Genomic DNA, 56690 nt, shown 5'->3' with positions numbered 1-56690 from the left:
GACTCGTAGGCGATGTAGGAGGTGTGCGTGTAGTCGGTCCAGCCGCCGAAGATGACGACGTGCGAGCCGTTCTCCGGGTTCGCCGGGTTGTGGAACAGCAGAATGTCGCCGGGCAGCAGACCGTCCTTGGAAACCCGCACCCCGTACTGGTCGAGACTGCCGGTCCATTCGTTTCCCGGCAGCTTCCAGGCCATCGAGACGAAGCCCGAGCAGTCCTGCCGGTATCCGTCGGACCAGTAGCGGCTCATGCTGTACGGCACCTTCGCCTCGACCCATTTCTTGGCCCGTTTGATGATCTCCGCCCGGGTGGTCTTGGGCACCTTTTCCCCGGCGGCGGGCTTCGCCGGCCAGACGCCCGCACCGTGCAGCGGCCCCTTGTCGCCCTGCGGGCTGTCGGGCTCTTCACCTGCGACAACGCCCGGCCGGTGGGCTGCGTGCGGGGTGGCGACAGCCGGTGCCGCCTGCCCCGCGACGAGCGCCGCGGCGGCCACGACCAGCGCGCGATGGGCTGCCGGGTGACCGCTTCCGCGGCCGGCCGCGGAATGCGGCAGGACCCGCCGCCAGTGAACACATCCCGGGCAGTCGCAGTCGCTCGCGGGATCGAACTCCTCGAATACCGGAGTCGTCATGCGATTCCCCTCACATTCCAGATGGAAATGTCCGCGTCTGTGTACGTTGATCAGTTTCTCAACTGTCTTCCCGACGCGCATGCTGACGGTCCGAATGATGTACGCGGGCCCCGCCGGGCCCCGGCCGCCCGGGGCGCCCGCGGTCCGGAGCACCCTCCGGCGTCGGGTAAAGTTGTGCAGGTCAGCAGGCGCCGCTAGCTCAGTTGGTTAGAGCAGCTGACTCTTAATCAGCGGGTCCGGGGTTCGAGTCCCTGGCGGCGCACGACAGTGAAGGCCCTTCGCGAGAGCGGGGGGCCTCGCCTTTTGGGTAGGCTTTCCTCGATGCCACAGGGGCGGCTGGGGGTCCGGGGGTTATCCCCCGGGGAATGCAGCATCAGCGGGTCCGGGGTTCGAGTCCCTGGCGGCGCACGACAGCAGGGCCCCCGCTCAGGCGGGGGCCTTTCGCATACTCGGCTCCCGCCCCGCCCCCGTCGTCGAACAGTCGTGCTCGTCCGCCCACGCGAGGTCCACAAGCCCCTCACAGCTGCCACAATGAACGCGTATGACCGGTAAACACCGCGTTTCGCATCTTGCGATCATGATGAACGCCGTAGAACCCTGTTTTTCAAGATGCTGCGGATTCGCGGCACTTGGGGGGCAAGAAGCCGGTTGCCGGCTGGCGCGGGGAGAGGGGCCCCGTTCATGAGGCGATGCCGAGGGGGGCATCATGCAACCGGAAGGTCGCTGTTCCATGTCTAGTGATGTGGAAGATGTGGTGACAGCGGTCCACTACTGATACGCCTGTGAAGGTCTAGGGGGACCGGAGCAGGTGTAAGGAACCGACAGACACGCGCTGATCCGCGTGTGGGGGGATGACTCATGACGTCGACGCCGACGGGCGCCCGGCAGAACTTCGACCCGTCACAGACGACCCAGCTCAGGGTGCCATCGCATCGGACCGGCGCATTCCGCCGAATCAAGAAGACGCTGCCGAAGTACGACTACGAGCACTACAGCCGGCTGGCGGGACCCCTCACACAACCCGATGCGAACAAGCCCTACAGAGTGCAGTACCGCTCCTTGATCTCACAGGAGCCGCACCGCCTCAGAGTGGCGCTGATGCTGATCGCCGCGCCGCTGCTCTCGCTGGTCCTGCTCGCCTGGCTGCTCCAGCCGGAGCACTGGACCGTGCGCGACTACCCGGCGTACGACTTCCTGCCGGCCCTCGACATCGTGATGCTCGTCTCGATCGGCCTGATCGAGTTCTTCCGCTGCATGAACGTGGTGTCGAACGCGCACGCCACCCTGGTCGCCCGCGACCCCATCCCGGTGGTGCCCGAGACCGGCACGAGAGTCGCCTTCCTGACCTCCTTCGTGCCCGGCAAGGAGCCGCTGGAGATGGTGACGAAGACCCTGGAGGCGGCCGTCAAGCTGCGCCACCGGGGCCTCATGCATGTCTGGCTGCTCGACGAGGGCGACGACCCGGCGGTCAAGGAGGTCTGCGCCCGGCTCGGCGTGCACCACTTCTCCCGCAAGGGCGTCGCCAAGTGGAACCAGGCCAAGGGCCCGCACCGCGCCAAGACCAAGCACGGCAACTACAACGCCTGGCTCGACGCGCACGGCAGCGACTACGACTTCTTCGCCTCCGTCGACACCGACCATGTGCCGCTGCCCAACTACCTGGAGCGGATGCTCGGCTTCTTCCGCGACCCGGACGTCGGCTTCGTCATCGGCCCGCAGGTCTACGGCAACTACGACACGTTCGTCACCAAGGCCGCCGAGTCCCAGCAGTTCCTCTTCCACGCCCTGATCCAGCGCGCCGGCAACCGCTACGGCTCGCCGATGTTCGTGGGCACCTCCAACGCCGTACGCATCAGGGCGCTGAAGCAGATCGGCGGTCTGTACGACTCGATCACCGAGGACATGGCGACCGGCTTCGAGATCCACCGGCACAAGAACCCGGCGACGGGGAAGAAGTGGCGCTCGGTCTACACGCCGGACGTGCTCGCCGTCGGTGAGGGCCCGAGCGCCTGGACGGACTTCTTCACCCAGCAGATGCGCTGGTCGCGCGGAACGTACGAGACGATCCTCAAGCAGTACTGGAAGGGCTTCTACTCGCTGCCGCCGAGCAAGCTCTTCAACTACACGATGATGATCATCTTCTACCCGATGTCGGCACTGAACTGGATCCTGGCAGCGATCAGTTGTGCGCTGTTCCTGGGCCTCGGCGCCTCGGGTGTGAACATCGACCCGACCGTGTGGCTGATGCTCTACGGCAACGCCTCCGCCCTCCAGATCGGCCTGTACGTCTGGAACCGCCGCCACAACGTCTCGCCGCACGAGCCCGAGGGCTCCGGCGGTGTGGCCGGCATGGTGATGTCCGCGCTGTCGGCGCCGCTCTACGCGAAGGCGCTGATCGACGCCATGCTCCGCAAGAAGAGCAAGTTCGTGGTCACACCCAAGGGCGATTCGGCGAGCCCGGACCGGTGGTTCGGAACCTTCCGGTACCACTGGTACTTCATCCTGATCTTCGCTGCCTCGATCACCGCCGGCTTCGTCTACGGCCACTCGCACCCCGCGATGATCATCTGGGCCTGCTTCGCCATGCTGATCACGGCCACGCCCATCTTCGCCTGGCGGTACATGATGCGGCAGGAGAGGAAGAGGCCCGCCGCGCCGGAGCCGCAGGACGCGGCGCCGGTCGTGCCGCACCAGGCACAGCCGCTGCCGGCGCCGCACGCCCCGCAGCAGAAGCCCAGTTGGGCCGCCGCCCAGCAGCCATCGGGCGGCGGCAACGACCAGACCATGCAAATTGCCCTTGGTGGACTTGGGGGACGTAAGGAATGAAAGACCAGGCCGGCCGCCGCCGTGTCCGTCGACTCGCGATAGGCACGGCGGTGGTTCTCGCGCTGGCCGGGATGAACGGGCCGTGGCTGTATCGCGTCGGGACCGAGAAATATCACGAGTACCAGATCAACAGACCCGAGTACAAAGCCGAGAACGGCAAGTGGGAGATCGTCGAGTTCCCGGAGAAGTACCGGCAGAACACCATCCACGCGGCGCTGCTGCGCACCGGCAAGGTGCTGCTCGTCGCGGGCTCGGGCAACGACCAGGACAACTTCGACGCGAAGAAGTTCGACACCCGGATCTGGGACCCCGTCAAGGGCACCATCAAGACGGTTCCGACGCCCAAAGACCTGTTCTGCACCGGCCACACCCAGCTCGCCAACGGCAATCTGCTGATCGCGGGCGGCACCAAGCGGTACGAGAAGCTGAAGGGTGACGTCACCAAGGCCGGCGGCCTGATGATCGTCCACAACGAGAACCCGGACAAGCCGATCACGCTGCCCGCGGGCACCAAGTTCACCGGCAAGGAGAACGGCAAGACGTTCGTCTCCAAGGACCCGGTGCTGGTGCCGCGCGCGAAGAAGGTCTTCGACAAGGCGACCGGCGAGTTCCTGCGCAACGACCCGGGTCTTGGCCGTATCTATGTCGAGGCGCAGCAGAAGGGCGCCAAGTACGAGACCGGCACCCAGGACAACTACCGGATCCAGGGCCTGACCGGCGGCGCCGCCCGCAACACCTACGGCATCGCGCAGAAGCTCGCGCTCGACAAGAAGGACTTCCAGGGCATCCGGGACGCCTTCGAGTTCGACCCGATCGCCGAGAAGTACATCAAGGTCGACCCGATGAACGAGGCCCGCTGGTATCCGACGCTCACCACCCTGAGCGACGGCAAGATCCTCAGCGTCTCCGGCCTCGACGACATCGGCCAGCTGGTCCCGGGCAAGAACGAGATCTTCGACCCCGAGACCAAGAAGTGGACGTACACGAAGAAGACCCGGCAGTTCCCGACGTATCCGGCGCTGTTCCTGATGCAGAACGGCAAGATCTTCTACTCGGGTGCGAACGCGGGCTACGGGCCGGACGACGTGGGGCGCGACCCCGGCATCTGGGACGTGGACACCAACAAGTTCACCAAGCTGCCCGGGCTGAGCGACGCGAACAAGCTGGAGACCGCGAACACCGTGCTGCTGCCGCCGGCGCAGGACGAGAAGTACATGGTGATCGGTGGGGGTGGAGTCGGCGAGTCCAAGCTGTCGAGTGAGAAGACCCGGCTGATCGATCTGTTGGACGCGAACCCGGCGTTCACGGACGGGCCTTCACTGGAGAAGGGCACACGGTATCCGCAGGCGTCCGTGCTGCCGGACGACACTGTGCTGATCTCCGGCGGCTCCGAGGACTACCGTGGCCGCGGCGACTCCAACATCCTCCAGGCGCATATGTACGACGCCGCGACCGGCGACATGCAGCGCGTCGCCGACCCGTTGGTGGGCCGCAACTACCACTCCGGCTCGATCCTGCTGCCCGACGGCCGGGTGATGTTCTTCGGCTCGGACTCGCTGTACAGCGACAAGGCCGACACCAAGCCCGGGAAGTTCGAGCAGCGCATCGAGATCTACACGCCGCCGTATCTGTACCGGGATGCGCAGCCGTCGTTGTCCGGTGGTCCGCAGACCATCGAGCGCGGCGGGACGGGGACGTTCACCTCGCAGCATGCGTCGACGATCAAGAAGGTGCGGTTGATCCGGCCGAGCGCGTCCACGCATGTCACTGATGTCGATCAGCGGTCGATCGCGCTGGACTACAAGGTGTCCGGGGACAAGATCACGGTGACCGTGCCGAAGAACAAGAACCTGGTTCAGTCGGGGTGGTACATGTTGTTCGTGACCGACGATCAAGGTACGCCCAGTAAGGCGCAGTGGGTTCAAGTGCCGTAGCGCTGCCGCGGGTTTCGTCTTTGGCTGCGGGTTCGTCGTGGCTTGTCGCGCAGTTCCCCGCGCCCCTTAAGGGGCGCGGGGAACTGGCGTTAGTTGGAAGCCTTGGCCAGGCTCAGTGCGTACTCCGGCCACCACTCGCCCGCCTTGGGGCCGCCCTTGCACTCGCCGTCCGACTCGCCGGGGCGCTTGGCCCAGACGTATGCGTCGACCAGGTCGTCGGACGTCTCGGTGGTCGGGGTTTCGCCGAGGGCGCGGCCGGGCGGGTTGCACCAGCGTTCGTCGGCGTCGCCCTCGGTGTAGGGGCCGTTTCCGTTGCGGCTGGTGTCGATGACGAAGGGCTTGTTGCCGACCTTCGCGGAGAGCTCCTTGCCGTAGGCGATGGAGTCCTCGGTGGTGTAGAAGTTCGAGACGTTGACCGAGAAACCGTCGGCCTTGTCGATGCCCGCCCACTGGAGGGGCTCGAAGATCTGGTCGGGGTGGCCCCAGCCGGCGTTGCCCGCGTCCAGGTAGACCTTGGTGTTCTTGAGGGACTTGAGCTTCTCGATGGCGCCCTTGAGAAGGTCGTAGCGCTCCTCGTGGAACTCGTCCTGGGTGCAGCCGTCGACCAGGTGCAGGACCGCGTCCGGTTCGAGGATCACGGTCGTGGAGCGGTCGCCGATGCCCTTGGCGACCTGGTCGATGAAGTCCCGGTAGGCGTTGCCGTCCGCGGCGCCGCCACTGGAGAACTGGCCGCAGTCGCGGTGCGGAATGTTGTACAGGACGAGAAGCGCGTCCCGGTCGGCCTTCTCGGCGGCCTCGGTGAAGCCGCGCGCCTCCTGCTCGGCGCTCTCCGGAGTGAGCCACTCACCCGTCGGCTGCTGAGCTATCTTGCGGATCTGCTCGGCGTCGTCCTCCTTGCCGCCCTTCTCATAGGTCGCGACCTGCTCCGCCGCGTTCCCCTCCGGATTGACCCAGAACGGGTCTTTCTCCTTGGGCTGTTGGGAGATCTTCGCACCGGCGTCGCCGGTCTCCTCCTCCCCGCCGTCCCCGGAGGAGCACCCCGCGATCAGCAGCGTCGCCCCCAGTACCACTGCGGACGCCCGTGTTCCGGCCGACAAAGACACCACCCCCCTGCTGCCGTACATCCAACTCCCCCTTGGGTGCACCGTCACGCACCGTTCCAGGGTTCAATCCTGACATACGTCACGCTGCGCCCACGAGATCGCCCCGAGCCTTGTCGGAGAGCTGTTACACCCCCGATGGTCTGGGTACGCGTGCGTCCAACCGGGGGGCCCGCGGGCAGGCGAAGGGAAGTGCGCGGGGATGCACCACACCGGCCGGGAGATCCAGCTCGCAGAGGCTCTGGTGGAGGCGGCGGACACGCTCACCGACACCTTCGAGGCCACGCGCTACTTACAGGTGATCTCCGATCATTGTGTGGAGCTGCTGGCCGCGCGGGCGGCCGGGATCATGCTGATCGACGGCGGGCGGGCGGTGTCGCTCGCCGGGAGCAGCCGGCAGCAGGAGATCGCCCTCGACCTGCTCCAGGCCCAGCACAGCGGCGGGCCCTGTCTGGACAGCTACAGCTCCGGGCAGCCGGTGCCGCCGGTCTCCATCCGGCTCGCCCACGCCGACGCCCGCTGGCCGGACTTCACCGAGCGGGCGCTGCGGCACGACGTCATGGCGACCTTCGCGGTGCCGCTGCGCCGCCGCGAGACCCTGCTCGGCGCGCTGAACGTGTTCGTGCCGACGCTGCCCGAGCACGACGGGCCCGCCGCGGAGACGGAGCTGCGGCTGGCCCAGGCTCTCGCCGACGCCGCCGCCGTGGGGCTCCAGAACCACCGTGTGTACACCCAGTACCGCACGCTGGCCGGGCAGTTGCAGGAAGCCCTGTCGAGCCGGGTGCGGATCGAGCAGGCGAAGGGGATGCTGGCGGAGCGCTGGGGCGCGAGGGCCGACGAGGCGTTCATGGCTCTGCGGCAGTACGCGCGCCGGCGCAGGCTTCCGCTGGACCGGGTGGCAAGCGCTGTCATCGAACGGGTCGCGGATGACGCCGAGTTGCGCAGGGAGTTCGAGGGGACGGCCGACGGACCCGCGTAGAACCCCGCACCACCTGCGTGGATGACACAGTGCCACGGGTCCGGGACTTGGCGTCAATCAGCCCCTATGCCAGGCAACGCTTTTCGTTCTAGAGTCGTCCTCGACGGCCCCAGTCCCCGGCCAGTCGTCCCCCACCGTGGTTTCCAAGCCTCCCGCGCCGTCGCCGGGTTACTCCCGCAGCCCGAGCGCGCGCGGTCGAGGACCAGCCCGGTCGACGGCTTCGGGGGGAGCGGGTCGTCGACCGGGCCGGGTCGCTCCGCTGGGTTGGGCCGTGAGGGGGGTGCCGCCAGGGGGCGGTGGTCGGCTGCGGCGCCGTGGGGGCTTGTCGCGCAGTTCCCCGCGCCCCTTCGGGGCGCTCGTCACCGGTCGGCGTCAGTCAAGTACGCCGACACGATCACGTTCGCTGTGTAGCTGCGGGTCGCGCGGTCGAAGCTGCCGCCGCAGGTGATCAGGCGCAGCTCTGCCCGGCCGGACTGGCGTGGGCCGTAGGCCTGGTGGGCGTCGAAGTGGTCGCGGGTGACGACCTGGACGTCGTCCACGGTGAACTCGGCGACCTTGCCGTCGTCCCGGATGACACGGACCCTCTCGCCGGGCTTCAGCGCGCTGATCTTGTAGAAGACGGCGGGCCGGGTCTGGGTGTCGACGTGCCCCACCATGAGCGCCGTGCCCGCGGCGCCCGGTTTCGCGCCGCCCGCGTACCAGCCGACCACCCCGGCCTGGTCGAAGGGCGGCGGATCGACGGCACCCTGTGCATCCAGCCCGCGGGCCACGACGGGCGCCTGCACGCCGAGGTAGGGGATGTCGATGCGCTGCGGCAGCGCGGCTCCCAACGGCTTGGCCGCGGGCGGCAGTTCGGCGTCGGGGGGCCTGCCGACCGCCGCCACGTCGCCCGTGGTCGGCGCCGCTGTCCCGGGCCGTACGTCGGTGACCTCCTGCCCCCACAGCCACAGCCCGAGCAGCAGCACCGCCCAGACCACTCCCGTCGTGAGGCGGCCGGTACCCGAGGAGCGCTCGGACATCGCCGGTCAGTCCGTTCCACGGCTCCGCCGGACGCTGCGCAGCGCCACGGCGACCGCGGCGACACCCGCCAGGACCAGCCCGGTCACCGCGTGCCCCGTACCGGGTCCGGCCTCGTCGGTATCGCTGTCGGTCTCGGCCTCGGCTTTGGCTTTGGCGGCGAGCCGGGCCGTACCGCCGCCGCCCGCCTGGACGGGGGCCACGGGCGAGGAGGCGGCAGAGGTGGGCTCGAGCGAGGCCGGGGGATGCGTCTGTGTCTGCGGCTCCGTCTTCGCTACGACGGTGAGGGCGGCCTTCCCCTGTACGCCGACGCAGGTGACCTGCACGTCGTAGGTCCCCGCCGTGATCGATGAGCTCACGCGGGTCTCCCCGACGAGCGTGCCGCCCGCGCCGGTGAGCCGGGCGTCGGCGACGAACGCCGCCGAGACCGCCGTGCCGGTGGCGCCGCCGCAGCCGGTGGCCGTCAGGGAGATGTCGCTGCCGGGGGCGGGGGACGTGGGGGTCACCGAGATGCCGCCTCCGTCCGCCGCATGGGCCGCCGGGGTGAGCGCCGCGAAGATCGCCGCACCGGCACAGAGAGTGGCTTTCAGTGGACCCATCGTGAACCTCCAGTACTCAGGAGGCTCCTCCCCGGGGCCGGGCCCCGCATCTTCAGCGGGGCCGGGCTACTCCGTCCGAGTTGGATTGCGCGGGTGCCCGGTTTCAGATCCGGTCGACGAGGTCCGCGATCGAGTCGACGACCTTCGACGGCCGGTACGGGAAGTCCTCGACCTGCTCGGGCCGGGTCAGCCCGGTGAGCACCAGGAACGTCTGCATCCCGGCCTCCATGCCGGCCAGCACGTCCGTGTCCATGCGGTCGCCGATCATCGCGCTGGTCTCGGAGTGCGCGCCGATCGCGTTGAGCCCGGTGCGCATCATCAGCGGGTTCGGCTTGCCCGCGAAGTACGGCTTCTTGCCGGTCGCCTTGGTGATCAGCGCGGCGACGGCGCCGGTCGCCGGGAGCGGACCCTCGGTGGAGGGGCCGGTCTCGTCGGGGTTGGTGCAGATGAAGCGGGCGCCGCCGTTGATGAGCCGTACGGCCTTGGTCATCGCCTCGAAGGAATACGTCCGGGTCTCGCCGAGGACGACGTAATCGGGCTCGTGGTCGGTGAGGATGTAGCCGATGTCGTGCAGCGCGGTGGTCAGGCCCGCCTCGCCGATGACGTACGCCGAGCCGCCGGGCCGCTGGTCGTCCAGGAACTGGGCGGTGGCCAGCGCCGAGGTCCAGATGGACTCGACCGGCACTTCGAGCCCCATCCGGCGCAGCCGGGCGTGCAGGTCGCGCGGGGTGTAGATCGAGTTGTTCGTGAGGACCAGGAAGGGCTTCCCGGACTCACGCAGCTTCTTGATGAACGCGTCGGCACCGGGGATCGGTACGCCCTCGTGGATGAGCACACCGTCCATGTCGGTGAGCCAGGACTCGATGGGCTTGCGGTCTGGCATGTTGCTCGGTCTCCAGGCGTCGTGCGGGGAAGAGCGGAAGGCGGCGCCGGAACCACGGCGTACCGACGCCTCCACCCTAATCAAGCCTGCGTGATCCTGACCCCGTCGATCACCCAGTACCGGCGGTCGTCGCACCCGGGATGCCTGCGGCGGCCTGTGCCGCTGAGTGGGGGCGCGTCGCGCCTTCGGTGCGTTGTGGGGCGGGGCCGCGCCGGGGGGTGTCCGTCCTCGGTCCGGCGGTTGCTGGTGTTTGGAAGGTGCCGTGTGTTGACGCCGGCCGCTGCGGGCGGACACCCCCCGACGCGTCCCCTTCCCGCCGTACGCGGGTGAGGGCCCGTGGCCCTTCAGCCGGCAACACCCGCAACGCCCCTGGCGCCACCAGGGTTGGTCAGCTGCCTGTGGCCGACTTCCAAGCGTCGACGTACTTCGACAGGTTCTTGTCGATGTCGTTCCAGTCGGGCTCGAAGATCTCGACGTCCTCCATGATCTTGGTGAGCGCGATCGCGGTCCGGTCGGTGGCCTTGACGTCCTGGCGGGCAGCGAAGCCCCCGCCGATCTCGCTGACCTGCTGCTGGGCCTTCGGGCTCAGCATGTAGTCGAGGAGCTTCTTGCCGTTCTCGGTGTGCGGGGCGCCGGTGACCAGGCCGGCCGCGTAGGGCAGGGCGAACGTGGTGGGCTTGCCGGCCGCGGTCTTCGGGAACCACAGGCCGACGTTGGGCATGGTGCGGGACATGGCGTAGCTCATCTGGACATCGCCGTTGGCGACGATCAGCTCGCCCTTGTCCACCTTGGGGCCGAGCTTGCCCGTGGAGGAGGACGGGCCGACGTTGTTGGACTGGAGCTTGCCGAGGTAGTCCATGGCCGGCTTCTCACCGCCGAAGTCGTGCATCGCCTTGATGACGACGGCCGTGCCGTCCCCGGCGACGCCCGGCGTGGAGTACTGAAGCCTGCCCTTGTAGTCGGCGTCGAGCAGTTCCTCCCAAGTGGTGGGGGCCTGCTTCAGCTCCTTCTTGTTGTAGATGAAGGCCAGGTAGTTGTTCACGACCGAGGTCCAGGTGGCGTCGGTCGCCTTGTCGGCGCCGTTGACCTGGTCGGATCCGGTGGGCGCGTACTTCTCCAGCAGCCCCTTGCCGCCGGCCTGCTGGATGAACGGCGGCAGCGTCACCAGCACGTCGGCCTGCGGGTTGCTCTTCTCGCGGACGGCGCGCTGCACCATCTCGCCGGAGCCGCCCTCGACGTACTCGACCTTGATCCCGGTCTCTTTCTGGAAGTCCTTGAAAATCCGGTCGTACCAGCCGTCGCCGCTCTCGCCCTTGAGGCCGTCGGCGCTGTAGACGGTGACGACCTTCTCGTCGGCGGCGGACGAGGACCCGCCGCAGGCGGTGAGCGGGGCGGCGAGCAGACAGAGGGCGGCGATCGGGACGATTCTGTTGCGGCGCATGGCGAGGTGAACTCCTTGCAGGTCAGCGGGGCGTGGCGGGAATTCGGCGGGTTCAGCGGTACGAGGCTCTGGTGCGGACGCGGGACACGACGAGCAGGACGAGCAGCGTCGCCGCCATCAGAACCACCGCGACGGCGGAGCCGACGAACAGGGCGCCGCGGTCGGTGGCCGCGTAGATCAGGACCGGAAGCGGGGTCCAGTCGGGCGGATAGAGCATCATCGTGGCGCTCAGCTCGCCCATGGACAGGGCGAAGCAGAGGCCGGCGGCGGCGGTGAGGGAGGGCAGCAGCAGGGGCAGCCTGACCCGCCACAGGACGTAGGCGGGCCGGGCACCGAGCGAGGCGGCAGCCTGCTCGTACGCCGGGTCGAGACGGGTGAGGGCGGCGGACACCGACTGGTAGGCGAACGCGGTGACCAGCACGGTATGGGCGAGGATCACGATCGAGCGGGTGCCGTTGAGCAGGAACGGCGGCTGGGAGAACGCCACCAGGACCGCGAGCCCGACGACCACCGAGGGCACGGCCACCGGCAGCACGAACAGGGCGTCCATGATCCTGCGGTACCGCTGCTTCAGCGCCGCCGCGGCGAGCGCGGCCCAGGCGCCGGCGGCGAGCGCCAGCAGGCTGGCGGCGAGGGCGGTGACCAGGCTGGTGGTGAGTGCCTGGAGGGCCTCGCCGCGCGTTGCCGCACGGTAGTTGGCGAGGGTGAGGTCCGACGGGAGCGTGCTCGACCAGTGGGTGGCGAACGACGCGCCGAGGACGACCAGCAGCGGCAGGGCGAACAGGGGCAGGAAGAGAAGGAAGAAGACCGCCCATACGGTCCACTTCGCCTTGCGGCTATGCACCAGCACGGCGGCTCACCACCCGGTAGAGGCCGTAGAGCCCCACGGAGATCAGGACGTTGACGACGGCGACCACACAGGCGCCCGGATAGTCGGACTCCAGGATCGCCTTGCTGTAGACGAGCATCGGCAGGGTCGTGACGCCCTTCGCCCCGGTGAACAGGACGATGCCGAACTCGTTGAGGCACAGGACGAGGACGAGGCTGCCGCCGGCGGCGAGTGCGGGCAGCGCCTCCGGCAGGATGATCCGCCGGATGATCCGCGGCGCCCGCGCGCCCAGTGAACCGGCCGCCTCCAGCTGGGCGGTGTCCAGCTGCGAGAAGGCCGCGAGCAGCGGTCGTATCACGAAGGGCGTGAAGTACGTGATCTCCGCGAGGAGTACGCCCCAGGGCGTGGTGAGGAACTGGAACGGCCCCGCTGCCGCGCCCGTCACGTCCGTCCACAGTCCGTTGGCCATGCCGACCGAGCCGTAGATGAACAGCAGGGCCAGCGTGATCAGGAAGGAGGGGAAGGAGAGGAAGACGTCGATGAACTTCGACACCGCCCTCGCTCCCGGGAACGGCACGAACGCGATGATCAGCGCGAGGACGAATCCGAGGGCCAGGCATCCGGCCGTTGACGCGAGCGCCAGCCACACCGTCGTCCACAGCGCCTCGCGGAACGCCTCCGAGGCGAACACGTCGGTGTAGGGCTGGATGGAGGTGCCGCCTGTGTCCGGCTGGAAGGACTGCTGGACGACCAGGGCGAGGGGGTAGAGGAAAACGAGGGCCAGTAGGGCGACGGGGGGTAGGGTCCAGAGCCAGGTAGTGCCGCGATTTGTCGTGGGTTGTCTGCGGGTCCGTTGGGGCTGGTCGCGCAGTTCCCCGCGCCCCTTCAGGGCGCTGGTGCTGAACCCTGCCTGATCAGCCATCCCCGCTCACCCCGGCCGTCAGCAGTACGCCGTCCTCCGGGGCGAAGTGCAGGGTGACCGTGTCTCCGTGTCCCGGTGGGGTCTTCAGTTCGCGTAGGTCGGCCATGATCTGCCGGCCGTCGACATCGACGTAGAGGCGGTGTGTGGCGCCGCGCCACTGGATCTCGCCGACCGTGCCGGTGAGCCGGTTGGGGCCGTCGCCGAGTCCGACCAGGTGCGGGCGTACGCACAGGGTCGCCCGCGCTCCGGCCACGGCACCCGCCGTGTCGACCTCGAGTTCCGCTCCGCCGAAGGTCACACCGCCGGGACTCACCGTCACCGGGAGCAGGTTGGCGTTCCCGACGAAGGACGCGGTGAACTCGTTCGCGGGTGCCCGGTACAGCTCCTCGGGGGTGCCGCAGGACTGGAGCCGCGCCTGGTCCATCACCGCGATCCGGTCGGCCAGGGTGAGGGCCTCGACCTGGTCGTGGGTGACGTAGAGGATGGATACGTCGGGCAACTCGCGGTGCAGCCGGGCGAGTTCGGCGAGCATTCCGGAGCGCAGCCGGGCGTCGAGGGCGGACAGCGGCTCGTCGAGGAGGAGTACGCCGGGCCGGATGGCCAACGCCCGTGCGATGGCGACGCGTTGCTGCTGGCCGCCGGACAGCTCCCGCGGGTAGCGGCGTGCGTAGGCCGCCATCCCGGTCATCTCCAGCGCCTCGGCGACCCGTCCCCGTGTCTCGCCCTTGGCGGCCTTGCGCGCCTTGAGCCCGAAGGCGACGTTGTCCTCGACCCGCATGTGCGGGAAGAGCGCGTACTGCTGGACGACCATCCCGATCCCCCGCCGGTGCGGCGGCAGGTCGGTCACATCGCGCTCGCCGAGGTACACCCGCCCGGAGACGGGCCGCACGAACCCGGCGACCGCCCGCAGCGCGGTGGTCTTGCCGGACCCGGACGGCCCGAGCAGGGCCATCACCTCGCCGGGTTCGACGGTGAGGTCGAGCGCGTCGAGGACGACGTTCCCGTCGTAGGCGACCGTCACCCTGTCGAAGCGGATGCCGCTGCTCATGCGAGCGCTCCCGGCAACTCCGCCACGGAGCCCAGCACTTGGGTGGCCCCGGACGCCCGCAGCGCGTTCTCGTCGTGTGCGCCGGTCAGGACACCGGCGACCACGCCCGCCCCCGCACGGACCCCGCTGAGCATGTCGTACGAGGTGTCGCCCACGACGGCGATCTGCCGGACGCCGTCCGCAGCGGTCGTCCGCAGGAATGCGCTGAGGACCATGTCGGGGTAGGGGCGCCCCCGGCCCCCCGCGTCGGCGGGGCACAGCGTCAGGGGCACCAGGTCCTGCCAGCCGAGCGCGGCCAGGATCGCGTCCTGCGTGGTGCGCGCGAAGCCGGTGGTCAGTGCGACCGTGCGGCCCCGGGCCCTGAGCTGCTCGATGGCCTCGCGTGCACCGGGGATCGGCGCGACGAGCCCTCCGTCGACCAGCTCCGCGTACGCCTCCTCGAAGGCCGTGTTGGCTTCCTGGGCCTTCGTCTCCTCCCCGAACAGATGCCGGAAGACGGAGATCTTGGACTCGCCCATGGTGGCGCGGACGTAGTCCAGCATCGCGTCGGGATCGGCTCCCAGGCGCCGCGCCGCGGCCGCGAAGGCACGCTCGACGAGGCCGCCGTCGGCGACGGTCGTACCGGCCATGTCGAGCACGACGAGGCGGATGTCGTCGGGGGTGTTCTCGGGGATGTACTCGGGGATGTTCTCGGGGTCGCTTACCATCCCAGCTCCTTGGCGGTCGTCTCGGCGATTGCGGGCGAGCAGGTCATGCCGCGCCCGCCGGGCCCGGTGACCAGCCACACCCCGTCGCGCACCTGCTGCCGGTGCACGACCCGGCTCGTGTCGGTGCACTGCGCGTACACCCCGGCCCAGCGGCGCCGGATCTTCGGCAGCGGGCGGCCGAGGAAGGACTCGACGACCTCGGTGAGGTGGTCGTAGGGGTCTTCGAGGGTGTCGAAGGCGAAGGGGTGCTCGTACTCGTGGGTGTCGCCGATGGTCAGCCCGCCGTCGGCGCGCTGCACCATGAGCAGTTGCATACGGTGGTCCGCGGCCGTCCCGGGCTGCGGCTGACGGGCGTTGAGCTCGTCGAGGGCCTCGGAGGTGTACGCCGGGTAGTAGCGGAAGCTGTCCGCGTCGGCGACCGAGGTGGTGAGCGGTTCGCCGAGCGGGTCGGTCTGCATCATCTGGAGGCGTACGCGGCGCACGGGCAGTTCGGGCCCGGCCAGCTCGCGGACCAGGCCGCCGAGCCAGGCGCCGGTGCAGAGGACGACGACGTCCCCGGCGTGCACGTCGCCGTGGTCGTCACGGACGGCGCTCCGCCCGATGACCTCACGGACCTCCCTGCCGGGCAGGAACGTGTAGTTCGGCGACTTCAACAGCTCTGCACGCAGGGCGAGTTGGGCGGTGCGCGGCTCGACGGCCGCGTCCCGCTCGCAGTACAGGGCGGCGCTGAACTCGCCGCGGAGGGCGGGGTTCAGGGCGCGCGCCTCGTCGGGGGTCAGCAGCTTGTAGCCGCGGGCGGGGGCGTCCGCACGGGCGACGGCGGCCTCGGCGACGGCGAGCTCCAGATCACCGCGGACGGGGGTCAGGGAGCCGTTCGGCCGGAAGCCGAGGCCCGGCACGCGGCCCCCGATCTCCGCCCACAGCTCCCGCGCCCGCAGCGCAGTCTCCAGCTCCTCGCCACCCGCGCGGCCGCTCACCCAGATCTGGCCGAAATTGCGCAGCGAGGCGCCACGAGCCTCCGCCTCGCGCTCGATCTGAACGACCTCATGGCCGCGTTCCACTGCTTGCCAGGCGTGCATGGTGCCCACCACGCCGGCTCCGACGACTATCACTCTCACAACGGCCACGCTCCTCGGGATCGGGGAACCGGAAGGGTCCGGCTGACAACGAGAGCGTGAACCGGTCATCACATTTGGGCTAGACCCGTTATTTATTCGTGACTTCTAGCGCCCGCACCGCGACGGCAGACATTGGGTGTTTTTCAGCCCCGGAGATGGGTCGTGAAGGAGAACCGGTCCCCCCGGAAGAGCGTCCGCACCCGCTCCAGCGGCCGGCCGCCCGTGTCCCGCGAGACGCGGTGGATCAGCAGCATGGGAAGCGCGGGCGGCGTACCGATGAGGAGGGCCTCGCGCGGGGTGGCGAGCACCGTCTCGATGCGTTCGTCGGCGTCCCCGAAGGCGATGCCCTGCCCATGGAGGTAGGCGTAGAAGGAGGAGTCGGGCTCGAAGTCGGCGTCCAGGCGCGGCACGCGGGCCACGGCGACGTAGGTGCTCTCCAGGCCGACCCGCTCGTCGTCCGCCAGCAGCACGCGCTCCAGATGCCAGACGGCCTCGCCGCGCGTGAGCCCGGTCTCGGCGGCGAGCGCGTCGGGGCAGGGGAAGCGGTCGAGGGTGACGAGATTACGGCCGGGGGTGCGCCCCTGCCGTCGTACGCCTTCGGTGTAGCTGGCCAGGGACAGCGGCTGCTCCAGCTTCGGGCCCGCGACGACCGTGCCGCGCCCTTGCCGCCGCAGCCGCCCTTCCAGCACCAGCTCCCGGATCGCCTGCCGCACGGTCTCCCGCGCGACCTCGTACCGCTCGGAGAGATCCCGCTCGGTGGGCAGCAGCCCGCCCTCTCCGAGTTCGTCGACGAGTACGGAGATCCGCGCCTTCACCGCGTAGTACTTCGGAATGCGGCCGTGCTCCGGGATGCCGGAGCGGACGGGGGCGGCGGGGTGCTGGTCGTTCGGGTAGTCCACGCAGGGATCGTCGCAGACGGGCGCGGTGCGCTCAGCGGCGCCTCCGTACGAGGAACAGCGCGCCACCCGTGGTGAGCAGGAAGACGACGGTGGCGGCGAGGGCGCCCGGCCGGGTGCCGATGCCGGTGCGGGCGAGTTCGTCGGCGAAGGGGAGGGGGCGGGCGGTGGGCGGTGCGGAGGCCTCGGGGTCCGGCGCCGCGGTGGGCGCCGGGTCGGAGTCGATGCCGAAGCGGTAGTCGTTGGACTGGCCGACCCAGTCGCCGTCGTCCTCATGCCGTTGTACGACGGCCGCGTTGGCGGTGACCACGTTCGGCACGGCGTCCGAGGTGACCGCCAGCCTCACCTTCACGGTGACCGTTCTGCCGGGGCCGACGGTGAACCCGGGGAAGCCGTCACTGCCGTCGCCATCGCCTCCGAACGCGCCGACCAGCTCATCGGCATCGGTCGCCTCGAAGCGGACGGGACGAGGCTGCGGGCCGTCGTAGAACTCCAGCCGGGGCTGCGAGGGCTTCAGGGCGTGCTTCTCGTCGACGAGAACGACAACCGGGTGGATGCCGGAGCAGGACCGGTCGGTGGTGTTCGTGAGATCGAGAGACCAGGTGCCAAAACCACCGCCCGCCTCATACGAGCCCGGCCCGCCGTGGATACGGGTGGTGAGGGGGAAGGTGCCGTCATCGGAAGCGGCGCACACGGCGTCGGTGTCCGCATGCGCCGGGACCGGGAGAAGGGCGGCTGCCGCCGCGAGGCAGAGGGAGGCGGGCGTACACAGTCGCATGAACACATGAGCATGGAGGGCGGGGCTGGGGGCGGGGGTGTGCCATGCCGATACGGCCCCCGATTGGCGGCGCCGGATACGCCCCTTCAGGGGCGCGGGCGGAGATGTGCGACGCCGACCCGCCCCTCAACCGGCGGCGCCACCCGCGCCCCTTCAGGGACGCGGGGAACTGCGCGACCAGCCACGAACTACCCGCGGACTGACCACAACCGGAGGACCCTCACTCTCGATCCAGCGCCGTGCAGACACAGACCCTGTTGCCATCCGGGTCGGCAAGAACCGTGAACGACGGCGCCTGAGACCCGTCGACCACCTCACCCCCGGCAGCAACCGCCGCAGCGATCCGCGCATCGGCCACCTCAGGCGCAAGCCACAGATCCAGATGCCACCGCTGACGCGGGCTCTCATGAGGATCCGTCCCCTGGAACCACAAACTGGGCACCCGGTTGGAAGGATCCAGCACCGTATCCCCCACGACATGCCCGGCCTCACCCGTCAGCAGCGCCGACCAGAACGGCCCCACCAACTTGTCGTCGGCCGTGTCGAGCGCAAGCTCCAGCTGGGCCACCTCCCCGGGCACGGCGGTCAGCCCCTGCACCCGGGCGACCCCGCTGATGGCACGGGCCAGTTCGAGATCGTCCGGAGTCACCCACCGCCCACCGGCCCGCCCATCGACGGTCGACAACGCAACGTCCACGAACCCACGCCCCACCCGAATCTCCGGTTCCTGCCCGGCGGAAACCGGCACCTCCGCGACCGCCGCCACAAACGCGGCCGCACCGGCGAGGCCGGCCACGCGATAACGCGCCGCGATCGGCTGGGCGAGCTTGCGCCAGTCACCGAGCCCGGACGCGATGGCCCGGCGGATCTCCGGATTGCTGAGCGTCTCCATGCCGCCATGGTCCCAGCGGCGCCACCCCGCCGTCGACGAAAGGGCGTACCCGTAACCCGCGCGTACCCGCAACCGGCCCCGCCAGACCTACCCGTCGCTCCGCCCGAACAACGGCGCCAACAGCAACTGCGCCGCCCCCTCGGCAACCTCCCGCCCCCCGCCGGAGGCGACCCGCACCGGCACCACGCCCTCGCCCGCCCCCTCACGCCGGGCGCGCCCGGCGAGAACCGCGCCCACCCCCCGTACGAACGCCTCCGGCGCGGCAGCCACCGTACGACCGCCCAGCAGCACCACATCGATGTCGAGCAGCCCGACCAGATTCGCGGCGCCCGCGCCCAGCACCCGCGCCGCCTCGTCGGTCTCGCCGCGTGCCATGGCGCCCAGGCAGAGCGCCTCGATGCAGCCGCGGTTGCCGCAGGTGCAGGGCGGTCCGTCGAGCTGGATGACCTGGTGCCCGAACTCGCCCGCCCCGGTCCGCACCCCGCGGTGCACGCTCCCGCCGATCACCAGCCCGGCCCCGAGCCCCGTGCCGAGATGGAGATACGCGAAGGATCCGCCCCCGCCGCCACGACCGACGGCGAGCCCGAGCGCGGCGGCGTTGGTGTCCTTGTCGACGACGACCGGCACCCCCAGCCGCTCCTCCAGCGCGGCCCGCAGCGGATACCCGTCCCACTCCGGGAACCCGGTGACGCGGTGCAGCACCCCGCGCGCATGGTCCAGCGGTCCCGGCAGCGCGACCCCGACACCGGTGAGCCCGGGCACCGCACCCGGCCCCAGCACGGCGGCCACCGCCTCCTCCACCTCCCCCACCACGGCCTCGGCCCCCGCCCCCAGGTTCAAGGGCGTGCGCCGCTCCCCCACCACGCTCCCCTTGAGGTCGACGAGGACGGCCCGCAGCTCATCGCGGTCGAGATGCAGCCCGACCGCATGCCCCGCCTCCGGGACCAGCCGGAGCACGGTCCGCGGCTTGCCGCCCGTGGATGCGCGGCGCCCGGCCTCGGCGGCGAGGCCCTCCTCCCGCAGCCGTGCCGTGATCTTGCTGACCGCCTGTGGGGTGAGCCCGGTGCGCTCGGCGAGTTCGAGCCGGCTGATGCCGTCGGCGCCGGCCGTGCGCAGCAGGTCGAGCACGAGCGCGGTGTTGTGACTGCGCAGGGCGGGGAGATTCGCGCCGCCGGGTGCATCGCGCACGCCGTCCGCGGCCCGCACGCCCGCCACCCCCCGCATGCCACCCTTCGTCCTGTTCACGCCACCCATTGTCCCCGGCGCTTGCACTTTGGCAACAGCGTTGCGAAAGTGGGAGACATGAGTGCTACCCCTCTCCGCGTCGGCCTGGTCGGCTACGGCCTCGCAGGCTCCGTCTTCCACGCCCCGCTGATCACCGCCACCGAGGCGCTCACCCTCGACACGGTGGTCACCTCGAACCCCGAGCGCGCGGAGCAGGCCCGCGCCGAGTTCCCGGACGTACGCGTCGCCGCCACCGCGGACGAGCTGTTCGACCGGGCCGACGAGCTGGACCTGATCGTCGTCGCGTCCCCGAACAAGACGCACGTCCCGCTCGCCACCGCCGCCCTCAAGGCCGGCCTCCCGGTGGTCGTCGACAAGCCGATCGCGGGCACCGCGGCCGAGGCGCGCGAGCTGGCGGCGCTGGCGGACGAGCGCGGACTGCTGCTCTCCGTCTTCCAGAACCGCCGCTGGGACAACGACTTCCTGACCCTGCGCAAGCTGCTGGCCGAGGGCGAGCTGGGCGACGTATGGCGCTTCGAGTCCCGCTTCGAGCGCTGGCGCCCGCAGCCGAAGGGCGGCTGGCGCGAGTCCGGCGACCCCGCAGAGATCGGAGGTCTCCTCTACGACCTCGGCAGCCACCTCGTCGACCAGACGCTGGTCCTCTTCGGCCCGGCGACGTCCGTGTACGCCGAGTCGGTCATCCGCCGCCCCGGCGCGGAGACGGACGACGACACGTTCATCGCGATCACGCATGCGAACGGCGTCCGCTCCCACCTCTACGCCACCGCGACGACCGCCCAACTCGGCCCCCGCTTCCGGGTGCTGGGCTCGCAGGCGGGCTATGTGAAGTACGGCCTGGACCCGCAGGAGGCCGCGCTGAAGGACGGGCAGCGGCCCTCGACGACCGCCGACTGGGGCACGGAGCCCGAGTCGCTCTGGGGCCACATCGGCTCCGGCGAGTCTCCGCTGACCGGCGGCGGCCGCCCCGAGCCGACCCTGCCGGGCGACTACCCCGCCTACTATGCGGCCGTGGCAAAGGCCCTGCTGGACGGCGGTCCCAACCCGGTGACCGCGCTGGAGGCGGCCGCCGCCCTCGACGTACTGGAGGCGGCCCGCCGTTCCGCCCGCGACCAAGTGACGGTGACGCTGTGACGCACAACTCCGAGCTGACCCCGAAGTTCCACCCCGAACTCACCCCGCCGCTGGAGGAGTTGGAGGCCCAGGAACGCCACCTGGTCTTCCGTCAGTTCACCTACGACGACGCCTGGGCCCTCGGCACCCTGCTGTTCGAGATGGCCCGGGAGCGCCAGGCCCCGGTGGCCATCGACATCCACCGCGCCGGCCAGCAGCTCTTCCACGCGGCCCTGCCCGGCTCCACCCCCGACAACGACGCCTGGATCAACCGCAAGCGCCGAGTGGTGGAACGCTACGGCTCGGCCTCCTACCTCGTAGGCGCCCGCTTCCGGGCCAAGGGCACGACCTTCGAGGACTCCGCCCGCCTGAATCCGGACGAGTACGCGGCCCACGGCGGCTCCTTCCCGATCACCGTGGAGGGCGTGGGCGTGATCGGTTCGGTAACGGTGAGCGGACTGCCGCAGTTGCAGGACCACCGCTTCGTGGTGGAGGCACTGGAGCACTTCCTCGAGAAGCAGTAGAAAAACGCCGATAGGGGCGCGGGGCTGTGTCGATATGCGGCTCCGCCGCGTGGGCGCGACCAGCCACATACGGCCCGCAGTCGCCGAACCAACCGCAGCCCCCCGCCCCTTAGGCGTCCTTGAACTCCTGTCGCTGCCGACCGAGCCCCTCGATCTCCAGCTCGACCACATCCCCGCCCCGCAGATACGGCTTCGGCTCAGGCTGCCCCATCGCAACCCCCGCCGGCGTCCCCGTATTGATCACATCGCCGGGATACAGCGTCATGAACTGACTGACGTACCGCACGACTTCACCAACAGGAAAGATCTGCTCCGCCGTAGTCCCGTCCTGCTTCAACTCCCCGTTGACCCACAGCTTCAGGGCAAGCCGCTGCGGATCCGGAACCTCATCCGCCGTGACCAGCCACGGCCCCAGCGGATTGAACGTCTCGCAGTTCTTCCCCTTGTCCCAGGTCCCGCCCCGCTCGATCTGGAACTCCCGCTCGGACACGTCATGCGCCACCGCATACCCGGCGACATGGGCGAGCCCTTCCTCCGCGGACTCCAGATACCGGGCCGTACGCCCGATGACGACCGCCAGCTCGACCTCCCAGTCGGTCTTCACGGACTTGCGGGGCACCAGCACCGTGTCGTAGGGCCCGACCACCGTGTCCGCGGCCTTGAAGAAGACCACCGGCTCGGCGGGCGGCTCGGCCCCCGTCTCGCGGGCGTGGTCGTGGTAGTTGAGCCCGATGCACACGACCTTGCCGATCCCTGCGAGGGGCGGTCCGACGCGCAGCCCGGCGGCGTCGAGCACGGGCAGCTCACCGGCCTCGTCGGCGGCACGGATCCGGTCGAGCGCCGCATGGTCGGCGAGCAGCGCTCCGTCGATGTCGGGGACAAGGCCGGACACGTCGCGCAGAACCCCTTGGGCGTCTTGCAGCGCAGGCGTCTCCGCTCCCGCCGTACCTACTCGCAGCAGCTTCATGATCACAATCTCCCTCGATCGCGTGCGCCCGGCCGACGGGCCACGGCCGGTGTGCGGCCTGCACGCAGCCATCGGAGGACTGGTCGATCCTCCAAGGTCGACGACCACTCCGCAAGACCTGGTTCACGGACTGGACCGGGCACCGGTGATCGCGAAGGAACCGCAAGGGAATCACACACGAGCACACGGAAATCGAACTACGTTCCTGTGCACAGAAGTTGATGCCGAAGTTGATGCAGACGTTGATGCCGAAGTTGATATGGAAGGCTGCCGACATGAGCGCCGAGGAGATAGACACCAGCAGGCCGCACCCCGCGCGGATCTACGACTACCTGCTGGGCGGCAAGGACAACTACGAGGTCGACCAGCTGGCCGGCGACGCGCTCGCCGCCAAGGCGCCCGAGGCGCGGATCAGCGTGCAGGCCAATCGCGCCTTCCTCCGGCGTGCCGTCCGGTATGTCGTCGGCACCGGCGTCCGCCAGATCCTCGACATCGGCACCGGGCTGCCCACCTCCCCGAACGTGCACGAGATCGCCCACGAAGCGGCACCCGACGTACGCGTGGCCTATATCGACAACGACCCGATCGTGAAGGCGCACGCCGACGCCCTCCTCAGCCGCTCCGGCGCGACCAGCATCTCGCTCGGCGACCTGCGCGACCCGCAGGCCGTCCTCGATCACCCCGAAGTCCGCGGCATCATCGACTTCGGCCGGCCGGTCGCGCTGCTCCTCGTCGCCGTCCTCCACTTCGTCACCGAGGCGGAGAAGCCCGCGCAGATCGTCGCCACCCTGCGCGACGCTCTGCCGGCCGGCAGCTACCTGGTCCTCTCGCACGCCACCGGTGACCTCGCGAACCGCGGCGACGCCCAGGCCGTCTACAACAACGCCACCGCCACCATGAACCTGCGCTCCCACGCCGAGGTCGAGCGTTTCTTCGACGGCTTCGAACTGGTCGAGCCCGGTCTGACCCAGGTCCCGTTCTGGCGCCCGGACACCCCGCCGCCGCCCCGAGCCGCCGAGATCGGCTTCTACGGCGGCGTGGCCCGCAAGACGACGGGCTGACCGACGGGCTGACCGACCGACCGGCCGACCGACCGGCCGAGCTCAGCGGTAGAGCACCGCCCGCTCCACCGCACTCCACGTCGAACTGGTCACCACATACAGCGCGGCGGCCAGCGGCACCACCGCCACCGTGACCAGGGTGAAGAAGGACATGAACGGCATGACCTTCGTCATCGCCCCGAGCCCCGGCACCGGCCCACTGTCGGACACCGGCACGAGGACATTGGCGGCCATCATCCGCTTGGTACGGCGGTAGTTGAACGCGGCGACGGCGGCGACGAGGGCGAACAGCCCGACGTACACGAGCCCGGCCGCTCCGAAGAAGCCACCGCCGGCCAGGGCATCCGTCCACCGGTCACCGAGCGGCGCGGCGAACAGCTCGTGCGTGAGCAGCTGATTCGCCTCGCCGCCGATCGTCGTGTTCGAGAACAGGTGGTAGAGCAGAAAGAACGCGGGCAGCTGGAACAGACTGGGCAGACAGCCCGACAGCGGCGAAACCTTCTCCGCCGCATGCAGCTCCAGCACCGCCTGCTGAAGCTTCTCGGGATTCTTCCCGTGCTTCTTCCGCAGCTCGGCGACCTTCGGCTGGAGCGCGGCCCGGGCCCGCTGTCCGCGCGCGGAGGCCCGGGACAGGGGATGCACCAGCAGTCGTACGAGCGCGGTGAACAGGACGATCGCCGCGGCGGTGGCGGTCGCGTGGAAGAGCGGTTCGAGCAGCTGCGCCAGCTGCTCGACCAGGTTGGCGAAAACGGACATGGGTGAGCCCTCCGTGGGGTCTCGTCGTGCCGGGTCAGTGAGATGGCGGCATGACGACCCCGCGCGGGGTCACGAACGGGAACTGCGGATGTGTGCCCTACGCGACGGTCGTCGGGAGGGCCTGTCCGGGCGCCCGGGGCCGGGTGCGCCCCTTGGCGTCGGGATCGCGTTGCGGCAGGAACGCCGTACGCAGGTCACGGTCGCGGATGGCCGTACGCACCCGCGTGGGCGGCACGGCGGGCGCGCAGCGCGAGACGAGGAGCGAGCACGCGGCGAAGGCGGACCCGGCCGCGGCGGTCGCGGCGAGCGCGACGGTGGCGGAGAGGCTGCCCGTGTCGAGCAGCGCGACCTGGAGCAGCAGGAGCAGCAGGAGCAGCAACAGGAGGGCGGGGCGCAGACCGGCGCGGACACGGATCACGGCGCCCCCTCTCCCTCGTAAATCTGCTCGCCCTGCTGTTCGTTGTCCTGCTGTTCGTTATACAGGATCCGTCTCGATCGGCTGGAGCAGCCTCTTGGGCTTGAGCAGCGCCCGGCTGACCGGATTCTCCGGGTCCGGATCGAGTCCGGGTCCCGGCACCATTTCCACGTCCGGGACGGGTACGACGGTTCCGCAGGCGGGGCATTCGCCGTACGAGCCGAGTTCGGTACCGCACTGCGCATGCCTGAAATAGCGCAGCCGGTAGTCCCCGAGGTGCTCCCGGCCCCACACCCCGAGCGACCGCAGCGTGGGCCACAGCGCGATGCCGCGGTCGGTCACGACGTACTCGTCCCGCGGCGGTGACTGCTGGTACCGGCGCTTTTCGAGGATCCCCTCCGCGGTGAGCGCCTGGAGGCGGGCGGCCAGGACGGCGCGCGGGATGCCGAGGTGGACGAGGAAGTCGTTGTAGCGCCGGACGCCGTAGAGCGCGTCGCGGATCACGAGCAGCGTCCACCGCTCGCCGACGATCTCCAGTGCCCTGGCGATCGAGCACTCCTGTGTCGCGTAGTCCTTGCCCAGTGCCATGGCGTCCACTGTAACCACTTTTCCGGCCCTAGGTTCAATGAACGAACCGAAGGTGCTACGGTACGGGGCATGCCAAGGTTCAATGACCGAACTCTTACGGTGCGGCCCGCCCCGGCCGCTCCCCGGGCCGAGTCGGCGCCCCGCCCGACCGCCACCCTCGCCGTGACCAGCGCCGCCACCGCCGTGGCCCTGATGACGTACACCGCGCCGATGGTCACGCTCCCCGAGACCGCCGCAGCCCTGCACACCCCACTCTCCGCCCAGGCCTGGCTGCTGAACGGCACCCCGCTCGGCCTCGCCGCCCTGCTGCTGATCGCCGGAAGCCTCGCCGACGACTACGGCCGCCGCAGGATCTTCCTCGCCGGCACCCTCGCACTCGGCATCACCACGGCACTGGGCGCCTTCACCACCTCCACCTGGCTGTTCACGCTGGCCCGCATCGCCCAGGGCGGGGCGAGCGCCGCGCTCCTCGCAAGCAGCCTGGGCCTGATCGTGCACGCGTTCCCGACCCCGCGCGGCAGGCTGCACGCGACCGGCGTGTGGGGCGCGTTCGTGAGCGGCGGCATCGCGCTGGGACCGCTGGTGGCCGGGGCGATGCCCAACTGGCGGCTGGGGTACGGGGTGTTGGGCGCCGCGGCAATCATCGTGGCCGCACTCGGCACGCGTACGTTGGCTGAGTCCCGTGCCCCCAGGGGCGGGCGGCCCGACTTCGGCGGGGCGGTGACCTTCGGGCTGGCGCTGGTCGCACTGCTGGCGGCGCTGACGCTGGGCCGGGACGGATGGCTGCGCGCACCGGTGGGACTGCTGCTCGCCGCATCCGCCGTACTGATCGGGATCTTCGTGCTGGTGGAGCGGCGCGCGGGCACACCCATGATCGACCTGACCCTGCTGCGCCGCCCGCACTTCCTGGCCTCCTCGGCCGGCGGCCTGTTCACCGGACTCGCGGTGATCGGCCTGTTCAGCTTCCTGCCGGCGCTGCTCCAGCAGACGCTCGGCCTGTCCGCGATGGACACGGCCTGGCTGTTCCTGCTCTGGTCCGGGCTCTCCTTCGGCGTCGCCCTTCAAGCCAAGCGGCTGGCGGGCCGGGTGTCCCCACGCCTGCAACTCGCCCTCGGTTTCCTGCTGCACGCGGGCGGCGCGCTGACGATGCTGGGCGCGCTGGACTCCGGCTCCTGGACACGGCTGCTCCCCGGACTCGTGATCGCCGGCATCGGCAGCGGCCTGCTCAACGCCGCGCTACCGCTGCTCGCGGTGGAGTCCGTGCCGCCCCAGCGGGCGGGGATGGGGTCGGGAGCGCAGCAGACGTTCCGGTACATCGGTTCGAGCGCCGGCGTCGCCCTGACCATCGCACTGTCCACGTCATCGGGGAGCCTGGCGCAGGGCGCGAATATCGCGATGCTTGTGTCGGCGGGGCTTGCGGTGGTCGCGGCGGTGGGGGTGGGGGTGCTTCGGGAGAGGTGAGGGGGCCGACAAGGGGCGTGAGGGGCAACGCCCTCCAGGGGCGCGGGGAACTGCGCGACCAGCCCCCACCGACCCGCGGCGAACGAACCCGCATATCCAGCGAAGCACTCAACGGGGCCGCATCGAGATCAGCTTCCCCCACACCACCAGCCGGTACTTGGACGTGTACTCGGGAGTGCAGGTCGTGAGGGTGAGGTAGTAGCCGGGGTCGCTGTACCCGTAGCCGGACCGGACGGCGCTCCTCGGCACCGGCTGGATGACCCCGCCGTCCCGGGCGGCGGTCTGCGGCAGGGTCCGGTCGACGACGTACGTGTACATGGCGTCCTCCGTCTCCACCTCGACCTCGTCACCCTTACCGAGCCGGTTGACGTACCGGAAGGGCTCGCCGTGGGTGTTGCGGTGCCCGGCGAGCGCGAAGTTCCCGGCTTGGCCGGGCTGTTGGGTGCCGGAGTAATGGCCGACGTACCCCTTGTTGAGGACATTCTGCTTGCTGGTGCCCTCGGCCACGGGGACGCGGAGGCCGAGGCGGGGGATGGTCAGAACGGCGTAGGCCTGGGACCAGGTCGGGGCGGCGGACGTCGCACGTTGCGCGGCGGGCTGCCGCCGGGGCGCCTCGGTCTGCGAGGGCGCGGCCGCCGTACCGGAGTCCTCCTGACCGCCGCCACCACCCTGCGACGCCCCCCACTCCCGCTCCAGCGCCTCCACCTTCCGCTCGGCGCCCTCCCTGGCCTGCCGGTTGGTCCACCACAGCTGATGCGCGACAAGCAGCAGAAGCACGAGCCCTACGGTGACGAGGACCTCGCCGCCCGCCCACACCCCGCGCCGCAACAGCACACGCCGCCGCCGACTGCTGTGCTGCACGACGAGAACCCGCATCCGCACACGCACCTCCTTCGCCGGTGCCGCCCGCACGATAAGAGGCAGGTCCGCAAGTAGCCAGACCCATGCGCCACGTGGTGTGGAACCGCCCCGTTCGGTACTTCGTACACGGGTTTGAGAAAGGGCTGTCATAAACCTCGACAACCTCCTGCGGCACACCCGATGCTTCCTCATGGCATGAACGGGACAGGCCACAGCGCCGGTTCAGGGACCGGTGGTTGACCGAAGCGGAGTAGCCATGATCCGACGCAGAACCCTGCTGGCCGCAGCGGGCGGAACATTCCTCGGCAGCGCCCTGGCGACCGGCACCGCACACGCGGACGCCACCATCGCCGTCAACCCCGGTACGAGGTACGGCACTTGGGAGGGCTGGGGCACCTCGCTCGCCTGGTGGGCCAACGTCTTCGGCGCCCGGGACGACTTCGCCGACGCCTTCTTCACCACCAAGTCGGTGACGTACAACGGAACTTCACTCCCCGGCCTGGGCCTCAACATCGCGCGCTACAACCTCGGCGCGTGCAGCTGGAACAGCGTCAACGGCGAGTCGATGGTGGAGTCGCCCAACATCCCCGCCTTCAAGCAGATCGAGGGCTTCTGGCAGGACTGGAACAACGAGGACCCCACGTCCTCCGCCTGGGACTGGACGGCGGACGCGAACCAGCGCGCCGCCCTGGTGAAGGCCACGCAGCGCGGCGCAGTGAGCGAGCTGTTCGCCAACTCCCCCATGTGGTGGATGTGTTCCAACCACAACCCGTCGGGAGCGGCGGGCGGCGCCAACAACCTCCAGACCTGGAACTACCGGCAGCACGCCTCGCACCTGGCGGCCACAGCCCTGTACGCCCGCAACAACTGGGGCGTGAACTTCGCGACGGTCGACCCCTTCAACGAGCCCGCCTCCACCTGGTGGACCAGCACCGGCACACAGGAGGGCTGCCATCTGGACCCGGCGGTCCAGGCGGCCGTACTCCCCTACATGAGAAGCGAACTCGACGCGCGCGGCCTGACGGGGATCAGGATCTCCGCCTCCGACGAGACCAACTACGACACGGCCCGCTCGACCTGGGCCTCCTTCGGTTCGTCGACCAGGGCCCTGGTCACCCAGGTCAACGTGCACGGCTACCAGGGCTCGGGCGGCCGCAGAGACCTCCTCTACACAGACGTCGTCACGACATCCGGCAAGAAGCTGTGGAACTCGGAGACGGGCGACAGCGACGCGACCGGCCTGACCCTGGCGTCGAACCTCTGCTACGACTTCCGCTGGCTGCACCCGACGGCATGGTGCTACTGGCAGGTGATGGACCCGAGCACCGGCTGGGCCATGATCGCGTACGACGCGAGCACCCTTCAGCCGACGACGGTCCAGACGAAGTACTACGTGATGGCCCAGTTCAGCCGCCACATCCGCCCCGGAATGACGATCATCGACACGGGCGTCAGCTACGCGGCGGCGGCATACGACGCGGCCGCGCGCCGCCTGGTGATCGTGGCCGTCAACACGGGCGCCGCCCAGACCCTCACCTTCGACCTCTCCCGCTTCTCGACGGTGACGGGCGGCTCGGGCGGCCTGGTCCCCCGCTGGAACACGGCGACAGCGGGCAGCGACCGCTACCGCGCCTACTCGGACACGTACCTGAGCGGCAAGTCGGTGAGCGTGCCGTTCGCGGCGGGCGCGGTGCAGACGTTGCAGGTGGACGGGGTGACCCTGTAGGGAACGGCATGGCCATGTAGAGCGGGCGCCGGGCGACCGGCGCCCGCTCCCGTTCGGGGGGAGAGCGACCCACCCCCTCTGGCAGCCATTCGGGGCATCCCGCCAGCGCGCGGCACGAGGTGGTTGCCGTTTCGGTCACGGACGCGGCGATACGACAGCCGGCGCCGGCCGCGATGCCGACGGGCGGTCCGGTGCTGTCGCATACCCGGAGACGTCCAGCGATCTCGTGGCAGCCGGGGCCAAGCGGTTGAGCGACTGGATCGGTGTGCCGCACACGTCGATCAGCGCGATCACCGCCACCGTGGCTGCGGCCTCGAAGGGCAAGAACATGCGCCGCTACCACGAGACCACGCTCATGAACATCCATGAACATCCATGAACATCGTGGCCCAAACCTCGCCACCACCCGGGCCAAGTGGCGGCCCGCGGTACACCGTCCGGTGGCTTATGACTGCCGCAGCGTTAGTCATATAACCCGTTTTCCTATGAATTCCACTATCCAGCCCTTGGTGCTGACCAGCCGTCACGAGGCCCTGAACCAAGTCGAGGAGAGTGGAGCAAATGTCGACATCGCCGAGTTGGCGATCCGTCCTGGCGTCGGCCGCCACGGCCGCGCTCGCCGCAGCCGCACTGGCAACCGCCGGACCCGCCTACGCCCAAACCAACCCGCCCCCGCCCCACCCGGCGAAGCCCGCCCACCCGGCCCACGGGGCCAAGCCCACCTACCCGACCAATCCGACGAGACCGGTCTATCCGGCCCACCCCGTGAAGCCGGTCCATCCGGCCCACCCGGCGAAGCCGGTCTATCCGGCTCACCCAGCCAAGCCTGCCTATCCGGCTCACCCGGCGAAGCCCGCGCATCCGGAGCACCCGGTGAAGCCTGCGTACCCGGCACACCCAGCCAAGCCTGCATATCCGGCCAAGCCTGAACACCCGGCCAAGCCCGCGCACCCCGCGAAGCCGGCCTACCCCGCCCACCCAGCGAAGCCCGCGTATCCGGCTCACCCGGCCAAGCCCGCGTACCCGGCCCACCCGGCGAAGCCCGCTCACCCCGCGAAGCCGGCCCTCCCGGAGCACCCGGCAAAGCCTGCGTACCCGGCTCACCCAGCCAAGCCGGCCCACCCGGCCTATCCCGCGAAGCCTGCCCACCCGGCCAAGCCCGCGCACCCGGCCCACCCAGCCAAGCCCGACCACCCGACGTACCCGGCAAAGCCCGAACACCCGGCCCACCCAGCCAAGCCCGACCACCCGACGTACCCGGCAAAGCCCGAACACCCCACCAAGCCCGCTCACCCCGAACACCCGACGAAGCCGGCATACCCGGAGCACCCCACCAAGCCCGCCCACCCGACGCACCCCACGAAGCCGGAGCATCCGACACACCCCACCAAGCCAGAACACCCGACGCACCCCACCAAGCCGGAGCACGGGCAGGACCACGGCTAGCCGCTGTCGAATAGTCGGCGACCCCGGCGACAGCTCCGGCGACGGCCAGGTCCGGCCCCCGCACAGCCGGGCCCGGCCCAGCCACCGGTCCAGCTAGGGCACGCTCCCGTTCGCGCTCCCCTTCGACCCGGCAACCACCGGCGTCTGCACGACGGGACGGGCGGCCCGCAGCACGGCCGCTCCTCAACGGCTGAGGTCAGCCGACGCTTCTGACCGAGGGATACAACTGGTCGACTGGTCGACGGCAGTGCCGGGCCCGGACTCCGGGCCCGGCACACGACTGTCCGGGACCAGGCACGTACGACGAATGGGCTGGACCCCCCTCCAACGGGCATCTCTCACAAGATCGCCGACAGGACCGTGACCGACCCAGTCATGGACCGCTGGCCTGCCCATACCTCACCTTCGTCACCGACCGGCGCTACGGTGTCCCCCATGCGCCCCGACACGCCTGCCGAAAACGTCGACCACGCCGCCGAAGCGGCCCGCCTGGAGCGGACCGCCGGCCTGTACCCCGAGGACGCCGAGGCCCTGCTCCTCCAGGCCGCGGCCCACCTGGAACTGTCCGGCGACCGCCCCGCCGCGACGACGCTCTACGACCGCCTGCTGTCCTCGTCCGCCGGGTTGGAAAACCCGCACCTGGTACGAGCACTCAAGGCGTCGAACCTCTGGGAATACGGCCACGAGGCCGAGGCCAGGGCCATCATCGAGGGCGTCCGTACGGCGTCCCCGCGCGACCCGGCCGCCTGGGTGATCGTCGCGGAGGCCCTGGAATCCCACGACGAGCTGGAGCAGGCGCAGGAGACGTTCACGGAGGGAGTACGGCTCCTCCTCACGAACGTCCCGGAGCCCCCGTACACCACCCACCCTCTCCTCTTCGGCCGCCACCGCGTACGGCGCATGCTGGGCGCCGGCCACGACGAGTGGGACGCCCTCGCGGAAAGCGTCCACACCTCACCGGTCTCCCTGGACGAACTCCACGACCCGAAGCGAGTCTGGTCCCTGGGCTCGGACGACCCGGCGGAACTGCGAGCAGAGATCTCGCGACTACAGGCGGAGCTGGGCGCATACCGGGCGGCCCTGTCCCGCCCCTTCCCGGTAGCCGTGCTGCACTGGCCGTCGGGCGAACTGGAGGAACTCCTCACCGCCTACCCGGCACTCGCCACGGAGTACCCCACCCACGAGGAACACCTGGCGACGATAGAGGCCTCCCTCCGAGAACTCGCCTCCTCAGGCACCCCGAACCTGGGAATCGTCACGGGCACAGTCCCCTCGTACGAGGCCTTCTCGGCCTCGGAGGGAGCTCCGCCGGAGGACACCGCACTGCTACCCCAGTACGCAACGACGCTGGCGGCCAGGGGACGCGCCATCGAGTGGCCGCCACAGCGGGGGACGGCTTGCTGGTGCGGGTCGGGGCAGGCTTACGGGGACTGCCACGGGGTGTAGCCCGTGCCCTGCTGACCACCTGCACGAACAACTGGCGACGAAGGCGTTCCCCGGATCAAATCGCCGGGCAATGGCGACGCCGCACCTCTGCCTTGATCGCACTGATCGCGCTGATCGCACACATGGCACTCATTCCCGATAGACGGGTGGGGTGTTGGTGTAGGTGTGGCCGGTCGGGGCGGTCCAGGTAGTGGTTCCGGTGTGCCGATCGCGCCTGACTGCCCAACCGGGATGATGAGTCTTGAGCCGATGATGCCGACGGCACAACGGCTGCAGATTGTCCGGCACGGTCGGCCCGCCCCGCTCGGGACGACGGTGGTCGAAGGGCCGGATGTGGTCGAGGTCGCAGCGATGGGCGGGCATCCGGCAGGAGGGAAAGGCGCAGTACTGATCCCGAGCAAGCACCTGCCGCTCCGCCTCGGCCGTCGGCCGATAGGTAGTGGGATCGGTCTTCACCAACAGCCCGGTCTCCGGCTGGGTCAACAGCCGCCGCCAGACAGTGCCGGGCGCAAACGCCAACTCCCGGGCCTGTGAAGCGGCGATCGGCCCGTACCCCTTCAGCTCGCCCGGCCCGTCCTCGGCGCCCAGCAGGATGTCGAAGGGCACGGTCACCTGCACTACGACGGCGCTACGCCCCGCCCTTTCGCCCCGCTCCGGCCCCAATCCACCAATCACGCCAGGCGGGCTGACGACCAACTCGAACAACGCATCGGCACGCTTCTGCTCAAGACTGCGCCCATCGTCGCCATACCCCTGGGCTCGAGTGTCGACAACCTGCTCCATGAGCGCGGCCTGCTGCGCAGGCAGCACCGCCCCGAACACGGCCATGCCGTCATCCTTCGGATAGTGCAGGAGACCGCGCTCCCGCACCCGATGCCGGTGCCGCAGCTCGGCCCCCGCCGGATCGGCCCGATGAATCTCCCGACGCAACGAGGCCCGGGTCTGCCCAGCAGCCTGCGCAGGCATCTTGCCCACCATCACCGCCTCAACCTGCCCGGCAACCTCGTCGTCAAGCACCTCAAGCTGCTCAGCAACAGCCTGCGCCTGCACGTACGAGATCTGCCCCTCGGCAAGAAGCCCAGTGGTGGCCTCATGCCGGGAGGCCAGCAGCGTGGCCGCCTTCAACCGCTGCGCGGCGGTGCCATTGGCCAGCCGCAACGCACAGGCCACCTCTTCCACCGCCGTATCCCAGGAGGCGGCAAACACATCATCCAAACTGCCACCCCCAGCCAAGATCACCGCCTCCGGCGTCTCGGCCCGCTCGGCAATAGCAGCCAGCACCTCAACCTGCTTGGCCTGCACCCAAGACAGATGCGCCTCCAGCACAACCAACGCATCAACAAACCCCCGAGCAGACAACCCCTCCACATCGAGCGCATCCAACTGCCCGGCACTCACGGCCCCCGGCCCCTGCTCCCGCAGCCGAGCCACCCACGCATCCAACGCCCCGGCCGGCGCCCCACCGACCTCCACCGGACGTCCCTGCGGCGGGACAGGCGACAGTCCAGACCCAACACTCATCGGACCGGACACGGACATGGCACTCACCCCCCGACAGACCAACAACCGCACGCCGAACTCACCACTCCCACAAGCGAGCTCCCACATCCAATTGTCGCTCACTCAGAGTGATAACACCAGGTAAATCCCACACTCGAACGAGTGAACCACCCTCGCAGAAACACCCGATCAACCACCAGCGCCCCACTCCGCCTCCGCCACCACCCAACCCCAACCGACGGCCGCCACCACACCCCACCGCCCCGACTACGCGACCGCGCCCCACCCACCAACCGAACGCCGCCAAGCCGACCCGGCGTGCCGCCGAGCCGCGACCGCGCCCGCAAACCCCGGACCAGACCGCAGCCGACCCCACCGCAAACCCACCTCGGCCACCCGTCTTTCCGGGCCGCCCGCTCGCTTCTCCCCCGTGCTGGAGCGGCCCGTGTCAGGGGTGGCCCGGAGGGCCATCGCCGAAGGCGACGCGCAGCGCCCTTGATACGGGCCGCGGAAGCACGACACTGACCAAGAAGCGGGCGGCCCAACGGCACCTACATAGAAACCCAAGTCGGCCATGGGGACTGTCAGGGTCACCTGATACAACAGGGCCATTGCTGTGTTTGGGGATTGGGGAAATCAGCGTGGTTCAGCCGGGGGATCTGTCGCAGCCTGTCGCGGGTGTTTACGAGGAACTCGTCACTGAACGCATGCAGGAGCAGATGGAACAGTTGAAGGCAGCCGGTTGGAAAGCCATCGATGACGAGGTCAGCGAAGAATCGTCACCCCATGTACTCGCCCGACACATCAGTCGGGCGGTAAGACAGCGACTAAGCCAACTGCCGCATGACAAGCGCGTCGCCGTAGCCAACAAGATCATCGAGTCACTCTCATCCTCATCCGACCCCGCCGACCCCGGAAGCAGTGATGCCGTCGAGCTCATCTCCGACGGCCCTCGCCAACTCCTCGCCCTAGCCGAGAAGGAGGCACCCGGCGTCTACGCAATACGCCCGCTCACACCTCTCTCGGAGACCGCTCTCATCACCAACTCCCCTGAGGACCCAAGCCTCGGCAGCGAGCTGCGCGCTGAGCTAGCGACAGCGGATCGCATTGATCTGCTCTGCGCCTTCGTGAAGTGGTACGGACTGCGTGTACTCGAAGACTCTCTCCGTGCCGCAGCGGAACGCGGCGTCCCTATCCGAGTCATCACAACCACCTACATCGGCGCCACCGACCGCCACGCGCTCGACCGACTCGTCCGCGACTTCGGCGCCCAGGTGAAGGTCAACTACGAACTTCGCTCGACACGACTCCATGCAAAGGCTTGGCTGTTTCGGCGCAAGAGCGGCTTCGACACGGCGTACGTCGGCAGCTCAAATCTCTCGAAGGCCGCACTACTCGACGGCCTCGAGTGGAATGTGCGCCTGTCATCAGTGGCCACGCCGGTCGTGCTCAACAAGTTCGAGGCCACCTTCGACGCCTACTGGAACGACATCGCTTTTGAGCCCTACGATCCGGATCGCGACGCCCGCAAATTGGACGAAGCTTTGGGGTTGGCGGGCGGTTCGCCATCCAGCCAAGACTCCAAGATCAGCCTGTCAGGCCTTGAGGTTCGGCCGCACCCGCACCAGGCCGACATGCTGGAACGACTCCGCGTTGAGCGTGAGATCCGTGGTCACCAGCGCAACTTGCTTGTCGCCGCGACCGGTACGGGCAAGACAGTCATGGCAGCCCTTGACTACCGCAATCTACATAGGCAGTGGGGCGGCAAGCAGTACCCGCGACTCCTCTTCGTGGCACACCGCAAGGAGATCCTGAAGCAGTCGTTGCGCATGTACCGCGAAGTACTCGATGACGCATCCTTCGGCGAAGCACTCTTCAGCAGCGAGCTACCGCGCGACTGGAAGCATGTCTTCGCTAGCGTCCAGTCGCTCACGGACCAGCGACTCGACCAGTTCGACCCGGAACACTTCGACATCATCGTCGTCGACGAGTTCCATCACGCCACGTCTACGACGTATCGCCGCGTTCTCAACCATTTCAAGCCCCAACAACTCCTCGGTCTGACCGCCACTCCCGAGCGCGCCGACGGCCTTAACGTGCAGGACGAATTTTTCGAAGGACGGATCGCCGCCGAGATGCGGTTGTGGGAGGCCCTCGCCAACGATCTCCTCTGTCCGTTCCACTACTTCGGCGTGCCCGACGGTACGGACCTCACCCGCCTCAACTGGCGTTCGGGTACGTACGACCAGAGCCAGCTCGGCGAGTTGTTCTCCGCCGACCATGCGCGCGTCCGTATCGTCATCAAGCAGGTGCGGGACAAAGTGTCCGACCCGATGAACATGCGGGCACTCGGCTTCTGTGTCAGCCGGAGACACGCTCACTTCATGGCGAAGTGCTTCCAAGATGCCGGCTTCAAGGCTGAAGCCTTGGATAGCACATCGAAGCCCGAGGTCCGTGACCACGTGCTGTCCCAGCTCAAGGCCGGAGAGATCCAAGTCATCTTCTCCGTAGACCTCTTCAACGAGGGCTTGGATATCCCCGACGTCGATACGCTGCTCCTCCTGCGTCCCACGAACAGCGCCACCGTCTTCCTTCAGCAACTCGGCCGAGGACTGCGCCGTACGCCGGACAAGCCTGTGCTCACGGTGCTCGACTTCATCGGCCAGCATCGAGCCGAGTTCCGGTTCGAGGAGCAGTTCAGGGCGATGACCAACCTGTCGCGCAATCGTCTCCTTGAGCACGCAGAACACGACTTTCCTCTGCTGCCGTCCGGTTGCCAGATCATCCTTGAAGGCAAGTCCAAGGACCTTGTCTTGGACAACATCCGCAACCAGATCAAGGCGACCGTCCAGACCCTCGCCAAGGAGGCGAAGGACTTCGATGCGCCGCTCCTCGCCGACTATCTCAAGGAGAGTCGCCGTGAGATCCGGGAGCTGTACAAGTCGAGCAACTCATGGACGACGGTCCTACGCCGCGCTGGCCTGGCCGACCGGCCTGAACAGTCCGATGAGCCAAACCTGTTGAAGCGAGTCCACGCGTTCTTGCACGTCGACGACCGCGAACGCGCTGATGCATACACGCGCTTGGTGAGCGATGACGCACCAACGTACGAGTCGCTGAGCGCAAAAGATCAAACGTACGCGCGCATGCTGTTCTTCAACCTCTGGGACAAGGCTGGCGGGTTCAGCTCCTACCGAGAGGGGCTCGAATCGCTTCGCGAGCAACGAGCGTTCCGTAGCGAATTGCGACAGGTACTTGACCACGTGATGGGGCACGCCGACCACTTCCCCCTCCCCCTAGAGGGCCCACACGTCCACATCCCCCTGAAGATCCATAGCGCATACAACCGCTCGGAGATCCTGGCCGCACTCGGTGTTGCCCGCCTTGGCGGTCAGATGCCCGGCTCCTTTGCACAGGGCGTCCTGTGGGACGAGCAGAACCAGACGGACACACTGCTGATCACCCTCGAGAAGAGTGAGAAGGACTTCTCCCCCACCATCCGGTACAAGGACTACGCGTTGAGCCCTTCCCTCTTCCACTGGGAGTCACAGAGCACAACCGCAGCCACCTCACCCACGGGCCTGCGCTACCAGCAGCACAAGCAACGCGGAAGCCACGTGCTGCTGTTCATGCGACGCTACAAGGACACCGACATCGGCAAAGCCCAGCCCTGGATGCTGCTGGGCCCGGCGACCTTCGTCCGGCACGAGGGCAGCAAGCCCATGGCCATCACCTGGCAGTTGCACTATGACCTGCCTGCGGATGTGTGGTCGTACTCGGGTATCACCGCAGGCTAGTCACCGTTGGGGCTCTGACACGCGATGAGGAAGAACCCACTAGCTGACGGGCTGCAACGGATCACGAATGATTTCTCCAGCTCTCTGAAGGAAAGTGGCGTATGCCTGGGTCATCTCGCCCCTAGCCTGGTCGAAGTTGGACCAGGTCACGCTCAGGCCCGCAGAACTCGCACCCGCCACCTGCAACAAAGCCCCGACGGCCGCCAGCGACTTCCCCGTCAGGGCGTAAGCCAATACGTTCGCCTCATTTGGCCCCCAAAGGGCCAATTGGCTGGTTTTTGCCTTAAGTTCAACGGTGCGCTCTCGAAACTCGCGCCCCGTCGCCTCATCCAGCCCGGCCCCAGCTCGAATCTCAGGCGTAAGGCGCACGAGCGCTTCATCCAGAACGGCATAGGCTGCAAGGAGGGCGGCGAAGGCCTGATGTCGCTGGCTGCGCACCCACTGCCAGTGCTCCGCCGCAGCCTGGCCGTGCACCTGAGCCAACGCCGCCTCAACTGCTTTACGCCCACCGGCTTCGGCTCCGTGCTTGGCGTACATCCCGGCGATGACAGCACCGATGACTGCGGCTGCGAAGGCGATTACTCCCGCGATGACCGTCCCCGTCGCGTCACTCATCGCGCCATCCTCGCTTGGATGTGACGCTGCCACAACGGTCTCTTGCGTAACTTGCGCGACTCCCAGCACTCCGTGGACCCTGAAACCATTAGCCTCGGATCATGACGACGTCCACGGCCGGGTTCACGCCTGGCGACATCCTCACACGTGCACAGATCCACCCCGTACTCGGCGGCAGCGGCTTCGCCGGAATCTGCCCAGCCAGAGAGAAACGCAACGTCCTTATATTCTCCGACAGCAAAATAGGTAGGCGCTACGGATATCGGGATGGATGGCTTGCCGAGGACGACGACTTGGGCCCCGTATTCACCTATACCGGGACCGGCAAGCGCGGCGATCAGACCTTAGATGGCGGAAATGCCTCCATACTGGAACACGCAAATATGGGGCGCACCTTACACGCGTTTGTCGCTGTGGGCAATGTCCCAGGAAGCGGCACGCGAACACACAAGTACATAGGAGAATTCAAGGTTGACGAGCGCAAGCCCTACGACATACGGGAAGCAAAAGACGAACTGGACCAAGATCGCAACATCGTTGTCTTCCGCCTTCGTCCCACCGGCCCATATATCCGGGAGGATTCCGATACACTGCCACTGGCAGCCAGTCCCCGAATTCGGTTCCAGCGGACCGCAGGGAGTCTCGCTCGGTCGTACCGACGCCAGAGGCGTCAGCGTCAACCGCAAACCGACATCGCCCGAGTAGAAGCGATCCGCGATGATCTAGCGGACGCTTTCGAGACGCACGAGATCGCGTCTGGGATGACCATCGGGCAAATGGAGTTATCCCTGCAAAACTCGGCGGATCAGCTCTCATTCGAGATCTACAACCAGACGAACCACACGGTTTACCAACCGACGGGCAGTGCAGCAACCGAGTCGATCACTCAGGCTCTTGCTCAACTCCTCCACGCACACCGCCATTTGAGAACCATTGTCCACGACGAGCCCTTCCACCTGATGGTCCTGACACCTACGCTCCCCCGCGAGGACCTCCGCGACCTGCTCACTGAACACGGGATCGGCATCGTGTATCGCAACAACAGTGGTGGCTTCTCTGAGTTCGAGGGAAGCACCGCCACCTCAAGTAGCGCTCCTCGATCTTTCCGCTGCTTGGATTGCCCCGTGCCCGCCTAGCGAGTCACCTTCGCTTTGACCGAGCTCGCGCAGTTCAACGTCGAAGAATCAACGCGTCGTACAACGGAGCATCGGAGAAGGGCAGCACGTCGCCAAACCACTCGCGTTCCTCCGGTCGGTCGCGTAGCAACTCGTCGTGGATGTGTCGTGCGATGCCCGTGCCGCGAGCCTTCTTAACGACCATGAGCTCCGAGAGTGCAAAGGTGCGCGAGCCGGTCTCCTCGGTGGCGTCTGCCGGAACCCGCGTTTGGATGCCGTTCCACCATCGCGTCGCCTCCTGGAGGGTGCATCCGTAGGCATAGCCAATCGGGGTGTCGTCGACGTAGCCGACAACCGCAGCGAACCCGGGAACTTCGGTGTTCCAGCCGAGCCGCTCGTCGAACCGCTCGACGCTGTGGAAGTCCTCGCTCAACCGGTCTGCGTAAATCTCCGCGTACACGTCGAGGAGTTGCTGTCGCCGGAACGTGCGTGTATCGCTGAAGATGCTTTCAGCTCTGCCGGGGAACGCTGGGCGCAGGTGCGGGATCGGTGGGCGCGAGTTGGCGATCCCAATACTGGCGCGGCTGCCCCGTCGCTGAATCCTCGAGCCAGCCGCTTGAACCCACCAACCTCAGGCAGTCCGCATCGATCACAGCCCACCGACGGCACCAGACCGCCCTCGCTGCGCCGTCACAGCTCCCGTATACGTCTCTCGAGTTAGGTTCTCGGGCCCGATGCCGAACTCAGATAGGACGGAGCGAATGTCGTCCAGAGCCGCGCTCACCCCGTCCTCGTCCACGAGCGTCTCCACCTCAAGGAACGTCCCGTCGATCTCCGGCACGCGGACAAGCGTGGCGAGCATGCGCCGGCCGCCTGCCTCGAACTCGTAGTTCCGGCAGCGCTTCTCGAATGCGATGACCTCCACGTGTCCGAGGCCTCGGAGGATGGCGTGGGCGACCTCGGCATCCTCTACGACGGTCTCGTACTCGGGCTTCGAACCGGAGTCCTCATCCACCGCAGCGTCCTTGAAGGTGAGCATCGTACGGGTGCCGTCGTCGCCATGGATCGTCCGAACCCGCAGCTCCTGGTCCGCCTTCTCCAAAGAACCGTCCGGCCGGTCGTAGTACGTGTCCCGGTACACCTCAACCCGGGCTTTGGCGCGCTCGTCGAGCTGCCGGACGACGGCTTCGGGCGAGTGAACCCGGGCCTTCAACTCCGCCTCGATCACCATTCGTTCCCCTCTCTCCTGGTCTAGATCGTGCGCTGCGCGCCATCGATGATCGCCTCGAACATCCTGCGGAACCCTCGGAAGAAGGGTCCGTGTGGAGTCTCCATGACCTTGTACGTGGCCGATTCGTGTCCTTCCCACCCAGCGTCGAAGGCACTGACGAACATGGTGGAGTCCGTGCGGATGAGCCGCCAGGTGGGCAGCATGCGGTAACGCCACGCGCTGATGTCGCACGAGTCGGCAAGTTCCCGCAGCCGCGCCTCGGCCAGCCTCACACCGCTGGCGAGGGCATCGGCCGACTCTCCAATCTCGGCGGCACGTTGGGTCAGGGCATCACTGTCCGGGTCAAGGAGCAGCACCCGCACACGGAGCCCTTTGCCGCCTTCCTCGCGCGGCAGCCAAGCGCGCAGGAGGCTGTCGTTCAAGCCGATCAGACCGAGACCGCGCACGGCCAGGATGTCCAATTCCTGGGCTTCACGCGCTTGCTGTTGGATCTCTTCGGCAGCCGAGTTCTGTGCAGCGTAGACCCTGACCACTTCAGGAAAGGCCGCGAGATCGAACGCTGCTCCCCCGGAGCGCTTCTCTCTGCTCGCCGCAAGGCCCAGCAGGTGTCGCGCATCGTCGGGCATACGAAGGCCATCCGCGATGCGCTCGTAGACGTCGAGCCGGGACACTTCTCTGCGGCAATTGATGATCTCGTTCACCCGGGCCTGCGTCATTCCGGCGGCCGCGGCGATGCGGGATTGACTGGCACCTGCGTACTGCTGAGTGAACCGAAATACGGCGCCCATGTCCCGTGCGCGCAGGGCCTGCCGGACCTCGGCACGTTCCCATGCCCAGTCCGGCAGTTCGATCGGCCCGAGCACAGCAGTCATGGCTCAACCCCCGGTATCCACAGACGAGATGGATATGTATCTCACGGTGAGATTACCGGGTGGGTATCGAATCAACACCACCCGTCACCCGATGGTGACTGCATGAACACCGTCTCCCCGGGCTGGATGCCCTCCGGTCGCTCAGTCTCGCTTCTCCCTGCGGGCAAGTGGTGGGATGCCGTGAAGGTGCCCCGAGCGGTCGCGCTTGAAGTACTCGGCCAACTCCGCGATACGACGGGGGCCGTCATCGAAGATCCGTGGGCCGACATCTTCTACTGGCTGGTGCCGGCAGGAAGAGCCTCCGGCTGGGAGATGCCGGAGACGACACGCATCAGGGTCCTCGGCGATACGGCCCACGTGGTTGTGCCGGGACCACAGTGCACGACCGGACCTCGCTGGCGAATCCCGCCCAGCGATAGCAGCGTCCTGACGGACCCCGAGAAGCTGCATGACGCGTTGGCCCGCGCGACAGCGGTCGTCAGCCGACAAACGTCCGACGAGGCGTACAGGTCGCTCGTTGCCCACTACAACGGGTGTCACGGCTGCGCTCACAACAGTGAAACGTGCGCCCGAGGGCGGCAACTGCGCCAGGCATGGGTGGCCGTCCGATGGACGTGATCTGTTTCCGCTGCCAAGTCGTCATCCAGCCCGGCATGCCATACGACAGCCACATCCATGACAGAGCATCTGGGCCGCCGTACACGACCTCCAGCCACCGCAACGCCGAAGACGTGTGCAGGCCCCGCGCTACGCGGAAGCTGACCAAAGCCAACGGTCTGAAGCTCACCCAGCACTCATCGACTTGATCGCCCTGCTATTGCCTCCCGCTGCATAGGGCCGTCTTCACCGCCAAGTGTGAAGCAGTACTAGAAGTCCCGCCCCAGGGCGGCGACGGCACCCCCCACCCGCAACAGCCAAACAGAAAGGCACAGCAAATGCCGAACGAAACCAACCTCTACGGAATCGATATCACCGACGCCTCCTTCACGAAGGCGTGCGGAGGCCCCTGTACGGAGGGCTGCGTGACCCTGGCCCGTATCGGCGACAACGCCTGGGCCTTGGGCGACAGCAAGCGGCCGGACGCGGAGCCGCTCCGGTTCACCACGGAGGAGCTGGACTCGGCCGGCATCGACCCCGCGAGGTTCGGACTGTCTGTCTGACCGTCCCTTCACTCCCCCAACCGGTCCCGCTTCCCGGACGGAATCGGGACCGGTTTCCCCTCGATCTTCGACGCCAGATGGGGACGACTGGTGCACCATCACGGATATCTATGGGCGGGCCCGAAAGAACGCTTCGACGACGAAGCCCTGCGGCGTCCACCGCACCCTGAACCACCCCCGGCGGAAGGCAGGCCGGAGCTGATCCAGCGCTATCGCGAGGTGGAGGCGGGGTTCCCGACCGCAGATCTTCCCCCGCTGGAGACGGCGTACTGGCTCGTCAAACCGCGCTCTTTGGTTCGTGGCACGTGGAACGAGCCCAAGGAAGCGGCGGCCTGGCTGGGCGAGCGCTTGGCCGAATACGCGCCCCGGTTCGTCTCCGAGACGGACCGCGACGTTGCCCGCCTGATCTCGATGGTCAACTCCGCTGCTGAGAGGCTGGATTCGGGAGCCGACGTTTCACTCGGTTTCTACCTCGAGCGCCCCTCGTATTTGTCGCTCACGATGGTGACGTGCTCTCCGAATCGCTCGAAGCCTGAACTGTCGTGTCCTGTCCGGTAATCGCGGCACGCTGAGTGAGCCACGACATGTTGATGACCGGTCGGATCACTCTGCCGACGACCGGACGACAAGAGGACGAACGTAATGACGAGCTTCATCCCCTGGCAGCAGCGGTTGTCCACCGGCACTGAAGACATCCAGGACGAGGTGATCCGCTGGTACCAACAGACCCGGCACGGCAAGGGGTACGTGCCCGACATGATCTGGGGCACCCTCCAGACCGAGGCCTACGCGACCGTCATCCTCCGTCGGGTTGTGGACTTCCTCGGTGTGCCGGACGACGTACCGGCTGGGGTGGCCAAGCGGATGGAGCGGCAGCAGGTTTTATACGACGGTGAGCACCAATATGACGTGATCCTCGGTGAGCAGGCCCTCTACACGAACGTCGGAGGGCCAGAGGTGATGCGCGGGCAGATGGAACGCCTCCTCCGGGATATCGACCTGCCCTCACTCACCCTCGGTATCCTCGCCGCCACCGCCGAAGTGAGCGTGATCCCCATGCCCGGCTTCAACATGCGCGGCGGCGACAGCGTCCACTACGAACTCGTCTCCTCCGGCGTGGACATCACCGATCCGGACGAACTCGCCCTCCACGACAAGGCCTTCGCCGCCTTCAGCAACGCCGCGAGGTACGGCGACGCCGCCAAGGATCTGATCACCGAGGCCCTGGCGTTCTGGAGCAACAAATAGCTGCTGCGCCGCCATGGCGACGAGCTGTGGCACCTGGCCTGCGACCTCGATGGGCGCTACGCAGGTGGAGATCGGGCCCGTTGGATCCTCACCCAGGCAAGGTGGTCGAACGCGGGGTGCCGGGCGACGTGCTGCGCTGGGTGCCCGACGACGGCGCGGACGGCGGCTGGTGAAACCGCTATCACCCCCAGCGACGTGTCTATTCGTCGTAGCTTCGGAGGGGAGCGCCCGTCTCATCACCCCAACCGGGCGTCACGGGCAAGGAGTTGAAGTCGTAGATGGGCGAAACGGAAACGCAGGACACGCAGGACACGCAGGACACGGCCGACCGGCTCCGGACGATCAGCGACGAGCTGTCGGACCGTTTCTACGAGCGGGCCGACGTGGTGCGGACGCTGGTGGTGACGCTGCTGGCCGGGCAGCACTCGTTGGTGCTCGGCCCGCCCGGGACGGCGAAGTCCGAGTTGGCCCGGGAACTCACGGGCCGGTTCGAGGGGGCGGCCTACTGGGAGATCCTCCTGTCGAAGTTCACCGCGCCTACGAGGATGTTCGGCCCCATAGACGTCGCCGCGCTGGCCCGGGGTGAGTACCGCCAGGTCTACGACGGCCGCGCCACGACCGCCCATATCGCGTTCATCGACGAGATTTTCAAGTGCTCCACGGCGGCGCTGAACGAGACGTTGGGCTACCTCAACGAGCGGATCTACCACCCCGAGAGCGGCGGCGAGCCGATCCGTTGCCCCCTGATCGGGGCGATCACGGCGAGCAACGAACTGCCCAGCGCAGAGGATTCGGCCGCGATCTACGACCGGCTGCTGGTGCGGATCGAGGTCGGGTACCTGGAGGACCCCTCGAACTTCGCCGCGCTGGTCCGTTCCGCCGTCAGCCGCCCGGAGGCACCGACACGGACCACGGTCGAGCTGGCCGCGTTGCAGCACGCCGTGACCGAAGGCGTTCCGGCCGTCGACGTTCCCGACGTGATCGTGGACGCGGTGTGCACGCTGCGGGCCGCCCTGCGCCGCAAGGAACTCGTCGCCTCCGATCGCCGCTGGCGGCAGGCGGTGGGTCTGCTCCAGGCGTCCGCGTACCTCGACAGCCGCCCGGCGGTCGCCGAGACCGACCTGTCGGTGCTGACTCACGTGCTGTGGGACTCGCCCGCCGAGCGCCCGACCGTCGAGCGCGAGGTGCTGCAACTGGTCAACCCCGATGCCAAGGAAGCGCTCGACCTGGCCGACGCCATCGATGAGCTGGAGGCCCAACTCGACGCCATGGCCGGGCAGTCCCGCGAGGCGCTCAGCGAGTGGGTCATCAAGAAGGCCCACAACCAGCTCGCCATGGCGGGGAAGCGGCTGGAGCAGCTGCGCGCGGAGGCGGCGGGCGGCGGCCGCTCCACCGCCGCCATCGACCGGGTCACCGGCCGCCAACGCGCCGTCCGCGCCCGCGTTCTCACCGAGGCCCTCGGCATGGACGCGAGCATGGTGCAGGCCCAACCCTGAACACCGGATCAGGACGAGGGAAGCAGGGGAGCAAGACCACGGGATCAGGACCAGGGCATAGAGACAAGGGATCAGCACCATGGGCGAGACACCGCGCAAGCTCGACGAACTGGCGAGCCGAGCCGGTAAGTGGCTGAGCCTGTCCGCCGCCACCCCCCAGCGGCACACCGCAGCCGTCGTCGCGGACCGGTTCGACCGGATCACCTGGCGCGACACCTACGAGCAGTCGGCCGGACTGCGTGACCTGGCGGAGGAGCTCAACAACCGCTACGACCACACCACCACCGACCTGCTGACCGACGCGTTCGTTGCCGCCTACAAGGTCAGCCCGCGGTTGCGCGAGCGTGCGGAGATGGACCTCTCCCGGCTGGTCAACCACCAGGTCATCACCTCGCTGGTGGAGTCGGTGGAGTTCGCCGAACTGCGCCGGGAGACGGCCGGCGATCCCTACGCCGCCGCCATGGCCGTGCTCGCCCAGGCCGCCGCGCTGCGCCGGATGCTGGAGCGCTCCCGGGATGACCAGGAAGGGGCCGAGCGGGCGAAGAAGGCCCGGCAGGCCGCCGTAGACGCGGCGACCGCCGTGAGCGTGGCGCTCGGGCGGGCTGCCGACGGGGCCGATGAGGACGGCACGGTGCCGACGCCTGCCGCCGACGCCGTACAACAGGCGATCGAGGCCGCGGAGTCCGCCGAAGCCGCCGCGCGGGAGGCCGCGCAAGCCCTCGGGACGGCGGCGGCTCCGGGTATCGGTGCCGCGGCGCGGAACGCGGCGGCGAAGGCCGCCGAGGCCGTGCGGGAGGAGGCCGCGCTGATGCGGGCGTGGGGCGTCGGTGCCGGCGAGCTGGAGCGGATGCCGTTCGATCAGCGCGCCCGGCTCGCCGAGCGGCTGCGCACCGGCCGTCTCGCACAGTGGGCCGAACTGATCGGCCGTTTCCGGCAGATGGCGAGCGGCGAGCGCGCCCGCAAGGTGGAGAACGCGACCGGTGAGCTGGTCGGCGTCACTCTCGGCGATGACCTGTCCCGTCTCATCCCCTCCGAGCTGGCCAACCTCGGTCTGCCCGAGCTGCGTGCGGTGTTCGCCGCGCGCTACGCCGCCGGGGAGCTGATGCTCTACGACAGCCAGGGGGAGCAGTCCACCGGCCAGGGCGCGATCATCGCGTGCGTGGACACCTCGCACTCCATGTACGAGGCGGGGCCCGGCGGAGTCACCCGGGAGGCGTGGGCCAAGGCGTGCGCCCTGGCGCTGCTGGATCAGGCCCGCCACGCGGGGCGTGACTTCGTCGGCATTCTGTTCTCCGCCGCCGACAAGCTCCAGGTCTTCCGCTTCCCGGCCGGCCGGCCCGCCGACATCGCCCAGGTCCTCGACTTCGCGGAGACCTTCCTCGGCGGCGGCACCAGCTACCAGAGGCCGCTGACAGCGGCAGGCGAACTGCTGGCGGAGGAGTTCAACGACGCCGCCCGCACGCGCGGCGACATCGTGATGATCACCGACGACGACTGCGGCGTCACCGAGGAATGGATGCGCGGCTGGAACGACGTCAAACACCTGCTGGGCTTCCGGGTCTTCGGCGTCGCCGTCGGAGCCCCACGCGTCGCCGAAGCCGACTCGGTGCTGGACGCCCTGTGCGACAACCTCCGTTCCGTCGAGGATCTCACGGACGTCCACGCCGCCGCCGACCTGTTCCGCGTGATCTGACCCGGCCGGCAGTCCGGTTCCGATACTCCTCCGAGGGCAGCGAGAGACCCCCGAGAAGCCCCGGTCAGAGCAGCTCCGCCCGCTGCTTCCGCATCACGTCACTCACCGCCCGCGTCAGCTCCGGCCGCACCAGGACCTCCGTACTGTCCACAATCTGGTCCACCGCCCCGACCGTCGGCAGTTCACGGATCGCGGGATCGGTGATGCGGCGGGTCAGGGCCTCGGCAAAGCGTTCGGCGTGCAGAACGCTGAACGGTCTGGAGTGGTAGGGGCGGGTGGCCGGGTCGACGCGGGGGGTCAGGTCGAGCTGGTTGTGGATGCCGCCGGCTATCTCGTAGGCGTGCGCGAGATGGCGTTCGCGGGTGTGCCAGTCCGCGGCCGCGAGGGCGGCGGTGAGGACGGGGGTGAGGCGGGGGGCCGCGTGGGTGCGGGCGAACGCGCTGCCGAGCCATTTGCCGTACGGCGGGTAGCGGCGGTCCATGAGGAGGCACAGCCGCATCAGGTCGCGGACGAGGCGGGCGGTGACGACGGCGGAGCCGAGTTCGTCGCCGACTTCGCCGCAGCGGCCGACGAAGGCCTCTTCCTGGGAGATGCGCTGCCACTGGCAGGCCAGGACGTGGAGCCAGACGTCGCGCGGGTACCAGCGGAGGGTGTGGCGTAAGGGGCCGAGTTCGTGGAGGCCGTCGTGGAACACGGCGCCGGCGGTGACCTCGGCGAGGAGTTGGGTGGGGGTGGCCAGCCAGTCCGCCGGGGTGACGCCCTGAGCCGGGTCGAAGCCGAGGACGTCGGTGAACCAGGCGGCGCTATGGGTGACTTCGATGCGGTGGTGGACCGGTCCGTCGGTGGCCTGCATGACGCGGATGTCACCGTCGCCGGTGGGGGCGAAGTGGGTCGGGTAGCCCTCGAACGTCTTCGGGAGGTGTTCGGCGAGGAGATGTCTGATACGGCCGCCGTGCCGGGAGACGTCCCGGCGGCGGAGGAAGAGTTGCAGACGTGGGCCCCATTCGTGGTCGGTCGAGCGAGGGGTGTCGTAGCCGAGAACCTCGGAACCGCTGCCGAGACGGGCGGCGGAGTGCGGGATTCCGGGGGCGGCTTCCTCAAGGAGAGGGCGTACGGCATCTGTGTAGAAGCGGCGCGAGAGTTCAAGGCCCGGTATGAAAGGTGGCATATTCGTGAAGCTCATGCCTGAGACCCTTCCCAATCTCCACATGATCGTGCCAGGAACTTTCACGTCGTTGTCCGTCCCGTGGTGGCGCGAGTACGCGAACCGGCCTCGTATGACTGGCTGCTGAGCCCACAACCTCGCCCCCTCACGCCCCCGCGCTGTCGCCGCCACGCAGTGCCCGGGCGCACCAGCCGATGACCGTGGCGTTGACCACCGCCCCGAGTACAACGGCGGCGACGAGCATCGCGGGGTGGTCCGGCAACACCAGGAGCACAAGGCTGGCCGGGGCGGTGGCGAGCAGCGGGATGACACCCGCCATGGACTCGTCCGAGCTGTCGCCGACGCTCACCACGACGGCCCACACGAGCAGCAGGGCGCAGACCGCGAGGTAGACGCGGGCGACGACGTTGCCGAGAGCGTGGCGCAGACTGCGGGGAAGGGATCGGCCGGAACCGGTCACGGTGGTGGGCTCCTCGGTTGTTGGGGTCATGGGCGTGGTGCGTGGTGCGTGGTCCGTCGTGGCGGGGGCGGTGGCCGGTGGGGCCGTCAGAGGTGGGTACCGGGCGGGTTCGGGCGGGCGAGGCCGAGGTCGTACGCGAGGATCGTCGCCTGTACGCGGTCACGCAGCCCGAGCTTGCGCAGCAGGGCGTTCACGTGGGACTTGACGGTGCCCACGGTGATGCCGAGTTGCTCGGCGATCTCCGCGTTGTTGAGTCCGGACGCCAGGAGGGCCAGGACGTTGTGCTGGCTGCCGGTCAGGCTGTCCAGCTCACGCGGACCGCTCTCGGCCCGCATCCCGGTGCCGGCCGCGGACGCGTAGTGACCGATGAGCCGACGGGTCGCGGACGGGGCGAGGACGCTCTCCCCGGCGGCCACCACCCGGATGCCGTGCAGCAGTTCGGCGGCGTGTACGTCCTTGAGCAGGAATCCGGAGGCTCCGGCGCGCAGCGCGTCGAAGACGTACGCGTCGAGGTCGAAGGTGGTCAGGACGAGGACACGGGGTGCGTTCTCCCGGCCGGTGATGATGCGGGTGGCGGCGATGCCGTCCAGTTCGGGCATCCGTACGTCCATGACGACCACGTCGGGTGCCAGCTCCTCGGCGAGACGTACCGCGGCGACACCGTCGGCGGCCTCACCGACGACCGTCATGTCCTCCTCGGCGTCGATCACCGCGGCGAATCCGGCCCGTACGACACCCTGGTCGTCGACGACCAGCACGCTGAGGCTCATCGTTCCCTCACCTCGTCTGCCTGGTCTGCCTGCTGCGGACCCGGCGCGAGTGGCAGCCGGAGGATGACCGTACCCGGCGGGCCGGTGGTCAGCGTGCCGCCGAGAACCGCGCCCCGGGCCGCCAGCAGCTGCCGTACCGCGGGACCGGCGGCGTCGGGCACGCCGGTGGCGGTGAGCGTCAACGTTTCGTCGTCCGCGTCGAGTTCGAGTACCGCGGGCTGCTCGCCGCCGGTCGCGAGCAGCGTCTCGGCGGCATGGTAGGCGGCCAGGTCCACCGCGGTGGGCAGCCGCTCCGGTACGCGGCCGGTCAGCCGGATCTCGACGTCGCGGCCGGTGGCCCGGGACTGGTGGGCGAGCAGGTCCAGCGCCTGGAGGGTGGGCTGCGGCCGCAGTTCGGGCCCCGTCTCACCGTCCCGGACCGTGTCGAGCAGGGCGCGCATCGCGGCCAGGGCCTCGCGGGCGCGCTCGGCGGTCGCGTCGAGGCGGCCCGTCTGCGCCTGCTCGACCATGTCGGCGGTGCGCGCCAGCACGGTGGTCTCCAGTCCGGCGGTGATCCGGCGGCGCTCGGCCCACGCGTCCCGGACGGCCTCCTCGGTCCAGGCGGCGAGACGTTCCTCCCGCCGGCCCCGGGCGACCCGGTCGCGCCGTCCGCGCAGGGCCCCGGCCCACCGGGCCGCGGCGACCACCAGCGACGTCCCGGCCGTCGCCGACACGACGACCGCCCAGACGGGGACCGTCGTCCCCCGGTCCAGTACGGCGGTGATCGCGGCGGCCGCGTGCACGGCAACGGCCGGCACGATCACCGCGGCTCGGAGGATCGGCAGGGGCATGCGCGGACGGTCACCGGCCGGGGCCGCGCCACTGGCCGTACGGGCCGCGTCCGCGGCGAGCGCCGTGCAGGTGGCGAGCATGCTCAGCGCGGGCGGCAGGACGACCGGACCGGTGTACCCGCCGGTGGCCATCGCCACCGGCCAGAGCAGGGCGAGGCCGAGCAGAACGCCGTACGACGTGCGGGGCGTCCGGCGCAGCCACAGCAGCGCGACCGCCTGGGCCGCGGCCAGCAGCGCGAAGAGCACGCCCGCGGACACCTGCGTGCTGTTCGACGTCGGCTCCGCCCGGATGACCAGCACAGGGAGCAGCGGCTGGAGGACGAGGCCGACGGCGGCCGTCACCTGCGCCAGGCGGTAGTTGCGCGGCACGGACCGCTCCGGCGGGGCGGCGGTGCGGCCGGGCAGGACCGCGCGCACCTCCCAGCCGCCGTCCGCCGTCGGGCCGGTGTGCAGGGTGCCGCCCGCCTCACGGGCCCGGGATCGCAGGAAGCCCTGGCCGCGTCCGCCGCCCAGACCCGCGCCGTGCGCCACCGCACCGGCCGGCGGAACCGCACTCGTGACCACCACGTCCGTGCGGGTGTCGCCGTACCGGCACAGCACCCTCGTATGCGCACCGGGGGCGTGCCGTGCCACGTTGGTCAGCGCCTCGCGCACGATGCCGTACGCGGCGTCCGCGACGGCGCCGTCCGGCAGCGGGTCGATCTCGCAGTCGACCGGCTGGTCCAGTCGGCGGAAGCCCTCGACCAGAGCCCGCAGCCGCTCCTCCGGCGACGGCAGTTCCTCCCGCGAGGGCGCCGGCGCCCGTACGGCGCCCAGCGCCCGGGTGACTTCGCGGCCGGTCTCGACCGCGAACCGGAGCGCCTCGTCGGCCAGTTCGGGACGACGGTCACGCAGTCCGAGTGCCGCGCCCGCGGTGACCACCACGGCCGTCAGGTGGTGGGCGCTGACGTCGTGCAACTCCCGTTCCATGCGGCGCCGTTCGACCGCCGGGAGCCGATGGCGCTCCGCCTCGGCCCGCTTCAGCTGCCGTTCGGCCGTGCGTCGCGCGCGGCGGGTCCGCCGTACGAGGAGACCCGCGCCGCACGCGAGGGCGTACAGGACGGCGGTCAGGACGAGGTCGAGGCCGTTCCGGTCGCTGAGCCCGTGCAGGCTGATGCCTTGCAGGAGCTGCCAGGTGGCGAGGGCCAGCACGCACAGCACGGTGGTGAAGGTGTCGCGTTCGGTCGCCACGGTGAACAGGGCCAGCGCGACGCCCGCGGTTCCGAGTACCGCCAACGCCCCGGTGGGCAAGGGCCCGGCGCCGAGCGCACAGGCGACGGCGACCAGGACGAGGGTGGCCACCGGGCGGCTGCGGCGGAGGGCGAGTGCGGCCGTCACCGGTCCGGCGACCAGGGCCGCCACGAGAAGGGCGGACGCGGGCGGCACCGCCCCGCGCATCAGCTCCGCACCGGGCCACACCAGGGCCTGGGCGCAGATCAGCAGGACCGGGATCAGCCGGTCGTCGGTTCGATTCATGACGGATCAAGGCTAGGGCCGCGAGTGAGCGGCCCGGCTCCGGCTGGAGGGGGATGTCGTTCTCGTACCTGGGTTATAGACGCGGCAGCGCCGTGGCGAGGGGTGGAGGCTCCGGGGGGTTCTCTATCTCCGGTTCGACGCGGCAATCGTCCCGCAGCGTGAGGACCGGGCCCGGCCCCCGACCGTAGGCTCGATCACATCGAGAACGCGGTCGACCAGCGGTTCTTCACCGCACTTTCCGCGTATCCACTCTCCACTCTCCACTCTTCAACCATCAACGAACTCAGGGGGATCTCCCATGTCCAAGCGCATGCTCGTCTCGTCGCTCATCGGTGTTGTCGTCGTCGGCGGAATTACCGCCGGCGGTCTCGCCGTGGCCTCGGCCACGGCCCCCAAGGCGCCGACCTTGGAGAACAGCTCGGCCCGCTACGTCGCTCCGTCCGACGGCGAGGCGGGCTCGCTCACCTTCACCGCGGATGTGAGCGACGACTCGGGCATCCGGGACCTCAAGGTCCTCCCGTGGCCCGCGGGCTCGGCGCTCGACCTGAACGAGTCGGACCTTCGGGAAGTGGACAGCGCCAAGTGCGAGAGCACCTCGGCCGAGACGTCCCGCTGCACCTACACGCTGCGGATCACGAAGAAGGAGGCAGCCGAGCTGGACCAGGGCCGCTGGTACGTTTCGACGCTCGCGACGGCCAACGACGGCGACACGACGTTCGAGTCCCTCACCGCCCGCTTCGTCGTCGCAGACTGACCCACAGCCGCGGCCGGGCGCCCGCAATTTCCGGCTGGCCGCGGGCCGTTGTGGTCTGGGTCTGGCGCACGGCGGCTGGATGGTGGGCGACAGTCCCGAGCACGACAACGGAGGTTCGGTGGGCGGAAGCGGCCCGCCGAGACAGCCGAGCGTTTGCCTTCTGCCGCATCGGATGCCACTCCTGTGCCACTCCTGCCGCATCGGCTGTCTCTCGGGCCGCTTCCGTTCCTCTGTCGCCACCGGACACGGAAGGGTTGCCGCGAGTGCGGAATTTTGTGCGCCGAGGTGAGGTCGAGAGCTGCGCGATCACTCAGGCCGTACGGTCGCCCGCCACAACTCCTCCGCTTCTCCCGCCACTCCCGGCGCGGCCAGCAGCAACGGCTCGTCGTAGGCAGGGAGTTGCGGCAGCGCCACCGCGCCCGCCTCCGTGGCGATCAGGAGGGCCGGGAGACCGTCCACGGGGTGGAACTCGCCGATCGCGGTGGCCGAGGCGCGGCCCGCGGCGACCTGGGCCAGGGAGAGGGCGGTGGAGCCCATCACACGGACCGTGCAGTGGCGGGCGGAGAGTTCGGCCAGCAGGCGGTCCATGCCGGGCCAGTGCGCGTGGGCCGCCCATTCGGTGAGGAAGACGTGGCCGGTGAGGGTGGTGTGGTCGGCGGCGTGGGTGGGGGTGCCGTTCAGGTGGGCGCCCCGGCCGCGGATCGCCGTGAAGACCTCACGGCGCCAGGGGTCGGCGACGACTCCCAGCAGCGGTGTGCCGTCGGAGGCGGCCAGGCCCAGCGAGAAGGAGCACCAGCCGATGCCGTGCGCGTAGTTCGTCGTACCGTCGACCGGGTCGATCACCCAGTGCGGGGCGTCCGGCGCGCCCTCGTGGACGCCGTGCTCCTCGCCTTCGATGCCGTAGGAGGGGAACTCCGAGCGCAGGAGCGACCGTACATACGTCTCGATCTTCTCGTCCGTGTCCGTGACGATGTCGGCGGGGCCCGCCTTCTCCCGCACCGGACCGTCCGCCGCGCCACGCGGCCGGCGGATCACCTCCGCCGCCCACTCGGCCAGCCGGGTCGCGACGGTCAGGGCGCGGTCGAGGTCATCACTCACGGTTCGCTCGCAGTTCTTCGTGGACGTCTTCGTGTACGGCTGTCCCGGCATCGGTCGTGAGGAACGTACTCACCGCCGCGTGCAGGCGTTCCGGCTGGTCCAGATGTACGTCGTGGGCCGCGGCCGGGATCACTTCGAGGGTCGTACGGGTGGGGCGGCGGGCCCGCATCTCCGTGTGGTCGCGCTCGGGCATGGTGCCGTCCGCTCCGCGGATCACGAGCGCCGGGCAGGTGATCCTGGTCCAGTGGTCCCAGTAGTCGTGGGTGGCCAGTTCCGTCACGGCCGCGATCATTGTGTCCCGATCGACCCTCGGGTACCAGCCGTCCTCCCGTTCCTCCAGGTTCGCCGCCCACGCCTCATGGCCGAAGAAGGCCCGGGCCGCGGCCGGGGAGCGGAAGGGGGTGGGCCAGCTGTCCAGCCAGGCCGCGATGTGGGAGGGCAGGTCCGGGGTCGGTTCGCCCGGGCCGGCCTCGATGAGGACCAGGGCCTTCACGAGGGTGGGGTGCACGGCGGCCAGCAGCATGGCCGTATGGCCGCCCAGGGACTGGCCGATCAGGGTCACAGGGGCCAGGGAGAGTTCCTCGATGAGAGCCACGGCATCCGCGACGCAGGCCTCCCGACTGACCGTCGGCGGACGGCGGGTGCTGGCGCCGTGACCCCGGGCGTCGTACGTCACCACCCGGCGGCCGTCGTCCAGCAGCCGTCGCACCAGGTCGCCCCACTCGCCCATGTGACCCGCCAGCCCGTGCAGGAGCAGTACGGGGTCGTGGGGCTGCGGGGTGGGCGACGGACTGTGGTCGCGGTAGGCGATGCGGGTGCCGTCCGGGGTGGTGAGTGTCTTCACATGGGTTCCTGTCGGGTTCACGCAGCGTGCGGGTTAGCCTCGGGGCGTATCGGTCCTGAACGGCGGATCGGTCGTGAGCGGCAGCAGGAGGCAGGCATGGCGAAGGTTCCCAGCGCGGTGGTCGCCGCGAGCGGGCTCGTCGGCGGGTACGGCGTGGCGCGGTGGACCAGGAAGCGGGAGCTCGGCGGTGCCGTGCTGGCCGTCGCCGGGACCGCGGCCGCGCTGCAGTGGCGACAGCAGGCCGGCGGGAAGGCCGCCGGCGCACTGACCGCCACGTATGTCGCCGCCTTCGCCGGTTCCCACCCGCTCGCGAAGAAGGTGGGCGCCTGGCCTGCCGTCTTCGGGGTCGCGGGTGCCGTGGCTCTGGCGTCGTGGGCGGTCGCGGACCGGCGGGGCTAGGGCCTGTCCGGCGGGGTGAGCCGGTAGAGGGCCGAGCCGTGGGCCGGTAGGTCGACGTGGAGGCTGTGGCCGTCGTGGGCGAGGTCCGTGCGGGTCCACAGTTCGCGGATGCGGTCGTCGGGCCGGGCGCCTATGGAGCCGAGGGGCACGGTGACCTTCTCCGGGCTGTCCGCCAGTGAGAACACGGCCGCATAGCGCGTACGTCCGTCCCTGTCACCGGCCGTCCACAGCACAAGCTCGTCCTCACGGAGCACCTCGCGGCTGTCCGTACCGTGCCACAGGACGTCGAGCGCCTCGTCGTTCGTGAGCAGTTCGATGGTCTCCGCCGGACTGCTGGGCAGATCGCCGCCCATCATCAGCGGGGAACGGGAGATCAGCCACAGGCTCAGCAGACTGATCTGCTCGTCGCGGGTGAGGAGACAGAGCCGGTCCTCTCCGCGCTCGGCCCGGATGCCGATGTGACCGAGCGGCAGCATGTCGGCGTCGGCCCAGCCGCGCTCGCCCTGCCAGGGTGCCCACCGGGCCATACGGCCGAACTGCGCCTCGACGTCCTCCCACCGGTCCCAGAGGTCGTCGCAGACGCGCCACATCGTGGCCGTGTCCCGCAGATGCTCAAGATGTGCGACGGAGACATCCGTACCGGGCGACAGGCTCAGCTCGATGGACCGGCCGCTACGGGCGATGGCCTCGGCATAGGCGGAGATCTCCCGCTCGTGGTAGGGGAAGAGCATGTCGTCGGCCTTGATGAAGTCGACGCCCCACCGCGCGAACTGGGCGACCTGCGCGTCGTAGTACGCCTGGGCGCCCGGATGGTCGTGGTTCAGCCCGTAGTTGTCGCTGTTCCACGGGCATACGGAGCCGGTGTCGGCGATCTCGTCCGCGGTGAAACCGGTCCCAGCGACGGGCAGTCGGGCGGCGACGGCACGCCGCGGGATGCCGCGCATGATGTGCAGGCCGAAACGCAGCCCCAGTTGGTGCACACGCTCGGCCAGCGGACCGAATCCGACGCCGTCCGCCGCGGACGGAAACCGGTTCGGGGCAGGCAGCTGACGGCCGTGGGCGTCGAGGACCACCGGAGCGCCGGGGTTGTAGCCATGGGCGCGGGCGGTGGGGTCGTACCACTGGATGTCCACCACCACGATGTCCCAGCCGTGCGGCAGCAGGTGCTCACGCATGAACTCCGCGTTGGCGAGCACCTCCCCCTCCGTGACGGTGGTGCCGTAGCAGTCCCAGCTGTTCCAGCCCATCGGGGGGCGCAGCGCGAGGTCGGGGATCGGACGTCGTGCGGGGCGGCTCATGGTGATCGGCTCCTGGGCGAGTGCGTGCGAAGGACGTTGCTGGATACGGCTAGGCGCGGTGACTCAGCACATTCACCACCCGCCCGATCGGATCCCGGACGAAGAAGCGTCGTACGCCCCACTCCTCGTCCCGCAGTTCTCGTACGATCTCCGCGCCCGAGGCGTTCACCTGCGCGTACACCGAGTCGACGTCCTCGACCTCGACACTCAGGTCGGGGACGACGGGCGCGGTGCGCTCCTCGGTGAAGAAGCTGATCTGGGCGGTGGGGTTGGCGGGGGACGCGAGCGTCACCGCCCACCCCATGTCCATGACTTCCTCGAACCCCAGCAGTCCGTAGAAGTCACGGCTGGAGCCCATCGACTCCTCAGACGCGACCTGAACATTGGAAACAATCCGGCGAATGGTCATAACCCCATAGTCGCAACCACCACTGACAACGCCCCCCCCCCGCCACCGCCCCCCCCCCCCCCCCCACCCCCCCCCCCCCCCCCCCCCCCCCCCCCCCCCCCCCCCCCCCCCGCCGCCCCCTCCCCCCCCCCCCCCGCCCGCCCCCGCCGCCCCCCCCCCCGCCGGCGCCCCCCCCCCCCCCCCCCCCCCAACACCCCCCCCCCCCCCCCCCCCCCCC

General features: G+C 69.2%; 53 protein-coding genes and 1 tRNA gene (1 of these 54 running past the window's edge). 21 read left to right on the top strand and 33 right to left on the bottom strand.

The window, feature by feature from the left end; all coding sequences use genetic code 11:
• Positions 1-629: the 5' portion of a peptidoglycan-binding protein gene (locus KCH87_RS33635; protein WP_210591075.1), read on the bottom strand. 664 nt of this gene lie to the left of the window's left edge; the window shows 629 of its 1293 coding nt (coding positions 1-629); the start codon lies at positions 627-629; its stop codon lies beyond the left edge, outside the window.
• Between the two features lie 188 nt (positions 630-817).
• Between KCH87_RS33635 and KCH87_RS33630 the strand changes: the two genes are divergently transcribed.
• The 3 genes from KCH87_RS33630 (at position 818) to KCH87_RS33620 (ending at position 5389) form a co-directional block, all read left to right on the top strand.
• Positions 818-891, top strand: a tRNA-Lys gene (locus KCH87_RS33630).
• 596 nt (positions 892-1487) lie between these two features.
• Positions 1488-3455, top strand: a complete 1968-nt coding sequence (locus tag KCH87_RS33625) for a glycosyltransferase family 2 protein (RefSeq protein ID WP_210591072.1) — start codon at positions 1488-1490, stop codon at positions 3453-3455.
• Positions 3452-5389 carry a kelch motif-containing protein gene (locus tag KCH87_RS33620; RefSeq protein WP_210591070.1) on the top strand — a complete coding sequence of 646 codons (1938 nt, stop codon included), beginning with the start codon at positions 3452-3454 and terminating at the stop codon, positions 5387-5389. The genes KCH87_RS33625 and KCH87_RS33620 overlap by 4 nt, the downstream gene beginning before the upstream one ends.
• A gap of 89 nt (positions 5390-5478) precedes the next feature.
• Here KCH87_RS33620 and KCH87_RS33615 read toward each other — a convergent pair whose 3' ends face one another.
• On the bottom strand, positions 5479-6513 hold the full coding sequence (locus KCH87_RS33615) for a glycoside hydrolase family 6 protein (protein ID WP_210591067.1): 1035 nt from the start codon (positions 6511-6513) through the stop codon (positions 5479-5481).
• A 178-nt stretch (positions 6514-6691) separates the two neighbouring features.
• Between KCH87_RS33615 and KCH87_RS33610 the strand changes: the two genes are divergently transcribed.
• Entirely contained in the window at positions 6692-7468 is a 777-nt protein-coding gene (locus KCH87_RS33610; protein ID WP_210591064.1) for a GAF and ANTAR domain-containing protein, read from the top strand.
• Positions 7469-7827: 359 nt separating this feature from the next.
• Here the strand turns inward: KCH87_RS33610 and KCH87_RS33605 are convergent, their stop codons facing one another.
• The 13 genes from KCH87_RS33605 to KCH87_RS33545 all read right to left on the bottom strand — a co-directional run bounded on the left by KCH87_RS33605 (position 7828) and on the right by KCH87_RS33545 (position 19822).
• Positions 7828-8487 (bottom strand): class F sortase, encoded by a 660-nt coding sequence (locus KCH87_RS33605; protein ID WP_210591061.1) that lies wholly within the window; start codon positions 8485-8487, stop codon positions 7828-7830.
• A gap of 6 nt (positions 8488-8493) precedes the next feature.
• On the bottom strand, positions 8494-9084 hold the full coding sequence (locus tag KCH87_RS33600; RefSeq protein ID WP_210591059.1) for a hypothetical protein: 591 nt from the start codon (positions 9082-9084) through the stop codon (positions 8494-8496).
• 103 nt (positions 9085-9187) lie between these two features.
• Positions 9188-9967 carry an HAD-IIA family hydrolase gene (locus KCH87_RS33595; protein ID WP_210591056.1) on the bottom strand — a complete coding sequence of 260 codons (780 nt, stop codon included), beginning with the start codon at positions 9965-9967 and terminating at the stop codon, positions 9188-9190.
• Positions 9968-10355: 388 nt separating this feature from the next.
• A complete protein-coding gene (locus tag KCH87_RS33590; RefSeq protein ID WP_210591053.1) occupies positions 10356-11408 on the bottom strand; it encodes a 2-aminoethylphosphonate ABC transporter substrate-binding protein in 1053 nt (350 codons plus the stop codon).
• A 52-nt stretch (positions 11409-11460) separates the two neighbouring features.
• On the bottom strand, positions 11461-12258 hold the full coding sequence (locus KCH87_RS33585) for an ABC transporter permease (RefSeq protein WP_210591051.1): 798 nt from the start codon (positions 12256-12258) through the stop codon (positions 11461-11463).
• Entirely contained in the window at positions 12245-13159 is a 915-nt protein-coding gene (locus KCH87_RS33580) for a 2-aminoethylphosphonate ABC transporter permease subunit (RefSeq protein ID WP_247197214.1), read from the bottom strand. Before KCH87_RS33580 ends, KCH87_RS33585 begins: the two co-directional genes overlap by 14 nt.
• Positions 13152-14207 carry an ABC transporter ATP-binding protein gene (locus KCH87_RS33575; protein ID WP_210591049.1) on the bottom strand — a complete coding sequence of 352 codons (1056 nt, stop codon included), beginning with the start codon at positions 14205-14207 and terminating at the stop codon, positions 13152-13154. Before KCH87_RS33575 ends, KCH87_RS33580 begins: the two co-directional genes overlap by 8 nt.
• Entirely contained in the window at positions 14204-14914 is a 711-nt protein-coding gene (locus KCH87_RS33570) for a phosphonatase-like hydrolase (RefSeq protein ID WP_210591047.1), read from the bottom strand. The genes KCH87_RS33575 and KCH87_RS33570 overlap by 4 nt, the downstream gene beginning before the upstream one ends.
• Positions 14908-16032, bottom strand: a complete 1125-nt coding sequence (locus KCH87_RS33565; RefSeq protein ID WP_210591045.1) for a TIGR03364 family FAD-dependent oxidoreductase — start codon at positions 16030-16032, stop codon at positions 14908-14910. The genes KCH87_RS33570 and KCH87_RS33565 overlap by 7 nt, the downstream gene beginning before the upstream one ends.
• Before the next feature lie 143 nt (positions 16033-16175).
• Positions 16176-16931: a GntR family transcriptional regulator gene (locus KCH87_RS33560; RefSeq protein WP_210591043.1), complete on the bottom strand. Its 756-nt coding sequence runs from the start codon at positions 16929-16931 to the stop codon at positions 16176-16178.
• A gap of 31 nt (positions 16932-16962) precedes the next feature.
• Complete coding sequence (locus KCH87_RS33555; RefSeq protein ID WP_210591041.1) at positions 16963-17712, bottom strand: hypothetical protein; 750 nt, start codon at positions 17710-17712, stop codon at positions 16963-16965.
• Between the two features lie 214 nt (positions 17713-17926).
• Complete coding sequence (locus KCH87_RS33550) at positions 17927-18598, bottom strand: VOC family protein (RefSeq protein ID WP_210591039.1); 672 nt, start codon at positions 18596-18598, stop codon at positions 17927-17929.
• A gap of 87 nt (positions 18599-18685) precedes the next feature.
• On the bottom strand, positions 18686-19822 hold the full coding sequence (locus KCH87_RS33545; RefSeq protein ID WP_210591390.1) for an ROK family transcriptional regulator: 1137 nt from the start codon (positions 19820-19822) through the stop codon (positions 18686-18688).
• Positions 19823-19900: 78 nt separating this feature from the next.
• Here KCH87_RS33545 and KCH87_RS33540 point away from each other — a divergent pair, with 78 nt between their 5' ends.
• A complete protein-coding gene (locus KCH87_RS33540) occupies positions 19901-20974 on the top strand; it encodes a Gfo/Idh/MocA family oxidoreductase (RefSeq protein ID WP_210591036.1) in 1074 nt (357 codons plus the stop codon).
• Complete coding sequence (locus KCH87_RS33535) at positions 20971-21477, top strand: heme-degrading domain-containing protein (RefSeq protein WP_210591033.1); 507 nt, start codon at positions 20971-20973, stop codon at positions 21475-21477. Before KCH87_RS33540 ends, KCH87_RS33535 begins: the two co-directional genes overlap by 4 nt.
• Before the next feature lie 109 nt (positions 21478-21586).
• Here the strand turns inward: KCH87_RS33535 and KCH87_RS33530 are convergent, their stop codons facing one another.
• Positions 21587-22444: a fumarylacetoacetate hydrolase family protein gene (locus KCH87_RS33530; protein ID WP_210591031.1), complete on the bottom strand. Its 858-nt coding sequence runs from the start codon at positions 22442-22444 to the stop codon at positions 21587-21589.
• Positions 22445-22719: 275 nt separating this feature from the next.
• Here KCH87_RS33530 and KCH87_RS33525 point away from each other — a divergent pair, with 275 nt between their 5' ends.
• On the top strand, positions 22720-23505 hold the full coding sequence (locus KCH87_RS33525; protein ID WP_210591028.1) for an SAM-dependent methyltransferase: 786 nt from the start codon (positions 22720-22722) through the stop codon (positions 23503-23505).
• A gap of 42 nt (positions 23506-23547) precedes the next feature.
• Here KCH87_RS33525 and KCH87_RS33520 read toward each other — a convergent pair whose 3' ends face one another.
• From KCH87_RS33520 to KCH87_RS33510, 3 genes are all read right to left on the bottom strand, one after another.
• Positions 23548-24261, bottom strand: a complete 714-nt coding sequence (locus KCH87_RS33520) for a YidC/Oxa1 family membrane protein insertase (protein ID WP_210591024.1) — start codon at positions 24259-24261, stop codon at positions 23548-23550.
• 97 nt (positions 24262-24358) lie between these two features.
• The gene (locus tag KCH87_RS33515; protein WP_210591021.1) at positions 24359-24679 is read right to left on the bottom strand and encodes a DUF6412 domain-containing protein; all 321 of its coding nucleotides are present in this window, start codon (positions 24677-24679) and stop codon (positions 24359-24361) included.
• Positions 24680-24736: 57 nt separating this feature from the next.
• Entirely contained in the window at positions 24737-25264 is a 528-nt protein-coding gene (locus tag KCH87_RS33510) for a helix-turn-helix domain-containing protein (protein ID WP_210591018.1), read from the bottom strand.
• A 69-nt stretch (positions 25265-25333) separates the two neighbouring features.
• Between KCH87_RS33510 and KCH87_RS33505 the strand changes: the two genes are divergently transcribed.
• Entirely contained in the window at positions 25334-26725 is a 1392-nt protein-coding gene (locus KCH87_RS33505) for an MFS transporter (RefSeq protein ID WP_210591015.1), read from the top strand.
• A 108-nt stretch (positions 26726-26833) separates the two neighbouring features.
• Here KCH87_RS33505 and KCH87_RS33500 read toward each other — a convergent pair whose 3' ends face one another.
• Positions 26834-27601 (bottom strand): class E sortase, encoded by a 768-nt coding sequence (locus tag KCH87_RS33500; RefSeq protein ID WP_210591388.1) that lies wholly within the window; start codon positions 27599-27601, stop codon positions 26834-26836.
• Positions 27602-27842: 241 nt separating this feature from the next.
• On the opposite strand from KCH87_RS33500, the gene KCH87_RS33495 reads away from it, so the two are divergent.
• The 4 genes from KCH87_RS33495 (at position 27843) to KCH87_RS33480 (ending at position 32204) form a co-directional block, all read left to right on the top strand.
• Positions 27843-29312 (top strand): beta-1,6-galactanase, encoded by a 1470-nt coding sequence (locus KCH87_RS33495; protein ID WP_210591012.1) that lies wholly within the window; start codon positions 27843-27845, stop codon positions 29310-29312.
• A gap of 226 nt (positions 29313-29538) precedes the next feature.
• Entirely contained in the window at positions 29539-29691 is a 153-nt protein-coding gene (locus KCH87_RS33490) for a hypothetical protein (RefSeq protein WP_210591010.1), read from the top strand.
• Positions 29692-29873: 182 nt separating this feature from the next.
• Positions 29874-30758 carry a hypothetical protein gene (locus KCH87_RS49540; RefSeq protein WP_247197212.1) on the top strand — a complete coding sequence of 295 codons (885 nt, stop codon included), beginning with the start codon at positions 29874-29876 and terminating at the stop codon, positions 30756-30758.
• 435 nt (positions 30759-31193) lie between these two features.
• Positions 31194-32204, top strand: coding sequence for an SEC-C domain-containing protein (locus KCH87_RS33480; protein WP_210591007.1), 1011 nt, complete (start codon positions 31194-31196; stop codon positions 32202-32204).
• Positions 32205-32333: 129 nt separating this feature from the next.
• Here the strand turns inward: KCH87_RS33480 and KCH87_RS33475 are convergent, their stop codons facing one another.
• Positions 32334-33602, bottom strand: coding sequence for a DUF222 domain-containing protein (locus KCH87_RS33475; protein WP_308298984.1), 1269 nt, complete (start codon positions 33600-33602; stop codon positions 32334-32336).
• A gap of 809 nt (positions 33603-34411) precedes the next feature.
• Between KCH87_RS33475 and KCH87_RS33470 the strand changes: the two genes are divergently transcribed.
• Positions 34412-37501, top strand: a complete 3090-nt coding sequence (locus KCH87_RS33470; RefSeq protein ID WP_247197224.1) for a DUF3427 domain-containing protein — start codon at positions 34412-34414, stop codon at positions 37499-37501.
• A 39-nt stretch (positions 37502-37540) separates the two neighbouring features.
• Here the strand turns inward: KCH87_RS33470 and KCH87_RS33465 are convergent, their stop codons facing one another.
• Entirely contained in the window at positions 37541-38116 is a 576-nt protein-coding gene (locus tag KCH87_RS33465; protein ID WP_210591000.1) for a hypothetical protein, read from the bottom strand.
• Positions 38117-38217: 101 nt separating this feature from the next.
• On the opposite strand from KCH87_RS33465, the gene KCH87_RS33460 reads away from it, so the two are divergent.
• On the top strand, positions 38218-39252 hold the full coding sequence (locus tag KCH87_RS33460; protein WP_210590999.1) for a hypothetical protein: 1035 nt from the start codon (positions 38218-38220) through the stop codon (positions 39250-39252).
• A 34-nt stretch (positions 39253-39286) separates the two neighbouring features.
• Here the strand turns inward: KCH87_RS33460 and KCH87_RS33455 are convergent, their stop codons facing one another.
• The 3 genes from KCH87_RS33455 to KCH87_RS33445 form a co-directional block, all read right to left on the bottom strand.
• On the bottom strand, positions 39287-39664 hold the full coding sequence (locus tag KCH87_RS33455) for a hypothetical protein (RefSeq protein ID WP_210590997.1): 378 nt from the start codon (positions 39662-39664) through the stop codon (positions 39287-39289).
• A gap of 216 nt (positions 39665-39880) precedes the next feature.
• A complete protein-coding gene (gene cyaB, locus KCH87_RS33450; RefSeq protein ID WP_210591386.1) occupies positions 39881-40459 on the bottom strand; it encodes a class IV adenylate cyclase in 579 nt (192 codons plus the stop codon).
• A gap of 23 nt (positions 40460-40482) precedes the next feature.
• On the bottom strand, positions 40483-41334 hold the full coding sequence (locus KCH87_RS33445; protein WP_210590995.1) for a helix-turn-helix domain-containing protein: 852 nt from the start codon (positions 41332-41334) through the stop codon (positions 40483-40485).
• 935 nt (positions 41335-42269) lie between these two features.
• On the opposite strand from KCH87_RS33445, the gene KCH87_RS33440 reads away from it, so the two are divergent.
• The 5 genes from KCH87_RS33440 to KCH87_RS33420 all read left to right on the top strand — a co-directional run bounded on the left by KCH87_RS33440 (position 42270) and on the right by KCH87_RS33420 (position 46931).
• Positions 42270-42494, top strand: coding sequence for a DUF397 domain-containing protein (locus KCH87_RS33440; protein ID WP_210590993.1), 225 nt, complete (start codon positions 42270-42272; stop codon positions 42492-42494).
• Between the two features lie 90 nt (positions 42495-42584).
• On the top strand, positions 42585-43052 hold the full coding sequence (locus tag KCH87_RS33435; protein WP_210590990.1) for a hypothetical protein: 468 nt from the start codon (positions 42585-42587) through the stop codon (positions 43050-43052).
• Between the two features lie 84 nt (positions 43053-43136).
• Positions 43137-43742: a DUF5753 domain-containing protein gene (locus KCH87_RS33430; RefSeq protein ID WP_210590988.1), complete on the top strand. Its 606-nt coding sequence runs from the start codon at positions 43137-43139 to the stop codon at positions 43740-43742.
• A 278-nt stretch (positions 43743-44020) separates the two neighbouring features.
• On the top strand, positions 44021-45238 hold the full coding sequence (locus tag KCH87_RS33425; RefSeq protein ID WP_210590986.1) for an AAA family ATPase: 1218 nt from the start codon (positions 44021-44023) through the stop codon (positions 45236-45238).
• 79 nt (positions 45239-45317) lie between these two features.
• A complete protein-coding gene (locus tag KCH87_RS33420) occupies positions 45318-46931 on the top strand; it encodes a VWA domain-containing protein (protein WP_210590984.1) in 1614 nt (537 codons plus the stop codon).
• Positions 46932-46995: 64 nt separating this feature from the next.
• Here the strand turns inward: KCH87_RS33420 and KCH87_RS33415 are convergent, their stop codons facing one another.
• The 4 genes from KCH87_RS33415 to KCH87_RS33400 form a co-directional block, all read right to left on the bottom strand.
• Complete coding sequence (locus tag KCH87_RS33415; protein ID WP_247197210.1) at positions 46996-48114, bottom strand: DUF4037 domain-containing protein; 1119 nt, start codon at positions 48112-48114, stop codon at positions 46996-46998.
• 127 nt (positions 48115-48241) lie between these two features.
• The gene (locus KCH87_RS33410; RefSeq protein ID WP_210590982.1) at positions 48242-48586 is read right to left on the bottom strand and encodes an SCO4225 family membrane protein; all 345 of its coding nucleotides are present in this window, start codon (positions 48584-48586) and stop codon (positions 48242-48244) included.
• A 56-nt stretch (positions 48587-48642) separates the two neighbouring features.
• Positions 48643-49326 (bottom strand): response regulator transcription factor, encoded by a 684-nt coding sequence (locus tag KCH87_RS33405; RefSeq protein ID WP_210590980.1) that lies wholly within the window; start codon positions 49324-49326, stop codon positions 48643-48645.
• Complete coding sequence (locus KCH87_RS33400) at positions 49323-51671, bottom strand: histidine kinase (RefSeq protein ID WP_210590978.1); 2349 nt, start codon at positions 51669-51671, stop codon at positions 49323-49325. Before KCH87_RS33400 ends, KCH87_RS33405 begins: the two co-directional genes overlap by 4 nt.
• Positions 51672-51969: 298 nt before the next feature.
• Between KCH87_RS33400 and KCH87_RS33395 the strand changes: the two genes are divergently transcribed.
• Positions 51970-52425: a DUF5707 domain-containing protein gene (locus KCH87_RS33395; RefSeq protein WP_210590976.1), complete on the top strand. Its 456-nt coding sequence runs from the start codon at positions 51970-51972 to the stop codon at positions 52423-52425.
• A 306-nt stretch (positions 52426-52731) separates the two neighbouring features.
• On the opposite strand, the gene KCH87_RS33390 is transcribed toward KCH87_RS33395, so the two are convergent.
• Both KCH87_RS33390 and KCH87_RS33385 read right to left on the bottom strand, forming a co-directional pair.
• Positions 52732-53523, bottom strand: a complete 792-nt coding sequence (locus KCH87_RS33390) for an inositol monophosphatase family protein (RefSeq protein WP_308298983.1) — start codon at positions 53521-53523, stop codon at positions 52732-52734.
• Positions 53516-54367, bottom strand: a complete 852-nt coding sequence (locus KCH87_RS33385) for an alpha/beta hydrolase (protein ID WP_308298982.1) — start codon at positions 54365-54367, stop codon at positions 53516-53518. The genes KCH87_RS33390 and KCH87_RS33385 overlap by 8 nt, the downstream gene beginning before the upstream one ends.
• 96 nt (positions 54368-54463) lie before the next feature.
• Between KCH87_RS33385 and KCH87_RS33380 the strand changes: the two genes are divergently transcribed.
• Complete coding sequence (locus tag KCH87_RS33380) at positions 54464-54766, top strand: hypothetical protein (protein ID WP_210590969.1); 303 nt, start codon at positions 54464-54466, stop codon at positions 54764-54766.
• Here KCH87_RS33380 and KCH87_RS33375 read toward each other — a convergent pair.
• Positions 54763-56064 carry a glycoside hydrolase family 27 protein gene (locus KCH87_RS33375; protein ID WP_247197209.1) on the bottom strand — a complete coding sequence of 434 codons (1302 nt, stop codon included), beginning with the start codon at positions 56062-56064 and terminating at the stop codon, positions 54763-54765. The two genes, KCH87_RS33380 and KCH87_RS33375, sit on opposite strands and share 4 nt — an antisense overlap.
• A 49-nt stretch (positions 56065-56113) precedes the next feature.
• Complete coding sequence (locus KCH87_RS33370; RefSeq protein ID WP_210590967.1) at positions 56114-56473, bottom strand: VOC family protein; 360 nt, start codon at positions 56471-56473, stop codon at positions 56114-56116.
• Positions 56474-56690: the final 217 nt, after the last annotated feature.

It is taken from the genome of Streptomyces sp. GESEQ-35 (genome assembly GCF_017948485.1).
GTDB lineage: Bacteria > Actinomycetota > Actinomycetes > Streptomycetales > Streptomycetaceae > Streptomyces.
This window is presented reverse-complemented; position numbering and strand designations above follow the sequence as displayed.

Coding starts and splice junctions, on each gene's coding strand:
- KCH87_RS33425 (WP_210590986.1), top strand. CDS start 44,021: ATGGGCGAAACGGAAACGCAGGACACGCAGGACACGCAGGACACGGCC.
- KCH87_RS33410 (WP_210590982.1), bottom strand. CDS start 48,586: ATGACCCCAACAACCGAGGAGCCCACCACCGTGACCGGTTCCGGCCGA.
- KCH87_RS33575 (WP_210591049.1), bottom strand. CDS start 14,207: ATGAGCAGCGGCATCCGCTTCGACAGGGTGACGGTCGCCTACGACGGG.
- KCH87_RS33525 (WP_210591028.1), top strand. CDS start 22,720: ATGAGCGCCGAGGAGATAGACACCAGCAGGCCGCACCCCGCGCGGATC.
- KCH87_RS33500 (WP_210591388.1), bottom strand. CDS start 27,601: ATGCGGGTTCTCGTCGTGCAGCACAGCAGTCGGCGGCGGCGTGTGCTG.
- KCH87_RS33375 (WP_247197209.1), bottom strand. CDS start 56,064: ATGAGCCGCCCCGCACGACGTCCGATCCCCGACCTCGCGCTGCGCCCC.
- KCH87_RS33545 (WP_210591390.1), bottom strand. CDS start 19,822: ATGCGGGGGGTGGCGGGCGTGCGGGCCGCGGACGGCGTGCGCGATGCA.
- KCH87_RS33610 (WP_210591064.1), top strand. CDS start 6,692: ATGCACCACACCGGCCGGGAGATCCAGCTCGCAGAGGCTCTGGTGGAG.
- KCH87_RS33465 (WP_210591000.1), bottom strand. CDS start 38,116: ATGAGTGACGCGACGGGGACGGTCATCGCGGGAGTAATCGCCTTCGCA.
- KCH87_RS33470 (WP_247197224.1), top strand. CDS start 34,412: ATGCAGGAGCAGATGGAACAGTTGAAGGCAGCCGGTTGGAAAGCCATC.
- KCH87_RS33505 (WP_210591015.1), top strand. CDS start 25,334: ATGCCAAGGTTCAATGACCGAACTCTTACGGTGCGGCCCGCCCCGGCC.
- KCH87_RS33510 (WP_210591018.1), bottom strand. CDS start 25,264: ATGGCACTGGGCAAGGACTACGCGACACAGGAGTGCTCGATCGCCAGG.
- KCH87_RS33625 (WP_210591072.1), top strand. CDS start 1,488: ATGACGTCGACGCCGACGGGCGCCCGGCAGAACTTCGACCCGTCACAG.
- KCH87_RS33440 (WP_210590993.1), top strand. CDS start 42,270: ATGCCGAACGAAACCAACCTCTACGGAATCGATATCACCGACGCCTCC.
- KCH87_RS33590 (WP_210591053.1), bottom strand. CDS start 11,408: ATGCGCCGCAACAGAATCGTCCCGATCGCCGCCCTCTGTCTGCTCGCC.
- KCH87_RS33615 (WP_210591067.1), bottom strand. CDS start 6,513: ATGTACGGCAGCAGGGGGGTGGTGTCTTTGTCGGCCGGAACACGGGCG.
- KCH87_RS33420 (WP_210590984.1), top strand. CDS start 45,318: ATGGGCGAGACACCGCGCAAGCTCGACGAACTGGCGAGCCGAGCCGGT.
- KCH87_RS33580 (WP_247197214.1), bottom strand. CDS start 13,159: ATGGCTGATCAGGCAGGGTTCAGCACCAGCGCCCTGAAGGGGCGCGGG.
- KCH87_RS33620 (WP_210591070.1), top strand. CDS start 3,452: ATGAAAGACCAGGCCGGCCGCCGCCGTGTCCGTCGACTCGCGATAGGC.
- KCH87_RS33605 (WP_210591061.1), bottom strand. CDS start 8,487: ATGTCCGAGCGCTCCTCGGGTACCGGCCGCCTCACGACGGGAGTGGTC.
- KCH87_RS33430 (WP_210590988.1), top strand. CDS start 43,137: ATGACGAGCTTCATCCCCTGGCAGCAGCGGTTGTCCACCGGCACTGAA.
- KCH87_RS33530 (WP_210591031.1), bottom strand. CDS start 22,444: ATGAAGCTGCTGCGAGTAGGTACGGCGGGAGCGGAGACGCCTGCGCTG.
- KCH87_RS33395 (WP_210590976.1), top strand. CDS start 51,970: ATGTCCAAGCGCATGCTCGTCTCGTCGCTCATCGGTGTTGTCGTCGTC.
- KCH87_RS33570 (WP_210591047.1), bottom strand. CDS start 14,914: ATGGTAAGCGACCCCGAGAACATCCCCGAGTACATCCCCGAGAACACC.
- KCH87_RS33540 (WP_210591036.1), top strand. CDS start 19,901: ATGAGTGCTACCCCTCTCCGCGTCGGCCTGGTCGGCTACGGCCTCGCA.
- KCH87_RS33495 (WP_210591012.1), top strand. CDS start 27,843: ATGATCCGACGCAGAACCCTGCTGGCCGCAGCGGGCGGAACATTCCTC.
- KCH87_RS33595 (WP_210591056.1), bottom strand. CDS start 9,967: ATGCCAGACCGCAAGCCCATCGAGTCCTGGCTCACCGACATGGACGGT.
- KCH87_RS33415 (WP_247197210.1), bottom strand. CDS start 48,114: ATGAGCTTCACGAATATGCCACCTTTCATACCGGGCCTTGAACTCTCG.
- KCH87_RS33600 (WP_210591059.1), bottom strand. CDS start 9,084: ATGGGTCCACTGAAAGCCACTCTCTGTGCCGGTGCGGCGATCTTCGCG.
- KCH87_RS33380 (WP_210590969.1), top strand. CDS start 54,464: ATGGCGAAGGTTCCCAGCGCGGTGGTCGCCGCGAGCGGGCTCGTCGGC.
- KCH87_RS49540 (WP_247197212.1), top strand. CDS start 29,874: ATGTCGACATCGCCGAGTTGGCGATCCGTCCTGGCGTCGGCCGCCACG.
- KCH87_RS33520 (WP_210591024.1), bottom strand. CDS start 24,261: ATGTCCGTTTTCGCCAACCTGGTCGAGCAGCTGGCGCAGCTGCTCGAA.
- KCH87_RS33445 (WP_210590995.1), bottom strand. CDS start 41,334: ATGACTGCTGTGCTCGGGCCGATCGAACTGCCGGACTGGGCATGGGAA.
- KCH87_RS33460 (WP_210590999.1), top strand. CDS start 38,218: ATGACGACGTCCACGGCCGGGTTCACGCCTGGCGACATCCTCACACGT.
- KCH87_RS33400 (WP_210590978.1), bottom strand. CDS start 51,671: ATGAATCGAACCGACGACCGGCTGATCCCGGTCCTGCTGATCTGCGCC.
- KCH87_RS33480 (WP_210591007.1), top strand. CDS start 31,194: ATGCGCCCCGACACGCCTGCCGAAAACGTCGACCACGCCGCCGAAGCG.
- KCH87_RS33550 (WP_210591039.1), bottom strand. CDS start 18,598: ATGGAGACGCTCAGCAATCCGGAGATCCGCCGGGCCATCGCGTCCGGG.
- KCH87_RS33405 (WP_210590980.1), bottom strand. CDS start 49,326: ATGAGCCTCAGCGTGCTGGTCGTCGACGACCAGGGTGTCGTACGGGCC.
- KCH87_RS33370 (WP_210590967.1), bottom strand. CDS start 56,473: ATGACCATTCGCCGGATTGTTTCCAATGTTCAGGTCGCGTCTGAGGAG.